The sequence below is a fragment of the Novosphingobium sp. ST904 genome (assembly GCF_001298105.1).
Lineage (GTDB): Bacteria > Pseudomonadota > Alphaproteobacteria > Sphingomonadales > Sphingomonadaceae > Novosphingobium.
On the sequence record NZ_LGJH01000122.1, the window covers coordinates 1 to 47,792 of the forward strand.

General features: G+C 65.3%; 33 protein-coding genes, 4 pseudogenes and 1 riboswitch. Of the genes and pseudogenes, 15 read left to right on the forward strand and 22 right to left on the reverse strand.

Translation table 11 applies throughout. The features are described from left to right. The first annotated feature begins 306 nt into the window (after window positions 1-306). The gene (locus ADT71_RS06230) at window positions 307-1,047 is read left to right on the forward strand and encodes a response regulator transcription factor (protein ID WP_054435814.1); all 741 of its coding nucleotides are present in this window, start codon (window positions 307-309) and stop codon (window positions 1,045-1,047) included. Between the two features lie 57 nt (window positions 1,048-1,104). Here the strand turns inward: ADT71_RS06230 and ADT71_RS06235 are convergent, their stop codons facing one another. Further along, window positions 1,105-2,031 (reverse strand): formylglycine-generating enzyme family protein, encoded by a 927-nt coding sequence (locus tag ADT71_RS06235; RefSeq protein WP_054435837.1) that lies wholly within the window; start codon window positions 2,029-2,031, stop codon window positions 1,105-1,107. Between the two features lie 154 nt (window positions 2,032-2,185). Beyond that, window positions 2,186-3,460 carry a 23S rRNA (adenine(2503)-C(2))-methyltransferase RlmN gene (gene rlmN / locus ADT71_RS06240; RefSeq protein WP_054435838.1) on the reverse strand — a complete coding sequence of 425 codons (1,275 nt, stop codon included), beginning with the start codon at window positions 3,458-3,460 and terminating at the stop codon, window positions 2,186-2,188. Between the two features lie 330 nt (window positions 3,461-3,790). Here rlmN and ADT71_RS06245 point away from each other — a divergent pair, with 330 nt between their 5' ends. Beyond that, on the forward strand, window positions 3,791-4,471 hold the full coding sequence (locus ADT71_RS06245) for an outer membrane protein (RefSeq protein ID WP_054435839.1): 681 nt from the start codon (window positions 3,791-3,793) through the stop codon (window positions 4,469-4,471). A 71-nt stretch (window positions 4,472-4,542) separates the two neighbouring features. Here the strand turns inward: ADT71_RS06245 and ADT71_RS35495 are convergent, their stop codons facing one another. The 3 genes and pseudogenes from ADT71_RS35495 to greB form a co-directional block, all read right to left on the reverse strand. Further along, a complete protein-coding gene (locus tag ADT71_RS35495) occupies window positions 4,543-4,842 on the reverse strand; it encodes a hypothetical protein (protein WP_369818187.1) in 300 nt (99 codons plus the stop codon). A gap of 253 nt (window positions 4,843-5,095) precedes the next feature. Then, window positions 5,096-5,626, reverse strand: a complete 531-nt coding sequence (locus ADT71_RS06255) for a YgcG family protein (RefSeq protein ID WP_054435815.1) — start codon at window positions 5,624-5,626, stop codon at window positions 5,096-5,098. Between the two features lie 48 nt (window positions 5,627-5,674). Beyond that, window positions 5,675-6,158: pseudogene (gene greB / locus ADT71_RS06260) on the reverse strand (transcription elongation factor GreB). A 124-nt stretch (window positions 6,159-6,282) separates the two neighbouring features. Between greB and ADT71_RS06265 the strand changes: the two are divergent. Beyond that, window positions 6,283-7,656 (forward strand): glycoside hydrolase family 27 protein, encoded by a 1,374-nt coding sequence (locus ADT71_RS06265; RefSeq protein ID WP_054435816.1) that lies wholly within the window; start codon window positions 6,283-6,285, stop codon window positions 7,654-7,656. Window positions 7,657-7,859: 203 nt separating this feature from the next. On the opposite strand, the gene ADT71_RS06270 is transcribed toward ADT71_RS06265, so the two are convergent. Beyond that, on the reverse strand, window positions 7,860-9,785 hold the full coding sequence (locus ADT71_RS06270; protein WP_231635650.1) for a lytic transglycosylase domain-containing protein: 1,926 nt from the start codon (window positions 9,783-9,785) through the stop codon (window positions 7,860-7,862). 129 nt (window positions 9,786-9,914) lie between these two features. Here ADT71_RS06270 and dapA point away from each other — a divergent pair, with 129 nt between their 5' ends. Continuing rightward, on the forward strand, window positions 9,915-10,796 hold the full coding sequence (dapA, locus tag ADT71_RS06275) for a 4-hydroxy-tetrahydrodipicolinate synthase (RefSeq protein WP_054435818.1): 882 nt from the start codon (window positions 9,915-9,917) through the stop codon (window positions 10,794-10,796). 56 nt (window positions 10,797-10,852) lie between these two features. On the opposite strand, the gene ADT71_RS06280 is transcribed toward dapA, so the two are convergent. Both ADT71_RS06280 and ADT71_RS33065 read right to left on the reverse strand, forming a co-directional pair. Next, on the reverse strand, window positions 10,853-12,250 hold the full coding sequence (locus tag ADT71_RS06280; protein WP_231635651.1) for a S9 family peptidase: 1,398 nt from the start codon (window positions 12,248-12,250) through the stop codon (window positions 10,853-10,855). Window positions 12,251-12,327: 77 nt separating this feature from the next. Then, entirely contained in the window at window positions 12,328-12,792 is a 465-nt protein-coding gene (locus ADT71_RS33065) for a hypothetical protein (protein ID WP_231635652.1), read from the reverse strand. Between the two features lie 243 nt (window positions 12,793-13,035). Here ADT71_RS33065 and smpB point away from each other — a divergent pair, with 243 nt between their 5' ends. The 4 genes and pseudogenes from smpB to recA all read left to right on the forward strand — a co-directional run bounded on the left by smpB (window position 13,036) and on the right by recA (window position 17,747). Next, entirely contained in the window at window positions 13,036-13,518 is a 483-nt protein-coding gene (gene smpB, locus ADT71_RS06285) for an SsrA-binding protein SmpB (protein WP_054435819.1), read from the forward strand. Further along, entirely contained in the window at window positions 13,515-14,132 is a 618-nt protein-coding gene (locus tag ADT71_RS06290; RefSeq protein ID WP_054435820.1) for a DUF2062 domain-containing protein, read from the forward strand. The genes smpB and ADT71_RS06290 overlap by 4 nt, the downstream gene beginning before the upstream one ends. Further along, a pseudogene (locus ADT71_RS06295) lies at window positions 14,129-16,621 on the forward strand (ATP-binding protein). The gene ADT71_RS06290 and the pseudogene ADT71_RS06295 overlap by 4 nt, the downstream one beginning before the upstream one ends. A gap of 52 nt (window positions 16,622-16,673) precedes the next feature. Then, window positions 16,674-17,747, forward strand: coding sequence for a recombinase RecA (recA, locus tag ADT71_RS06300; RefSeq protein WP_054435821.1), 1,074 nt, complete (start codon window positions 16,674-16,676; stop codon window positions 17,745-17,747). Between the two features lie 97 nt (window positions 17,748-17,844). Here recA and ADT71_RS06305 read toward each other — a convergent pair whose 3' ends face one another. Continuing rightward, the gene (locus ADT71_RS06305; protein WP_054435822.1) at window positions 17,845-19,662 is read right to left on the reverse strand and encodes a DUF885 family protein; all 1,818 of its coding nucleotides are present in this window, start codon (window positions 19,660-19,662) and stop codon (window positions 17,845-17,847) included. 221 nt (window positions 19,663-19,883) lie between these two features. On the opposite strand from ADT71_RS06305, the pseudogene alaS reads away from it, so the two are divergent. Together alaS and ADT71_RS06315 are read left to right on the forward strand one after the other, a co-directional pair. Continuing rightward, a pseudogene (gene alaS / locus ADT71_RS06310) lies at window positions 19,884-22,543 on the forward strand (alanine--tRNA ligase). A gap of 143 nt (window positions 22,544-22,686) precedes the next feature. Next, window positions 22,687-23,652 carry a glutaminase gene (locus ADT71_RS06315; protein ID WP_054435823.1) on the forward strand — a complete coding sequence of 322 codons (966 nt, stop codon included), beginning with the start codon at window positions 22,687-22,689 and terminating at the stop codon, window positions 23,650-23,652. Between the two features lie 10 nt (window positions 23,653-23,662). Here ADT71_RS06315 and ADT71_RS06320 read toward each other — a convergent pair whose 3' ends face one another. Continuing rightward, a complete protein-coding gene (locus ADT71_RS06320; protein ID WP_054435824.1) occupies window positions 23,663-25,444 on the reverse strand; it encodes a cation:proton antiporter in 1,782 nt (593 codons plus the stop codon). Window positions 25,445-25,590: 146 nt separating this feature from the next. Between ADT71_RS06320 and ADT71_RS06325 the strand changes: the two genes are divergently transcribed. From ADT71_RS06325 to ADT71_RS06335, 3 genes are all read left to right on the forward strand, one after another. After that, window positions 25,591-26,388 carry an outer membrane protein assembly factor BamD gene (locus tag ADT71_RS06325; protein WP_054435825.1) on the forward strand — a complete coding sequence of 266 codons (798 nt, stop codon included), beginning with the start codon at window positions 25,591-25,593 and terminating at the stop codon, window positions 26,386-26,388. An 83-nt stretch (window positions 26,389-26,471) separates the two neighbouring features. Beyond that, window positions 26,472-28,133, forward strand: coding sequence for a DNA repair protein RecN (gene recN, locus ADT71_RS06330; protein WP_054435826.1), 1,662 nt, complete (start codon window positions 26,472-26,474; stop codon window positions 28,131-28,133). 161 nt (window positions 28,134-28,294) lie between these two features. Beyond that, entirely contained in the window at window positions 28,295-29,947 is a 1,653-nt protein-coding gene (locus ADT71_RS06335; protein WP_054435827.1) for a DNA mismatch repair protein MutT, read from the forward strand. A 10-nt stretch (window positions 29,948-29,957) separates the two neighbouring features. Here the strand turns inward: ADT71_RS06335 and ADT71_RS06340 are convergent, their stop codons facing one another. From ADT71_RS06340 to ADT71_RS06395, 12 genes and pseudogenes are all read right to left on the reverse strand, one after another. After that, complete coding sequence (locus tag ADT71_RS06340) at window positions 29,958-30,899, reverse strand: zinc-binding alcohol dehydrogenase family protein (protein ID WP_082370186.1); 942 nt, start codon at window positions 30,897-30,899, stop codon at window positions 29,958-29,960. Between the two features lie 135 nt (window positions 30,900-31,034). Further along, on the reverse strand, window positions 31,035-32,543 hold the full coding sequence (locus tag ADT71_RS06345) for a DUF4403 family protein (RefSeq protein ID WP_231635653.1): 1,509 nt from the start codon (window positions 32,541-32,543) through the stop codon (window positions 31,035-31,037). 66 nt (window positions 32,544-32,609) lie between these two features. Continuing rightward, window positions 32,610-33,356, reverse strand: coding sequence for a TorF family putative porin (locus tag ADT71_RS06350; RefSeq protein ID WP_082370187.1), 747 nt, complete (start codon window positions 33,354-33,356; stop codon window positions 32,610-32,612). A gap of 27 nt (window positions 33,357-33,383) precedes the next feature. Next, the gene (locus ADT71_RS06355; RefSeq protein WP_054435830.1) at window positions 33,384-33,830 is read right to left on the reverse strand and encodes a hypothetical protein; all 447 of its coding nucleotides are present in this window, start codon (window positions 33,828-33,830) and stop codon (window positions 33,384-33,386) included. Window positions 33,831-33,975: 145 nt separating this feature from the next. Further along, window positions 33,976-34,401 carry a VOC family protein gene (locus tag ADT71_RS06360; protein ID WP_054435831.1) on the reverse strand — a complete coding sequence of 142 codons (426 nt, stop codon included), beginning with the start codon at window positions 34,399-34,401 and terminating at the stop codon, window positions 33,976-33,978. 99 nt (window positions 34,402-34,500) lie between these two features. Continuing rightward, window positions 34,501-35,898: a dihydrolipoyl dehydrogenase gene (gene lpdA / locus ADT71_RS06365; RefSeq protein WP_054435832.1), complete on the reverse strand. Its 1,398-nt coding sequence runs from the start codon at window positions 35,896-35,898 to the stop codon at window positions 34,501-34,503. A gap of 119 nt (window positions 35,899-36,017) precedes the next feature. After that, window positions 36,018-37,253, reverse strand: a complete 1,236-nt coding sequence (gene odhB / locus ADT71_RS06370) for a 2-oxoglutarate dehydrogenase complex dihydrolipoyllysine-residue succinyltransferase (protein WP_054435833.1) — start codon at window positions 37,251-37,253, stop codon at window positions 36,018-36,020. Window positions 37,254-37,261: 8 nt separating this feature from the next. Then, window positions 37,262-40,111 (reverse strand): 2-oxoglutarate dehydrogenase E1 component, encoded by a 2,850-nt coding sequence (locus tag ADT71_RS06375; protein ID WP_054435834.1) that lies wholly within the window; start codon window positions 40,109-40,111, stop codon window positions 37,262-37,264. Window positions 40,112-40,294: 183 nt separating this feature from the next. Then, window positions 40,295-41,184 (reverse strand): annotated as a pseudogene (gene sucD, locus ADT71_RS06380) (succinate--CoA ligase subunit alpha). Between the two features lie 165 nt (window positions 41,185-41,349). After that, on the reverse strand, window positions 41,350-42,312 hold the full coding sequence (gene mdh / locus ADT71_RS06385) for a malate dehydrogenase (RefSeq protein WP_054435835.1): 963 nt from the start codon (window positions 42,310-42,312) through the stop codon (window positions 41,350-41,352). Between the two features lie 375 nt (window positions 42,313-42,687). Continuing rightward, window positions 42,688-43,062, reverse strand: a complete 375-nt coding sequence (locus tag ADT71_RS06390; protein WP_054435836.1) for a hypothetical protein — start codon at window positions 43,060-43,062, stop codon at window positions 42,688-42,690. 122 nt (window positions 43,063-43,184) lie between these two features. Continuing rightward, the gene (locus tag ADT71_RS06395; protein WP_082370188.1) at window positions 43,185-44,330 is read right to left on the reverse strand and encodes a cell wall hydrolase; all 1,146 of its coding nucleotides are present in this window, start codon (window positions 44,328-44,330) and stop codon (window positions 43,185-43,187) included. 232 nt (window positions 44,331-44,562) lie between these two features. Next, window positions 44,563-44,748, forward strand: a riboswitch (cobalamin riboswitch). A gap of 101 nt (window positions 44,749-44,849) precedes the next feature. Between ADT71_RS06395 and ADT71_RS06400 the strand changes: the two genes are divergently transcribed. Together ADT71_RS06400 and ADT71_RS06405 are read left to right on the forward strand one after the other, a co-directional pair. Continuing rightward, on the forward strand, window positions 44,850-46,685 hold the full coding sequence (locus tag ADT71_RS06400) for a TonB-dependent receptor domain-containing protein (protein ID WP_054435842.1): 1,836 nt from the start codon (window positions 44,850-44,852) through the stop codon (window positions 46,683-46,685). Further along, a complete protein-coding gene (locus ADT71_RS06405) occupies window positions 46,682-47,632 on the forward strand; it encodes an ABC transporter substrate-binding protein (RefSeq protein ID WP_231635654.1) in 951 nt (316 codons plus the stop codon). Before ADT71_RS06400 ends, ADT71_RS06405 begins: the two co-directional genes overlap by 4 nt. Window positions 47,633-47,792: the final 160 nt, after the last annotated feature.

The following is a 47,792-nucleotide window of genomic DNA, read 5'->3' on the forward strand; positions in this document are numbered from 1 at the left end:
CGCTACACGATATGACCGCTGCCCCACCGTCTTCTTTTCCGCACTCGCCTTGGCTGCAACTGTCCTCTTCTGGCTCTGATCAGTGAGTCCTGAGCCTAATGGTGTGGGGCTAAAAGGGGGACACGCAAGGGGGCTGACCATTCGGTCTGTTCATCCGGTGATTGTCACGTAAAGGTTCATTTCAGGATTTCGAGGTATCGAGATCTTGATGTTCCCTCCTGCATCCGGGTTACGTCAGGGTAATTCAAAAAAATCAATAAGACGTTTTGGGTCGTCCGTATTTCCGCATTCAAGGAGAGAAAGACGATGGCGAATTTCGAAGAAGTCTGCGTGACGATTGTCGGCTTCAATTCCCTTGTCAGAGAGGGAATCTGCAAGATCCTGAATACCTGCGAGTTCAGGTGTTCACGGTTCTTCAAGGACTGCGATGACGTTCTCGCCGGAGAGATCGGCCTTCCGATAGGCCTTACCATTTTCGACATGGGGACCTGTGGGGACCTGCTGGCAAGCCTGCCGGCGCTGAAGGATCGGCATCCCTACATGCGCGCTGTGCTGCTGGCCGACGAATTCGAATTCGGCCAGATGGTGGAAGCGTTCCAGCTTGGCGCTCATGCCTATCTGCTCAAGGAGATCGGTTCCGAGCCGCTCATCGAATCCCTTCGCTTGGTTAACCAGGGTGAAAAGGTACTGCCCAGCGCCCTGCTTCAGCACCTGCCGCAAAAGCAGGTCATGTCGGAAGGCCAGGCCGAAGTGCAGGTTCAGCTCAGCGAACTGCTTTCCGAACGGGAAATCGATACGCTGCGCTGCCTTGTGATGGGCTATCCCAACAAGGTGATCGCCTATCGGCTGGACATCAGCGAAGCCACCGTGAAGGTCCACGTGAAGGCGATCCTGCGCAAGCTCATGGTCCAGAACCGGACCCAGGCGGCAATCTGGGCGGTAAACCAGGGTGTCATCACGCAAGTCGGCGAATTCCGCGAAACGGCGGATTACGTGCCTGTCGAAGAAGTCAGCCGCGCTCCGGTGTCACTGGCGCTGGCACGCTGACATCGAGCATGGCCGGGGGTAACGCCCCGGCCTGCTGCCTCCGCGAAACCGGAGGCTTCAGCTTTCCCGAACCACGCAGCGAAAACCGATATGCGTCGTGGCCGTGTCGATCATCTCGGGATGGCGCGCGGCGGGGCGATAGCGCTGGCAGTAGTTCGCCGCGCAGAGGTGGGATCCTCCCTTGATGACCTTGCGCCCGATCCGCACCATCGGCTGGGCGGGGTCGAAGCTGTCCTTGAGCTTGCCGCCGCGCGGATTGCTCAAGGCGCAGCAGGAACCGCCGGATTTCTTCGGCGCTTCCGGGCGCTCGGCCCACCAGTCGCGCGTCCATTCCCAGGTGTTGCCGATCATGTCGTGAAGGCCGTAGCCGTTCGCGGGGAAGGACCGGACCGGCGAAGTGCGTTCCCAGCCGTCGAGGCACTGGTTGGCAAACGGGAACAGGCCCTGCCAGTAATTGGCCATCATCCTGCCGTCGGGCGCGAGTTCGTCGCCCCAGGCATAGTCGGCGTTTTCGAGACCGCCCCTGGCGGCGAATTCGAACTCGGCCTCCGTCGGCAGGTCCTTGTCCGCCCACTGCGCATAAGCTTCGGCATCGGCGTAGGCGACATGGACGACCGGATGATCCCAAAGACCAAGCGCATCGACATCGCTGCCCGGTCCGAGCGGATAGCGCCATGAGGCGCCGAATTCGAAGCTCCACCAGTTTGCGGGATTGGCCGTATCCACCGGCGTCGCGGTCTTGCGGAAAACCAACGATCCGGCTTGCGCCATTTCCGGCGACATGCCGGGATAGTCCCTGGGATCAGGGGCGATCTCCGCCACGGTCACATGGCCGGTCGCCTCGACGAAGCGGGCGAACTCGCGATTGGTGACGGGCACTTCGTCGATCCAGAAAGGATCGACAGTGACTCGCCGCAGGGGTGCTTCCTCGGGGTAGAACCTTTCCGAGCCCATCGTGAAGGTGCCGCCGGACACGCGGATCATGCCGTGCAGGCGCTCGCCGACTTCGGCCGAAGTCGGGGGCAGGGTCTGGGTCATTCAGGAGCCTCTCTGTCGATCTCTGTCCTCTCTAGGTTCTTGCCACCGCCAAATGCGTATTGTCAAAGCGAGCCGGGAGACGGTGCGGATCGACGCCGGCTCAGCCGAGTTCCTTTTCCTTCTCGGCGTAGAGCCGTTCCAGTTCGGCGCGGCTCTTCTTTTCGGCGGCGGTCTTGAGCTGGCCGCAGGCCGCGTCGATATCGCGTCCGCGCGGGGTGCGGACCGGTGCGGAGATGCCGCCCTTGAACACGATGTCCGAGAACGTCCTGATCCGGTCCGGCGTCGAGCACTCGTACTGCGCGCCGGGCCAGGGGTTGAACGGGATCAGGTTGACCTTGGCCGGAAGGTTGTACTTCTTCAGCAGGCGGACCAGTTCGTGCGCGTCGGCGTCGCTGTCGTTCTTGTCCTTGAGCATCACGTATTCGAACGTGATGCGGCGCGCGTTAGAGGCACCGGGATAGTCGGCGCAGGCCTGGAGCAGGTCCTCGATGCCGTACTTCTTGTTGACCGGCACGATCTCGTCGCGGACTTCCTTGGTCACCGCATGGAGCGAGACGGCCAGGTTCACGCCGATTTCCTCGCCGCAGCGGGCCATCTGCGGGATCACGCCCGAGGTGGAGAGAGTGATGCGGCGCTTCGAAAGCGCGAGCCCGTCACCGTCCATGACCAGCTTGAGCGCGTCGCGCACGTTGTCGAAATTGTAGAGCGGCTCGCCCATGCCCATCATCACGATGTTGGTGAGCAGGCGGCCGTCCGAAGTGTAGCTGCCTTCCTCTTCGTCGTCAGCCGCATCCGCGCCGTCGATCCCGTCGCCGAAGCTGAAGTCCATGCGGCCCTTGGGCCATTCGCCCAGCGCATCGCGGGCCAGCATGACCTGGCCGACGATCTCGCCCACCGTCAGGTTGCGCACGAGGCGCATGGTGCCGGTGTGGCAGAAGCGGCAGTTGAGCGTGCAGCCGACCTGCGAGGACACGCAGAGCGTGCCGCGATCGGCATCGGGGATGAACACCATTTCGAAATCATGGGCGTCCGCCGTGCGCAGCAGCCACTTGCGGGTGCCGTCGCTGGAGTGCTGGGCTTCGACGATTTCCGGGCGGCCGATCACGAAGCGTTCTGCCAACCAGGGGCGCATGGTCTTGGCGATGTCGGTCATCGCCTCGAACTCGGTGACGCCGCGGTGGTAAAGCCAGTGGTAGACCTGCTTGGCGCGCAGCTTTGCGGCCTTCGCGTCAAGCCCGGCGCTTTCGAACAGTTCCGCGATCCGCTTCTTCGGCAGGCCGATCAGGTCCAGCCGGCCGTCCTCGCGCGGCGTGACCCCTTCGACGAGGTTGGGGCGGGGTACCGGCACGGGGTCGATATGGCCCGGGATCGGCATGGGGGCGCCGGAATGGGAAACTGGGCCGGTGGCGCCGGAAAGGGTGTGGGTCGCGTCTGCCATGATTGGGCGGGCATATAGTGCATCCGGGATAAAAACGGAAGATGCGCGCGCATGGGGGCTCGCGCGAACTGCCGCAAAGCTTGCCGGGTTCCCGCCGCCGGGCGCTTGCCGGGGGCGCTCCGTCGATCAAGTGTGACCGAAAAACATCAGTGTTTTCGTTGTGTTAGGTTCAGGAAACCGAGCCCCCATGACGATCATTTGACCAGTCCGGACGGGCCGGTCGCCATCAACGGATGCCCGCCCGAGAAAACAAGAATGGAGCATCCCATGAAGAAGATTCTCGTCTGCCTCGCCCTTGGAACCGCTGCCGGTACCGCCATCGCATCGGCTCCCGCCATGGCGCAGGATACCGGCCCGGCCCAGCCTTTCTCCGGCTTCCACGTCGAGGCGCTCGCCGGTTACGATGTGACCAAGGCCGGCAGCAGCGTCGATGACGACGTCAATGTCGACAATGACCAGTCGATCGACGGCTTCGCCTATGGCGTCGGCGCCGGCTATGACTTCCGCTCGGGCAACCTCGTCTTCGGTCCGGAAGCCGAAGTGACCTGGTCGACCGCCAAGACGAAGTTCAACGACGGCGATTTCGAAGGCTTCGGCATCGGCAACGTCAAGGCCAACCGCGACCTCTACGTCGGCGCCCGCGTCGGCTACGTCGTCACCCCCAGCACCATGATCTACGCGAAGGGCGGCTACACCAATGCCAAGTTCGACGTGCGCAACGCGGTCGGCACGGTCGAGACGAACCGCGATATCGATGCCGACGGCTGGCGGATCGGCGCGGGTGTCGAGCAGGCGATCACGAACAACGCCTTCGTAAAGCTCGAATATCGCTATTCGAACTACGAGAAGGGTGAGCTCGACTACACCGGCGACATTCCGGACGGCAACCGCTTCAACCTCGACACTGACCGTCATCAGGTCATGGCCGGCGTCGGCGTTCGCTTCTGAGCCGCATCTAGATGCAGGAGAGAGGGCGGGGGCGAAAGCTCCCGCCTTTTTCGTTGCGGTGGCGGAGCGGCCTATGGCAGTTTGGCGCAGCCGATCAGGGCGGCGTCCATCGCCGAGGCCGCACCCGAAAGAGGCCAGGCATTGACGAAGCGTTTGCCCTGCCGGTCGCGCGCGGTGACGGTCATGCGCGGGGCGGAGCGCATGGCCGCGACGATGGCGGCATTGTCCTGCTCGTCGCGTCCCCAGGCATCGCCTTCACCCGAAGCGAGGATGAAGCGCTGTCCGCCCAGCGAAAGGGTGACTTGCGTGCCTTGCGCGATCCGCGCGACAGCCGGAAATGCACTTGCCCGCGCGCGCCGCGCCGGGGCCATGTGCCGATCGCCGCGAAAGGCTGGTATTCCCGCGCCGCCGTGCTGGGTTCGGCCATGGCGATGGCATAGCAACGCGGGATCACCGGGTCGCGAAATGCCCCCCAACTGGCGTAGATTCCCAGACTTTCGCGTGCGAGCGCCGGAACACCGGGCAGGGCCAGAGCGAGGCAGGCAGCGGCGGCGGCCAGGTGGCGGAAGCGGATGACAGGCATTGAGGGCGGCTCATGGCACGAAAGCGGCACGCCCGAAAGCCTCAGTGAAGACGGGCGATCAGCGCCGAAACGCCAGCCTCCAGGCCGCCGTCATAGTCGCCTCTGCGAAAATGCGGCACCATCTCCTGCTCCATGATTTCACTGCAAACCGTATCGGGAAGTTGCTCGGTCATGCCTTTGCCGATCTCGATCCTTGCGCCGCGTTCCCGAGGCGCGACCAGCACGATGATTCCATCGTTCACGCCCTTCCGGCCGATACCCCAGCGGTTGCCGAGTTCCCGGGTGTAATCGGAGATCGTCTTTTCACCTAGCGACGGTGTGGTCACGACCACGAGTTGATGACCGGTGGTGCGTTCGAGAGCTTCGGACAGGCGGGTCAGGCGTTCCTCGGCATCGGATGTCAATGCTCCGGCGGCATCGTTCACTCGCCCTTGCAGGGTCAGCGGCGCACCGGAGGGTTGCTCGGTCGATGCGGCAAAGGGCGCGCCCGTCGCATCGGCATCGCCTTTGCAGCCGAGGGTCATGAGCAGGGACGCACCCAGGAGGAGGCCAGCGAAGCCGCGAAATTTCATGAAGAAATTCTGATCGGGCCAGAGGCAGCCGTCAAGCTGCCGGCACGATCAGGCTTGCGGGTATTCGATTTCCATGACTTCCCATTCCTTCTCGCCGGAAGGCAGGCGCACCATCTTCAGGTCGCCCACGGCGGCGCGCGCAGGGCGCGGGCGTCGGCGCGCTCCAGCCGATCCGGCCCTTGGCAGCGTCCTGCTCGTCGTCGCCGACGATGGTGAGGGTCTTGTGGTTGTCGTCCTCGTCGGCGATGGTAACCGTGGCGCCGAAGAACACTTTGCCGCGCTCGGTCTGGTCCGCCGGGTTCACCACCCGCAGCGCCTTCATGCGGCGGGCGAGGTAGCCCAGTTCTCGGTCGATCTCGCGCATGCGCTTGCGGCCGTAGAGATAGTCACCGTTTTCCGAGCGATCTCCATTGCCCGCCGCCCAGGACACGATCTCGACGATCTCCGGGCGTTCCTTGCCGAGCAGGTGGTCGTAGCGGGCACGCAGCGCGGCCATGCCTGAAGGCGAGATAGGAGGACCGGCAGGTTTCATGACGAGATCCTTATAAAGCATTGCCGGTCCGGCCAAGTTCCTGATCCGCTTCGTCACCGGCTTGCGCGAAGTCTATTAGTCCGACAAAAGAGCGGCGAAGACGTACCGGGAATTGAGGATCAAGATGGATATTTCACGCCGCACTGCCTTGCTCGCCGCCGCTTCCGCGCCGCTGGCCGGGCTCGCCGCGAAGGCCGGCGCCCAGAACGGCGCACCGCAGGCGATCCTCGAACCGGCGCCCGGCGCCGCGCTCGCCCCGCGCCCACCGATGGGCTGGAACAGCTGGAACAGCTTCGCCGGGACCATTACCGAGGCGCAGGCGCTCGAAACCGCAGCGATCATGCGCACCAAGTTGCTGCCCTTCGGTTACGACGTCTTCACCGTCGACATCCAGTGGTACGAGCCGGAGGCCAGGAGCTACACCTACAACGCCAACCCGGTCCCGGCGCTTGACGCTCACGGCCGGATGATCCCCGCACCGAACCGCTTCCCGTCGTCAAAAGGCGGCAAGGGCTTTGCGCCGCTGGCGGCCAAGGTCCACGCCATGGGCATGAAGTTTGGCATCCACGTCATGCGCGGCATTCCGCGCCACGCCGTGAAACTCAACCTTCCGGTGCTCGGCACCAAGCTGCGCGCGCAGGATATCGCCGACACCTCCAGCGTGTGCTCGTGGAACCCCGACATGTACGGCGTCGACATGAGCAAGCCCGGCGCCCAGGAATACTACGACAGCATCTTCAAACTCTATGCCTCCTGGGGCGTCGATTTCGTCAAGATGGACGACATGAGCCGACCATACGATGCCCACGCGCCCGAGATCGAGGCCGCTGCCAAGGCCATCGCCCGCTGCGGCCGACCCATCGTGCTCAGCCTCTCCCCCGGCGAGACCCCGGTCCTGCGCGGTGCCCACGTTCGCCAGCACGCACAGATGTGGCGCATTTCCGACGATTTCTGGGACGAATGGGCACAGCTCCACGCCCAGTTCACCCGCCTCGAAAACTGGACGCCGTTCCGTGGTCCCGGCTCCTGGCCCGATGCCGACATGCTCCCCCTCGGCCGCCTCGCGCTGGGAGACCGCGACACCCGCTTCACCCCCGACGAACAGCGCACGCTGATGACGCTCTGGTCGATTGCCCGCTCGCCGCTCATCATGGGGGGTGACCTGCGCCACCTCGACGTGCCGACACTGGCGCTGCTGACCAACCGCGAGGTGCTGGCGGTGAACCAGTCAAGCACCGACAACGCGCCGCTGTTCCTCGACGACGGCACCAAGGTCTGGACCGCGCGCGCGGAGGGCGGGGCGGATCGCTACGTGGCGCTGTTCAACGTAGCGGACCAGCCGCGCGAGGTGGGCGTGGCGCTTTCGCTGCTTGGTCTCGGTCGGAGAGCTTCGGTGCGGGATTTGTGGGAGGGCAAGGACCTTGGCCAGGTCGAAGGGCGCTTTTCGGCGCGGCTTGCTTCGCATGGGGCGGGGCTGTTCAGGGTGAAGGGCATTTAAACAGAGGAAGTCCTGGGGGATGATCCCCCAGACCCTCAAAATGTCAGAGTCGCGCGCGGCTTGACGTTTTGCGCTCCCTGCGGCGCAGCCAATAAGTCTCCCGACGCGACCATGGGCGCGCAGCGGATAGGTTGGGTATGACCGAGACGGTATTGGGGGTGCAGGGGGGCTATGCTCCCCTGCTTCTTGAAGCTTTTAAAACTTCACCCCGGCGACCGCTTCCCGATGAGCTGCGTAAGCGGCGTATTCCCGCGATAGCCCGACTGGCTCGGATACATCGATTCGTAGACCACGGCGTTCTCCAGCACGCGCTGGATGTAGTTCTTGGTCTCGTAGATGGGGATCTGCTCCAGCCAGTCGATCCAGTCGACCGCGCCGGTGCGCGGGTCGCCGTTGGCCGCGAGCCACTTGTTCACATTGCCCGCGCCGGCGTTGTAGGCGCCGACTGCCAGCGGCAGCGAGCCGCCGAAGTAGTTGCGCATGCGGGTGAAGTAAGCATCGCCGAGGCGGATGTTGTAGCTGGCGTCGCTGACCAGCTGGTTTTGGTCGTAGGCCATGCCGAGCTTGCCCGCCTGTTCGCGCGCGGTGGCGGGCATCAGCTGCATCAGGCCGCGCGCGCCGGCGTGGCTGAGCGCGTTCTGGGCGAACTGGCTTTCCTGCCGGGTGAGGGCGTGGACCATGGCGAAATCCGCGCCCGGCGGTACCGGGATCAGCGGATAGGCGATCTGTCCGAAGTCCTGGTATCCGTCGGAATGGGCGCTCTGGCCGAGGATGACGGCGAGATCGCGGCGGCCGATCTGCTGCGCCAGTTCGGCTACGAGGACGTGGTCGGCCTGGCTTTGCGCCTGATCCGAAATCTCTCGGAAGAACTGGACGGTGGTGCGCCAGTCGCCGTCGCGGGCAACATCGCGCACCGCATTGGTCAGCGGCTTGGCGAAGAAGGCGGAGCGTTCGGCCGGAGTAGGTACGGCGCGGGGGCGGGTGTCGAGATTGGGCAGGGGACGGCTCAGGCGTTCCAGCGCGAGCTGGCCGTAGAAATAGTGCGGGTAGGCGGCCGCCATCTCGAAGTAGCGATTGGCGCCTGCCGTGTCCCCGGCGCGGGCCAGCGCGCGGCCGGCCCAGTAGAAGCCCTTGGAGCGGGTGCCGGGCGTCTGCGCGGCGGCGCCATAGCGATAGAACAGCGGCGCGGCGCGGCGGGCATCGCCCAATTGCCACAGCGCCTTGGTGCCGCCCAGCCAGACAAGCGTCGTGTAATCGTCGCGCAGGCGATAGGAGAGCTGGCTGATATCGGTGCCGGGCGGAAAGGCATCGTCGATCCCGCTGGCGATGCGCACGGCGGCATCGGCGCCAGCGCCCTTCGCGGCGGTCAACAGTTCGCGCACCCACTTTTCCGGTTCGGGAACGGGGGATGTCAGCGTTGGACGAGTGGACAGGAGCGAGATTTCGGCAGGTAGATTGCCGGTTTTCCGCGCCTGAACCGCACGGGCATAGATATATCCGGCGTCGGCATTCATCTGCGGCGTCAGCGCGAGGCCGAGCGATCCCGCCGGCGAGCCCTGAAGCATCGCCAGCCGTTCCATGAACAGGGCGCGGCGTTCGGCCGAGACGAAGGAGACCTGCCGTTCGGCCTGGGAGGTTTCGCTCTGCCAGAGCAGGCGGTCCATCCGCGCGTCGTGATCGGCGGCGGTCAGGGTTCCGCGATATGTGGCGAGAATCAGCGCTTCATCATTGGGCGACAACGTGCCGCCCCGCCACGCCGCGATAGCACGCGCCTGCGCATCCGGGCGGCGCAGCGTGGTCAGTGCCGCGGCATAGCGACCGGCTGCCTGATTGGAGAGTGGGGGATAGCGGCTGAAGAACGAGACGACCGAATTGGCGTCGGGTGACTGGTTTATCAGTGCGCGCTCTGCCGAAGCGCGAATCTTGTCGGCTTGCGGATAGCCGGGATAGGTCATCAGGAAGCTGGCATAGCTGCCGAAATCGAACTGATCGGACGCTACAAGCTGGCGCCAGCGGTCGATCGACTGGTGCACCACCATGTCGTGCGACTGCATCGCACGGGCCTTGGCGAGATCCCATTCACGACCGTCCTGCGCGGCTGCGGGGCTCCCGAAAACGATGCCAGACAAGGCGGTCGAAGCAAGCAGGAGAGGGGGGCGGCACGCTGCATGCTGGACATTTTGGGAAAAGGCTCCTTATCAGGCGCTGAACATCGGGTCCGTTGGCCCGATCATTGAACATCAGGTGAGGTAAAGTCCATGTTCTCGGGTTCCATTCCTGCGCTTGTTACACCGTTTCGCGACGGAGCGTTCGATGAGCAGGCTTTTCGGCGACTCGTGGACTGGCAGATCGAGTCGGGGTCTTCCGCGCTCGTTCCCTGCGGGACCACCGGCGAAAATTCGACGCTCTCGAACGCCGAGCATCACCGCGTCATTGAAGTCTGCATCGAACAGGCCGCGGGCCGGGTGCCGGTGATCGCGGGTTGCGGCAGCAACGACACGATGAATGCGCTGCTGCACATGAATTTTTCGAAGAAGTGCGGTGCATCGGCCGCGTTGCTGGTGGCGCCCTACTACAACCGCCCGAGCCAGGACGGTCTGCTGGCCCACTTCAGCTACCTTGCCGAACACAGCGATCTGCCGATCGTGCTTTACAACGTTCCCGGCCGCACGGTCACTGACCTGCTTCCCGAAACGGTCTGCGAACTCGCGCGGCGCTATCCCGACCGGTTCATCGCCATCAAGGATGCCAGCGGCGACCTGTCGCGCGTGACCGATCACCGCATGGGGATCGGCAAGGGCTTCGTGCAGCTTTGCGGCGACGATGAACTGGCCCTGCCGTTCAACGCGGCCGGCGGCGTGGGCTGCATCTCGGTGACGGCGAACGTCGCGCCGAAGCTCTGCGCGGAATTCCAGGCGGCCTGCGCGGCCAACGACCTCGAAGAGGCGCGCCGCCTTAACGACCTGCTCTATCCGCTGCACTATGCGATGTTCGAGGACAGCTCGCCCGGCCCCTGCAAGTATGCCCTGGCGCAGGTTCATGACTGGATCGAGAACGAACTGCGCCTGCCGCTGGTCCCTTGCAGCGAAAAGGCACGCACGGCGGTGGACGAAGCGCTGGTCCACGCCGGTCTGCTCTGAACGAAGGCATGATATCCCAGGGCCCCCGGATCGTTTCCGGGGGGGGTCTGGACGGCTCAGTCCGCCGGGTTATATTTCTGCACGAAGCGCATGGTTTCCAGCAGCATGCGTTTGCGCGTTTCCTCACGGGACAGCCAGTGGTCCTCACCCGGAAGCGTTACCAGTTCATAAGGCTTACCCGCGTCCTTGAGCGCTTCCGCCATGGCCTGGCTCTGGCGATAGGCGACCACGGTATCGTCCTTGCCGTGGATCAGCAGGACCGGCGCATCGGCCTTCGCGGCGAACCGGCGCGGTGAAACCTCGCCATAGCGCTTCGGATCGCCGAGCTGTTCGCGCAGCGCCTTGCCGAGCATCTTGGAATCGCCGCTCTCCCGCACATCGGTGCTGTACATCATCGGAAGGTCGGCGACGCCTGCAACGGCCACGGAACAGCGATAGAGCCCGTTCTGGAGCGTGACCCCCGCCAACGCCGCATAGCCGCCATAGCTTGCGCCGACGATGCAGGCGCGCCTCGGATCGACCAGCCCGCGCTTTGCCAGTTCCGCGACGCCGTCCGAAATGTCGGTCTGCATCTTCCGGCTCCATTCGCCGTCGCCAGCATGGCGGAACGCGTCCGATCGCCCTGTCGAGCCCCGGAAATTGGGTTGGAATACCGCATATCCGCGTGAAGCGAATGCCTGAGCCCACCAATCGAATTCGGGCTTGTCGTGTGCGGCCGGGCCGCCATGGGGCAGCACGATCAACGGGAGGTTCCTGGCTTCGCGGCCGGGAGGCAGGGTCAGGACCCCGTCCATTTCCAGCCCGTCCTGCGCGGCATAATTGACCAGCGAGATCGGGCCGACCTGTTCGGGCGCGATCTTGGGGTGCTCATCGCCGATGGGGTCCGCGCGCCGATTGGGTACGTCGACGAGGAACCAGGTGCCGCTGTCCTTGTTGCCGGTGGTCCTTACGACCACCTTAGAAAAGTCCGGCGTCCAGTCTACCAAATGGGCTTCGCGGCCGGAGAACGCGCGGAATATCCGGGTCAGCGCACTCTGGTGGGCGGGATCGTCCATTACGGTCTTCCGGCTTTCCCCCGACATCCGGTAGCCGATCATGTTGCCGGTGCTGCGATCGACGAACAGCCGTTCTATGGCGATATCGTTCAGGATTTCCCTGGACTCGCCGCCGTCCAGCGGGACTTCGAACCAGCGGTCGTTACCGTCCTCGTCCTCGACCTGGTAGATCACGGTCGAGCCGCCCTTGCCGAAGGAGACGAGGCTGACGTCGCCGGTCGGGTCCACGCCGCGCGCCAGTTCCTGTCCCTTGGCCGGGGTGATTTTCCAGACGCCGGTGGTTTCCGAGATGTCCAGGGTCACGGCAACGTTGCCGGCCGCATCGACCAGCCAGTCCCGATAGTGATTTTCGGCCGGTGCCGCGGCGGCAATCCGCGCTCGATTGGTCTGTATGTCCACCGCGTAGAGTGTGGCGCGGCCATGGCGGAAGCGGGTTTCCCCGCCATCGACGTCGAGCGCGAGGCCGCCGAAATAGCCTACGGTGCGGCGGCGATGTTGCGGATGCCGTAGCGGCCTCGCGTGGTCTTCGCGATGGCCTGGTTCTTTGCGAAGACAAGGCCGGATTCGTTGCCCGGCTTCATGGGCAATATGATCGTGCCGCTGAGTTCGTATTTTGCGGCAGCGAAGCCGAAGAGCGAAACCGTGCTGCTGTTGGTCAGCAACACGGTATCACTGTCCGCCCATTCGATGGCGCGCACCTTGGTCTTGCCGGACGAACCGTTCAGCAGGGGCTTGCCGTCCTTCATGACAATGACGCGGCGATCGCCTTCGTCCTGCGCGACGGTGGCGATGGACTGGCCGTCAGGTGAAATGGCAACGTCTTCGATTCGAGGTAGTTCTCCATAGGCATCGAGCGGCGGTGCTTCCGGCGCAGCCATGGCATGTGCTGGATCAAGAACAAGCAAGGCGGACGGCAGAACCGACCGGAGCAGCATTTTCACGTATATATCCCCCATTTGTTCTTGGTTTTTCCGAGGGAAATTCCCCTTTGCAAGGGTGATTTACTGGTCACTAGGCGTTAAATTGCATTCATCTAAGGCCAAATACTTAGGTTCGTTCAACCGGGCGGGCCGGGGAGCCGAACGCCTGACCGGGCGGCGGATCGGATGTGGCACACATCATGACGAAAGAGCGCAAACGGGGCGTTTCCTTTTTGCGCGCGAATCCCTACATGCCGGGACATCATGGCACGTCCGCAACACAAGACATTCGACAAGCACAAGAGCGTCGCGGAAAACCGCAGGGCCCGCTTCGAGTACTACATCGAGGAAACCTTCGAGGCCGGCATCGCGCTGACCGGCACCGAGGTCAAATCGCTGCGGTTCGGCGAGGGTTCGATCGCGGAGTCCTACGCCGAGATCAAGAATGGCGAATGCTGGCTGGTGAACTCCAACGTTCCCGAATTCAGCCACGGAAACCGTTACAATCACGTGCCGAAGCGCCCCCGCAAGCTCTTGCTGCACGAGCGGGAAATCTCGCGTCTGCAAGGCTCGGTGGAGCGCAAGGGCATGACGCTCGTGCCGCTCTCGATCTATTTCAACGGACGGGGGCGCGCGAAAGTCGAACTGGCGCTCGCCAAGGGCAAGAACGCGGCCGACAAGCGCGACACGATCAAGGAACGCGACTGGAAGCGGGAGCAGGGCCGCCTCCTGCGCGAACACAAGTGAGCACGCTGCTGCACCGCCTGGGTGCCTGGCTGCATGGCCAGATGCCCACGCATGCGCAGCTTGAGGCGAATCGCTTCACGGCGCCCTTCACGCGCCGCCCCGAACTGTTCCGCTTTACCCGCCGGTCCGTGCCGCGCGGCGTGGCGGTGGGCATGTTCATCGGCATCTTCGCACTGATTCCGGGAGTCCAGATCGTGGGCGCAGCGCTGATGTGCGTGCCGTTCCGCGGGAATATTCCGCTGGCTGCCGCCGTCACCTTCATCAGCAATCCGGTGACGACCCTGCTTATCATTCTCCCCGTGGCGGTCGCGATCGGCAACAGCTTCGGGTACCACGCCGATATCGCGACGGTAGAGGCGATGGTGCGTGAAGGCGCGGGTCTGGCCGAGTGGCGCAACTGGCTTGTCTCCGACACCGCCCCGGCGGTGGTGATCGGCCTGTTCATCCAGTCGGTGGTGGCCGCGTTCGTCAGCTACTTTCTCACGATGTGGTTCTGGCGCTACTGGATCGGGCGCAAGCATCGGGCGCGCCGCCACCGCTCGTTGTTCCGCCATGGCGAGGGTTCGGCGCCCGAAAAGGCCGGCGACACGGAAGGTACGGAAGGAATCGCATGAACGCAGGCCGGCAGCGCATCGGCGGACTTTCCGACACGGCGGTCGTCGGGATCGCTCTGGTGGCGAGCGCGGCGCTGGTCTGGCTGGTGAGCGGAGACGGGTTGCTCGTCTCCGTCCTTGTAGCCGTGCTGATCGCCTTCTCCGCCCTCGCATGGCTGGTGGCCAACCGCCGCCCGCAAGCGGCAGAGACCGAATTCGCGCAGCCCGACTGGTCGGTTACGGTGGCAGCGATAGACCGTTCCGACACTGCGATCGTGGTCACGGACCGGGCCGGGCGGCTCGCCTGCGCCAATGGCAGCTTCGAGCTGTGGTTCGGTACCGCTAATCCCCCGCCCAGGCTGCCGGTGGACGATGCCGGCCTGGAGCGTCTCACCGATGCCGTGCGCGCGGCTTGGCGGGACGGGCACGCCCGCGCCGACGTACGTTCGGAAGGCGATCACGCGGCCGACTGGCGTGTGGAAATCCAGCGCTCTGGCCGGGCCGACGACTTTCTGGTGTGGCGTATCCAGCCGGTCAGCTCGGTTGACCTCGTGGGGGAACTGGTCCGGCAGATAGACGGAAAGCTCGGCAAAGGGCTGGCCCGCGCCGGGATTTCGGCGGCGCTCGTCGATCCTGACGGCATGATCCGCGCAGCGAGCGCGGGCTTTGCCCAGCGCGCGACCGGAGACGTGCTGGCCGACATGACCGGCCTGGATTTCGTTTCGCTCATCAGCCAGGACGAGGGCGAACGGATCGGCTGGGCGCGCGATACGGGGCGCGGCGGGCCGCTGGTACTCTATCACGTTCCCGTGGCCGATCCGGATTCGCCCGTCGAACCCGATCCCAACACCACCCCTTCGCTGATGCTGGTGATGGAGGCGGGACAGGGTATTGGCGCTGGCGGCGGCGGTGGAACTGCTGCGCCGCATCTCGAAGCCCTGCTCAGCCAGTTGCCGCTGGGTCTTGCCATGGCCGACCGGGACGGCCGGCTGCTTTTCGCAAACCCCGCCTTCATGCGCGCGGCCGGGCAGGAGGGGCAATCGCCCCCGACTTATCCTACCGACCTGGTCGTGCGGGATGACAAGCGGGCGCTGTCCGAGGCGATACGGCGCTTTGCGCAAGGACCGGCCGCGGCGGCGATATCGCAGTGCGGCTTTCCAGTCAGCCTGACGATCCGGTATCGCTCAGCCTGGCCGGCGTGCGCGGCCTCGGTGAGGCGGCCGTACTGCTAGGCCTTACGGATACTTCGGAGGAAACGCGGCTCAAGCGGCAGGTCGCTCAGGCCACCAAGATGCAGGCCGTTGGCCAGCTCGCAGGCGGCGTTGCGCACGATTTCAACAACGTGCTGACGGCGATCCTGGGCACCTGCGACCTCATGCTGATGCGCCATACGCCCGGCGATTCCGACTATGACGATATCCAGCAGATTCGCGCGAATTCCAATCGCGCGGCGTCGCTGACGCGGCAATTGCTCGCGTTCTCCCGCCAGCAGACGCTGCGGCCCGAAGTGCTCCAGCTTCCCGACGTGGTGGCGGACGTTTCCCAGATGCTGCGCCGCCTGATAGGCGAGAAAATCCAGCTGGTCGTCAGTCACGACCGCGACCTTGGCCCCGTGCGGCGACCCGACGCAGCTTGAGCAGGTGATCGTCAACCTTGCCGTCAACGCGCGCGATGCGATGCAGATGCGCAAGGGCAGCGATGGCTCGGGCACGCTGACGCTCGCCACGCGGCGCATCACCAATACCGACGTGCGCGCGATGCGCAGCGAGATCATCCCGGCGGGCGACTACACCGCGCTCATCGTCGAGGATACCGGCGGGGGTATCCCGCCCGAGCATCTCGGCAAGATCTTCGAGCCTTTCTTCACCACCAAGGAGCAGGGAAAGGGCACCGGCCTCGGGCTTTCGACGGTCTATGGCATCGTCAAGCAGTCAGGCGGCTTCATCTTCGCGGAGAGCGAAGTGGGCAGGGGGACGCGCTTCGTCGTCTATCTGCCGGTCCACCATGTTGCGCCGGGGGCGGCGGCTGCGCCCGCACCGGTAGAGGAGGTGGAGGCCGAGCCCAGCCAGTGGGCTGGCGGCGGCACGATCCTGCTGGTGGAGGACGAGGATCCCGTGCGCATCGTTGCGGAGCGGGCGCTCACCCGGCAGGGCTACGAGGTGACGTGCGCGCGCGATGGCGAGGAAGGTCTTGAACTGGTGCAGGAAGGCGGCCGGTTCGACCTGGTGGTTTCCGATGTGGTGATGCCCTCGCTCGATGGTCCGGCCATGGCGCGGGAGATCCGCCGCATTGCGCCGGACCTGCCGGTGCTGTTCATGTCGGGCTATGCGGAGGAGCAGCTGCGCAAGGAAATCGGCATCGCCAATGCGTGGTTCATGCCGAAACCCTTCTCGGTTCAGCAGCTCTCCGAAAAAGTCGGGGATGTTCTCGCACGCACGGCAGGCGGCGTTAAAAATAGGAAACAAGCCGGTGTTCGCCTCTTGTTCCGTGAGAACAAAGGCGATACATAGCTTCCCGCGACGTTGACCTTTCCGGTCAGGCCGGTAGCAAAGGGGAAGTGACATGGCTGCTCAGCTCAAGCTGATCCAGGAAGGCAAGGAAAAGGACAACATGGACCGTCAGAAGGCGCTCGAAGCCGCGCTTGCGCAGATCGACAAGGCGTTCGGCAAGGGCTCCGCGATGAAGCTGGGTTCCAAGGAGGCGATGCAGGTCGAGGCGATCTCCACCGGCTCGCTGGGGCTCGACATCGCGCTGGGGGTCGGTGGTCTTCCGCGCGGCCGTGTGATCGAAGTCTACGGGCCGGAAAGCTCGGGCAAGACCACGCTCGCGCTCCATGTCATCGCCGAAGCGCAAAAGTCCGGCGGCACTGCCGCATTCATCGACGCTGAGCACGCGCTTGACCCGGTCTACGCCAAGAAGCTGGGCGTCAACATCGATGAACTGATCGTCTCGCAGCCCGATACCGGCGAACAGGCGCTCGAAATCACCGATACGCTGGTGCGCTCGAACGCGATCGACGTTCTGGTGGTCGACTCGGTTGCCGCGCTTGTTCCCCGCGCGGAAATCGAAGGCGAGATGGGCGACAGCCACGTCGGTCTTCAGGCCCGCCTGATGAGCCAGTCGCTCCGCAAGCTGACCGGTTCGATCAGCCGCTCGCGCTGCATGGTGATCTTCATCAACCAGCTGCGCATGAAAATCGGCGTCATGTACGGCAACCCCGAGACGACCACGGGCGGCAACGCGCTCAAGTTCTACGCCTCGGTCCGCCTCGACATTCGCCGCACCGGCCAGATCAAGGACCGCGACGATATCGTCGGCAATGCCACCCGCGTGAAGGTCGTGAAGAACAAGGTCGCGCCGCCGTTCAAGCAGGTCGAATTCGACATCATGTACGGCGAGGGTATCTCGAAGATCGGCGAGATCCTCGATCTGGGCGTCAAGGCCGGCATCGTCGAGAAGTCCGGCGCATGGTTCAGCTACGATTCGATCCGCATCGGCCAGGGGCGTGAAAACGCCAAGACCTATCTCAAGGAAAACGTGGAGATCTGCGACCGTCTCGAAAAGGCGATCCGTGCCCGCACGGCCGGCCTTGCTGAAGAGATGATGGTCGGTCCCTCGGCGGAAGATGCCGAATAAGGCATCGAATTATTGGAAATAAGAAAAACCCCGGTCCAAGCGACCGGGGTTTTCTTTTTGCCCTGCTTTGCCTTGCTTTGCCTTGTGCCGGTCAGCGTCAGGCGTAACGGGCCTTGACCAGCTGTTCGAGCACGGCGAGCGGCAGTGCACCCTTGAGCAGCACCGAATGGAAGGCGCGAGGGTCCCACTTCGCACCGGCCTTCGCGCGGGCCTCGTCACGCAGCTTCACCCACATCGTGTGTCCGATCTTGTAGCTGCAGGCCTGCCCTGGCCAGACAGTGTAGCGATCGATCTCGCCCTGGCTGCGCCCGCGGGCGATGCCGGTGGTCGCGATCAGATAGTCGGTCGCCTTCTCGCGGCTCCAGCGCTTGGCGTGCATTCCGGAGTCCACGACGAGACGGGTGGCACGGAAAAGCAGTGACTGGAGGTAGCCGACCTGGCCAAGCGGATCGCCTTCATACATCCCCATTTCGTCCGCCAGTTGCTCGGAATAGAGCGCCCAGCCTTCGCTGTAGCCGCTGAAGCCACCACGCCGACGGATCATCGGAATATCCTGCGATTCGAGTGCGAGCATGACCTGCAGGTGATGGCCGGGGACCGCCTCATGATGCGTAAGCGTGGCGAGGCCGAACTTCGGCCGGTCAAAAGTATCGCGCAGGTTTATGTAGTAGATCGCAGGGCGTGAGCCATCGAGCGAGGCGTTCTGATAGTAACCGCCCGGCGCGCCGGCCTGGATGGCAGGCGGCACGCGGCGGACTTCGACGGGCGCCTTGGGGAGCGTCGCGAATTGTTCCGAAAGCCGGGCCTGCATCTTGACGATCTGTGCGTTGAGTTCGCCGAGCAGCGAAGCACGGCCCTCGTCGGTGTTGGGATAGAGCTGGTCCGGCCGCTGGTTGAGCGCAACGAGGCGCTCCCCCACGGTGCCTTGGCTCATTCCCTGCTTTTTGAGGATCGCATCGATCCGGCCGCCGATCTCGGCCACCTGATCCAGGCCGAGGCGATGAATTTCCTCGCCGCTCATGCGAACGGTGGTCGCGGCCTCGGCCGCGGCGGTATAATAGGCCTCTCCATCGGGCAGCCGCCAGCAACCGGCATCATGAACGGCTTTTGCGCGCAGTTCGTTCACCAATGCGCGCTGCCGGTCGAGCGCCGGGAACACTTTATCCTCGACGATCCGGGTGGCTTGCACCGCACGTTCCGGCGGCAGGTTCGCCTTGGCGAGCTTGGCCGCGAACCCCGTCACGAGCCCGGTCTCTCCGGCAGACTTGTCCCGAAGGGCGGCGAACTGCCTGAGCGTGGTGTCGAGAATATAGTCCGGGGCATACACGCCCCGCGCAGCATCCTCGCGCTGTCTCTCGCTTTCCTGATCCAGAACGGTTGCGAATGCGCCGAGCCGTGCCAGATAGGCATCGGCGTCTTCGGCGCTGTTCACACGGTGCTGGGTGTCGAGAAAGTCAGGCACATCCTGATAGGCGCCGGTGAGCTGACTGATCAGATAAGGTGTGAAGCGGCCGCCGCTGGAACCGTAAGTGAAGCTTTGCTGCCCGGCGATGCTCCGTTCGAGCTGATAGGTGACGACATCGTAATCGAGCTTGGCATCAGCGCCGAGCCCGCTGCTGCCGATCGCCTTCACCGCTCCGAGTTCGGCGCGGGACCGGGCAAGTTCGCGTGCACTGTCTGCCGTCGAACGGCCCGAAAGCTGCGACTTGAGGGCGGCATTCGCGCCGCTGTCGAGCCCGAGCCGCGTGGCGCCTTCCGGGTTTTCTGCCAGGCGGTCTGTGAAAATCCGGTCCAGCAGGGCTCTGAGAGCAGCGTCGCCATTGCGCGATCCGTTGCTGGCGGCGGCCAGCCCGGCCGGCATGCCTGCGACCAGCGCTGCAACGCTGGCCTGGCCCAGAAACGAGCGACGATCCATGAAATTCCCCTTTGAAATCTGTTTTGAGAGCCGGATCGCGCGAACCTAAGCGGGGCAGCGAGGGCAATGCAATGGCATGGGCGCTCGCTGGATGAACTATGCCCCAAGGTCGTTTCCTGTGGCCGTCAGCGCACACCGCTGCCGATTATCGCAAATCTCGACCAGTCTGACCGCAGCAACCGGCTTGCCGCCGCCGCGTCGCTGGATTATCGGCGCGGGTTATGCACACGACCAACGAAATCCGCCGGTCCTTCCTCGACTATTTCGCCAGCAATGGTCACGAGGCCGTCCAGTCCGCGCCGCTCGTTCCTTATAACGACCCGACGCTGATGTTCGTGAATGCCGGCATGGTGCCGTTCAAGAACGTGTTCACGGGCCTTGAAACCCGCGCCACGCCGCGCGCCACGTCGTCGCAGAAGTGCGTACGCGCCGGCGGCAAGCACAACGATCTCGACAACGTCGGCTACACGGCGCGCCACCACACTTTCTTCGAGATGCTGGGCAACTTCTCGTTCGGCGACTACTTCAAGGAACAGGCGATCACGCATGCCTGGACCCTGCTGACCAAGGAGTGGGGCCTCCCGGTCGAGAAGCTGCTGGTCACCGTCTATCACACCGACGATGAAGCCTTCGATCTGTGGAAGAAGGTCGCCGGCCTGCCCGAATCGAAGATCATCCGCATCCCCACGAAGGACAACTTCTGGGCGATGGGCGACGAAGGCCCGTGCGGCCCGTGCTCGGAAATCTTCTTCGACCACGGCGATCACATCTGGGGTGGCCCTCCGGGTAGCCCGGAAGAAGATGGCGACCGCTTCATCGAGATCTGGAACCTCGTGTTCATGCAGTTCGAACAGGCTGCGGGCGAGATCGTCGGCAATCTGCCCAAGCCCTCGATCGATACGGGCATGGGCCTCGAACGCATCTCGGCGGTCATGCAGGGCGTGCATGACAACTACGATATCGACACGTTCAAGGCGCTGATTGCCGCCTCGGAAAGCCTCACCGGCGTTGCCGCCGAGGGCGAGCAGCGCGCCAGCCACCGCGTGATCGCGGACCATCTGCGTTCCACCAGCTTCCTGCTGGCCGACGGCGTGCTACCGTCCAACGAAGGCCGCGGCTATGTCCTGCGTCGCATCATGCGCCGCGCCATGCGCCATGCTCATCTGCTCGGCGCGCGTGACCCGCTGATGCATCGCCTTGTCCCCGCGCTGGTCGCCGAGATGGGCCAGGCCTATCCGGAGCTCGGCCGCGCCCAGCCGCTGATCGAGGAAACGCTGGAGCGCGAGGAAGTGCAGTTCCGTCGCACGCTCGCCAACGGCCTCAAGCTGCTGGACGAAGCGACCGGCGACATGGGCGAGGGCGGCGAGCTCCCCGGCGAGACCGCGTTCAAGCTCTATGATACTTTCGGCTTCCCTTACGACCTGACCGAAGACGCCCTGCGTTCGCGCGGCATCGCGGTGGACCGCGCCGGTTTCGATGCTGCCATGGCCCAGCAGAAGGCTGCCGCCCGCGCCGCGTGGAAGGGTTCGGGGCAGGCCGCCGACAGCGAAGTGTGGTTCGACATCGCCGAGCGCGAAGGCGCGACCGAGTTCACCGGCTACGCCTCCACGACCGGCGAAGGCCAGGTCGTGGCGCTGGTGAAGGACGGCAAGGAGGTCGTTTCGGCCACTGCCGGCGATCAGGTTGTCGTGGTTACCAACCAGACCCCGTTCTACGGCGAATCGGGCGGACAGGAAGGCGATCGCGGTGCGATCGCAGGCGCGAATGGCCTGAAGATCGACGTTGCCGACACCGCGAAGCCGCTCGGCCGCCTTCACGCGATGAGCGGTACGGTCGAGGCAGGCACGATCAAGGTCGGCGATGCCGTGAACCTCACGGTCGATGTCGAGCGCCGTGACGCGGTTCGCGCCAATCACTCCGCCACGCACCTCCTTCATGCCGCGCTGCGCAAGCGTCTGGGCGATCATGTTACCCAGAAGGGATCGCTGGTCGCCGCCGAACGCCTGCGCTTCGACTTCTCGCACCCGACTGCCCTCACCGCCGAGGATATCGCTGCGATCGAAGCCGAGGTGAACGCGGAAATCCGTGCGAACGACCCGGTTCTCACTCGCCTCATGACGCCTGACGATGCCATTGGCGCCGGCGCCATGGCACTGTTCGGCGAGAAGTACGGCGATGAAGTGCGCGTTCTTTCCATGGGCCGCACGGCAAAGACCGAAGGCGGCGAGCGCACTTATTCGGTCGAGCTTTGCGGCGGCACGCATGTGCGCGCCACGGGCGATATCGGTGTGTTCCGTATCGTTTCGGAAAGCGCCGTTTCCTCGGGCGTGCGCCGTATCGAGGCTCTGACCGGCGAGGGCGCGCGCCAGTGGCTGGTCGCCCGTGAGGACGCGCTGAAGGGCGCCGCCGGGCTGCTGCGCACCACTCCCGAAGATGTCGAAACCCGCGTCGCCGCATTGCTGGACGAGCGTCGCAAGCTCGAACGCGAACTGGCCGAAGCGAAGAAGGCGCTGGCGCTCGGCGGCGGCGGTGCCAAGGCTGAAGCTGCCGACGAAGAAGTGAACGGCGTGAAGTTCTCGGGGCAAGTGCTCGAGGGGCTCGATCCCAAGGAACTGCGCGGCTGCTCGATCAGGCGAAGCAGCGCATGGGCTCGGGCGTCGCCGCGATCGTCGCGGTGAACGAGGGCAAGGCGAGCATCGCCGCTGCCGTCACCGAAGACCTCACCGGCACGATCAGCGCCGTCGATCTGGTCCGCAAGGGTGTGGAAACGCTGGGCGGCAAGGGCGGCGGCGGCCGCGCCGACATGGCGCAGGGCGGCGGTCCCGACGGCGACAAGGCGGCGGACGCCATTGCTGCGGTGAAGGCCGTTCTGGCAGGATAGTTTTCACCTTGGGGGGCGGATGGGCATGAAAAAGGATAAGCTTGGCTATATTCTTGGCGCTGCGGGAATCTTCCTGCAGCCAGTCCTATTCGCGGAAGGGTGCCTGTTTACGATGGAGTGCACTATCGCGGGGTGCCGGTAGTTTGGAAGCTTCATTAAACAGGGGAACTTCGGGCGCTGACGCACCCGGCGCGGTTATCGCCGAAATCGCGGAGGAACTGCGCTTCGCCGACTATCGCGGGAAGGTGGCGGACTATATCCCACCGCTGGCTGCCGTGCCGGACACCAAGTTCGGGATCGCGGTGGTCATGGCGGACGGCGCGGTGCACACGGCGGGCGATGCCGAAGAGGCGTTTTCGATACAGTCGATTTCCAAGGTCTTTGCGCTGACGCTGGCACTGGGCGCGGTGGGAGATCAGTTGTGGAGCCGGGTGGGCCGTGAACCGTCCGGCAGTGCGTTCAATTCGATCGTCCAGCTTGAAACCGAGCATGGCATCCCGCGCAATCCTTTCATCAACGCCGGGGCCATCGTCGTCACCGACGTGCTGCTCGGGCGCCTGGAGCCGCGCGAGGCGATCGGCCAGATGCTGCGCTTCGTGCGCGAACTCGCGGGTGACGACGGCATCGTCATCGACGAGGTCGTGGCTGCCGCCGAGAGCGAGACGGGTTTTCGCAACCGCGCGCTGGCCAATTACATGCGGGCCTTCGGCAATATCCACGGCGATGTCGAGCGGGTGCTGGGGACGTATTTCCACTTCTGCGCGCTCGCCATGAGTTGCCGCCAACTTGCGCTGGCCGGGCGCTATCTGATGAACGGCGGAATCTCGCACGGGCACCGCGTCATCAATGAGCGGCGTGCGCGGCGCATCAATGCGTTGATGATGTCCTGCGGCCACTACGATAACTCGGGCGATTTCGCCTATCGCATCGGGTTGCCCGGAAAGTCGGGCGTTGGCGGCGGCATTCTTGCCGTGGCGCCGGGCACCGCGAGTATCGCGGTATGGTCTCCCGGGCTCAACCAGAGCGGCAATTCGCACCTCGGGCAACTGGCGCTGGAGCGGCTCGTCCAGCGGACCGGCTGGTCCGTGTTCGAGCCGCGATCGTTGTAGCCCTCTCCGTCTAGGCCCGCTCGGGCTGCTTCAACTGGCCTGACTTGAGCGCAGGCTTCTGCGCCAGTCCGCCCTGTTCCTTGATCTGTTCGCGGAATTCGTCGCGCTTTTCGTGGATCGAGGCGATTACCGGCCCCATGGCGACGCCGATCTCGGTGAGTGCGGCTTCCGAGAGTTGCAACGAGCTTTCGAGCGTTTCGGGCACCGCGTGCGTAGCGCCGGCGCGATAGAGCAAGGCCGCGTGCTCGGCGTCGCGGGCGCGGGCGATGATCGGCAGGTCGGGAAAATCGGCGCGCAGCTTGCGGACGATGCGCTGGGCGGTGACGGGTTCGTCCATCGTCAGGATCACCGCCGCCGCACCGGCTGCGCCGAAACGCAGCATGGCATCGCCGCGACCGGCATCCCCGAAGGCCACCGTGTAGCCATGGCGGCGCCCGTCCGTGACGAGGTCGGTATTGCTGTCCACCGCGAGGTAGGGGCGGCCGTGACGGGCCAGCATGTCGGCCACCAGCCGTCCGACGCGGCCGAAGCCGATGATGAGGGTCTGCGGCTTGTCGGTCGCCTCGGCGGGCTGGTGCGGCGTTTCCACGCTGTCCACCTGTTTGGCGAGCAGCTTGCCGATCATCGACAGCAGTGGGGTGACGGTAAGACCCAGCGCGGTGACGATCTGCCAGAACATCGCCGTGCCTGGCTGGATGAGCTGTGCCGCGCCCGCCGCGCTCAGCACGATCAGCGTGGTTTCCGAAGGGCTCGACATCAGGATGCCGGTTTCGGTCGCGGTGCCGCGCCGGGCGCCCATCATGCGCAGCAGCAGGCCCGTTACCGTGGACTTGAGCAGGATCACGCCGACCGCGGCGATCAGGATCGAGGTGAGGTTCTCCCAAACGATTCGAAGGTCGATGCTCATGCCGATGGTGATGAGGAACACGCCGAGTGCGAGGCCCTTGAACGGCTCGATGATCTGTTCGACCTCGGTATGGTATTCGGTCTCGGCGATCAGCAGGCCGGCGACGAGCGCGCCGACTATGGGGGAAAGACCGGTCGCCCCCGTCGCCAGCGAGGCCAGGATCACCACCAGCAGGCTGGCCGCCAGGAACAGTTCGGGGCTTTTGGTCCGTGCAGCCTGCGCGAAGAGCGGCGGGAGCAGGTAGCGGCCCAGCACCAGCAGCGCGGTGACGACCAGCGTGCCCCAGACCAGCGTGTGGATCAGGCCGTCCATTCCTGCGCCCTTGGCGTGAGGGGCCAGAGCGCCCAGCAGGAAGATGATCGGCACCAGCGCGATATCCTCGAACAGCAGCATGGCGAGCGCCGCGCGGCCGACCGGGGTGGTGGTGTCGGTCATCTTGAGGACGAGCGCCGTGGAGGATAGCGCCAGTGCGAGGCCGAGCGCCATCGCGCCGGAGAATCCCTGCCCGATTGCGGCGAAGAAGAATGTGAGGGCGCTGCCGGTCAGGATCAGTTCCAGCGAGCCGAGCCCGAACACGAAGCGCCGCATCGCCCACAAGCGGCCGAACGACAGTTCCAGGCCGATCGAGAACAGCAGCAGGATGATGCCGAATTCGGCGAATATCTCCAGCCCGTCGGGGTCGGTTATCGTCACCCAGGACAGCCACGGCGTATCGAACACCAGCCGGCCGAGACCGAAGGGGCCGACCAGCAGCCCTACGAGGATGAACCCGATCACCGGGGTAATGCGGAAACGGTTGAAAACGGGAATCACGATGCCCGCTGCACCCAGGATAACCAGTGCATCGGACAAGACGGGAGAGGAAAGAGCGTTGCTGCCGGCCATATCGGTCCGACTATGGCAGGCACGCCGCGCCAGACAATGCCGAACTTCGCCGATTCAGCGTCTAAGCCGGGGAAGAAATGCCTTCCTGTCGCCTTGCGGTGCAACTTCACTTGGCGTTCAGCAAAGCGCTGGTTATAGACCCGGCCATGTTCGAACGCTCGCGCTTCAAGATCGCCCTTCTCGCTGCCGCCACCGGCGCGATCGTCCTCACCGCAGGATGCGCAGGCGGGAGGGGCGGAAACAAGGACACCGCCTACGTCGCGCGCGACGTCGATACGCTTTACGCGGCCGCGCAGCAGCGCCTGAATCAGGGCCGCACCAAGCAGGCCGCCGCCCTGTTCGACGAAGTGGAGCGCCAGCACCCCTATTCGCCCTGGGCCCGCCGCGCGCAGCTCATGAGCGCGTTCAGCTACTATGCCGCGCGTGACTATACGAAGTCGATCCAGTCGGCGCAGCGCTTCCTCTCGATCCACCCGGGCAACAAGGACGCGCCTTACGCCTATTACCTGATCGCGATCTGCTATTACGAACAGATCAGCGACGTTACGCGCGACCAGAAGACCACCGAGCAGGCCAAGCAGGCGCTGACCGACGTGATGCGCCGCTATCCCGGCACGCCTTACGCCGCGGACGCGAAGCTCAAGATCGACCTTGTGAACGATCACCTTGCCGGCAAGGAAATGACCATCGGCCGCGGCTACGAGGCCAGCGGCAAGTGGCTCGCGGCAACCCTGCGCTTCCGCAACGTCGTCGACAATTTCCAGACCACCAGCCATGCACCGGAAGCCCTCTTCCGTCTGGTCGAGGGATATCTCTCGCTCGGCGTGCCCGAGGAAGCGCAGAAGGCGGCGGCCGTGCTGGAAAACAACTATCCGAACAGCAAGTGGTACGCACGCGCCTACAAGCTAATGGAAAAGTACGCTCCGAAGAACGTCGCCGCCTGAGGCGCCTGCGGTGCGGCTGCCTGAGCGGTGGGCGCAAAGATGCGTGACGGGCGAATAAGTTTTCGCTAGAACGGATCGCGAACATGCTGAACCGCCTCTCCATCCGCAACATCGTGCTGATCGAAGCGCTCGACCTCGATTTCGCAAGGGGGCTGGGCGTTCTCACGGGTGAAACCGGCGCGGGCAAGTCGATCCTGCTCGATGCACTGGGCCTCGTGATCGGGAACCGTGCCGACAGCGGGCTGGTGCGGGCCGGCGAAAGCCGGGCGATCGTCACGGCCAGCTTCGAATTCGCAGAGCTTCCCGGCGTCGTTCGCAAGGTACTGGAAGAGGCCGATCTCGAAATCGAGCCGGGCGAGCCGCTGATCCTCAAGCGTCAGCTCAAGGCCGATGGCGGCAGCCGGGCCTTCCTCAACGACCAGCCGGTGGGCGTTGCGCTGCTGCGCGAAATTGCGCCTGCGCTCGTTGAGATCCATGGCCAGCACGACGATCGCGGCCTCGTGAACGCGAAGGGGCACCGCGCCCTGCTCGATCGTTTCGCGGGCGGGGACGTTGCCGGGGTGGAGGCTGCTTGGAAGAGCTGGCGCACCGCCCAGAGCGCCCTTGACGGCGCGCGCGCGCAAGTCGCCAAGGCGGCCGAAGATCAGGACCTGTTGTTGGCGCACCTTGCCGAGCTGGATGCGCTGGGTCCGCAGGAAGGCGAGGAGGAAGAACTCGCCCATGCCCGCGCCGAAATGCAGAAGGGCGAAAAGCTTTCCGACGATCTCGTTGCGCTCCAGCATCTGTGGACCGGGTCCGATTCGGCGCTGGCTTCGCTGCGCGGCGCGTCTCGCCGGCTTGATCGTATCGCCGGCGAGCATCACCTGCTTGCCGAAGCGCTCGAAGCGCTGGACCGGGCGGTGATCGAGGCGAGCGAGGCGGAAGACAAGCTGGACCGCGCCGCCGAGGCCCTGGCTTTCGACCCCGACGAGCTCGACCGAATCGAGACGCGGTTGTTCGATCTGCGCGCCGCGGCCCGCAAGCAGGGCTGCCAGGTCGACGAGCTGCCGGAAAAGATGCGGGAGATGCGCAGTGCGCTGGACGCCATCGAAGGCGGAGAGGAGCATGTCGCCGGGCTTGAACGCACCGCGCAGAAGGCGGCGCTGGCCTATCGCGAACAGGCCGAGGCGCTGCACGACCTGCGCCGGGCCGCCGCCAAGCGGCTCGACAAGGCGGTGGCGGCCGAACTCGCGCCGCTGAAGCTCGATGCCGCCCGCTTCCAGACCTCGGTGATCCGCGTGCCGGAAGACCGCTGGGGTTCGCATGGCATGGATGCCGTCGAATTCCTCATCAGCACGAATCCCGGCGCCGATTTCGCTCCGCTTGCCAAGATCGCTTCGGGCGGCGAACTCTCGCGCTTCATCCTCGCGCTCAAGGTGGCGCTGGCCGAAGAAGGCGGCGCGGCGACGGTGATCTTCGACGAGATCGACCGGGGTGTCGGCGGCGCGGTCGCCAGCGCGATCGGCGAGCGTCTGGCGCGGCTTGCCTCGGAAGGGCAGTTGCTGGCGGTTACGCACAGCCCGCAGGTCGCGGCGCGCGGGCGGCGGCACTACATGATCGCCAAGTCCAGCGAAGGCACCGTCACGCGCACCTCGGTGGCGCTGCTCGACGAGGGCGAGCGCAAGGAAGAGATCGCGCGGATGCTCTCCGGGGCCGAGGTGACGGCGGAGGCTCGGGCGCAGGCCGATCGGTTGCTCGAAGTTTAAAAGGCAACCCCCGGGGGATGATTCCCCGGACCCTCGGAACTTCAACCTCGCCCGTTGTCTGTCCGTAGTACCCTCCGCTGCTTTTCCTTTTCTTCCCTTTGCACTGCAAGGCAGGAAGCCTAGTGTCCGCCCCGACAATTCCCCCAGACGGACCACATCCCATGCCCAAGTTCCTCCTCGCCTCCGCGCTGCTCGCCGCGACCAGCCTCGTTTCCGCTCCGGCCCTTGCGGCGGAACCGGCCTACGATCTCGCCGTGCAGAAGGCGAAGCTGGCGACGATCCCGATGGAGGTGGACACGAAGTTCCTCTCGGCCGAGGAGCGGGACGTGGTGAACCTCCTCATCAAGGCTTCCGACCTGATGAGCGAGGTCTACTTGCGGCAGCGCTACGCGGAGAACCCGCAAGTGCGCCGCGCGGTCTCGATGAACCGCCGCGCCGACCGCGACCTGTTGGTCGAGATGTTCGACCGTAATTTCGGGCCCTGGGACGAACTGGCCGACCTGCACCCGTTCTGGGGCACCACGCCGATGCCGGAAGGTGCGGGCTTCTATCCCGAAGATCTTACGCGCGCCGATTTCGAGGCTTACCTTGCCGCGCACCCGGACCAGAAGGCGGCGCTGAGCAGCCCTTACACGGTCGTCCGCAGGGACGGCGCGAAGCTGGTCGCGGTGCCTTATTCGGTCGCCTACAAGGCGTGGCTGGAACCGGCGGCCGGCCTGCTCGATCAGGCGGCGGCGCGGACGAGCAACGCCAGCCTGAAGAAATTCCTCTCGCTGCGGGCCAAGGCCTTCCGCACGGACGACTACTACGAGAGCGAACTGGCATGGATGGACCTGAAGGACACGCCCATCGAAGTCGCCATCGGGCCCTATGAGGTCTACACCGATCGTCTGATGGGCGCGAAAACGTCGTTCGAGAGCTTCGTGACGCTCAAGGACCCGGTGGAATCCGCTGCGCTTGCCAAGTACAAGAACTACTTGCGCGACATGGAAGCGAACCTTCCGATCGAGGATGCCTACAAGAACTTCCAGCGCGGGTTCGAAAGTCCGATTGCCGTGGCCGAACAGATTCGCGGCGGCGGCGACAATGTGCCGGGGCCGCAGACGGTCGCTTTCAACCTTCCCAATGACGAGCGCGTGCGCGAGGCCAAGGGCGCCAAGAAGGTGATCCTGTCGAACGTGCTGGGCGCAAAGTTTGAGCGTATCCTGAAGCCCATGGGTGCACTGGTGCTGGTGCCGTCGCAGGCGGGTCTGGTCGATCGCAAGTACATGCAGCTCGAAACGCTGTTCCATGAACTCTCGCACAGCCTCGGGCCGGGCACGATCGTCGTGAACGGTCAGACCACCACCGTGGACAAGGCGCTGAAGGAGCAGAACTCGGCAATCGAGGAAGCCAAGGCCGATGTCGCCGGGGTCTGGGATATCCTGTTGATGATGAAAAAGGGCGAGATTCCGGCATCCGAGCGCCCCCAGCTTTTCGCCACTTATGTCGCGGGCATCTTCCGCGCGGTGCGCTTCGGCGCGGTGGAGGCGCATGGCAAGGGCGCCGCGCTCCAGTATGGGTACCTGCGCGACAAGGGCGCCTTCACTTACGACGCAGCGGCGCGGCGCTATGCTTTCGACGATGCGAAGATGGAGGCAGGGCTGCGCGACCTGCTGCACGACATGCTGATGCTTCAGGCCAAGGGCGACTATGAAGGCACGAAGGTCTTCATGGCGCGCTGGGCGAAGCTGGATCCCGAGGCGGAAGCCGTGATCGCGAGCATGGCGAGCCTGCCGGTCGATATCCGGCCGGTCTATCCCGAAGGCATCTGACCGCTGCCGGTCAGGGCCGCATAACCACATGGCCGAAGGGCTGGCCGCTGAGGATGAATTCGTAGGCTTCGGCGGCCTCGCACAAGGCGAACTCGTGCTCGATGGGAAGCTGGATGCCGCCCTGGCTTACGCGGGCCAGCAGGCGCGTGACTTCGTCGTGGATATCGGGCTCGCCCAGCGGGCCGGCGGGCGCGATGGCGAAGCGCCTGATCGTGGGGCCGCCTGCGCCTTCCTTGCCATATCCGATCGAGGCCAGACCGTTTCCGGCGGCTGAGATCGCGGCGTAGCGTCCGCCCGGTGCAACGAGACGGGCAAGTTGCGTGGACCTTTCACCGGCGCTGACGTCGAACACGAAATCGACGCCCTTGCCACCGGTCAGTTCCAGACATGCGGCCATCACGTCGTCCTGTTCGGGGTAGAGGGCGTGATGGAGGCCGAGTTCCCTCAGCCTGGCGCCGCGCGCCGGATCTCGGGATATTCCGATGACGGTGGCGCCCGTTTCGGCGGCGAGTTGCAGCGCGACGATACCGAGGCTGCTGGTGATGTGATTGATGAGCAGGACTTCGCCGGGTTGCAGTTGGCCCCGTGCGAAAAGCGTCCCCTGCGCGGCGGCCAGCGTGAAGGGCGCGGCCGTCCCGAAGCCCGGATCGATGCCCTGGGGCAGGGGCCAGGTGGAAGCTTCCGGCGCGGCGAACAGTTCGGCATGGCTGCCCCAGCCGTGGCAGGCCACAACCCGGTCGCCGATGCGGAACCGGGTCACTTTCGCGCCGGTGGCGATGACGATGCCACAGGCCTGGCTACCGGCGATGCCCGAAGGGGGGATCTCCGCAAGGCCGCTTTGATAGAGCGCCAGCTTCACCAGATCGATGGCTTCGATGGAAGCCAGCTCGACACGGATAAGCACCATGTCTGCCGCTACATCCGGTTCAGGTGCATCGCCAAAAGTCAGCATGGGACGTGCTCGGGGCCCGAGTGAAAAACAGCCTTCAAACGATCCCCGCGTCTCTGGATTGAATTCGATCTTGTTGGACAACACTGTATAAAATCGATTGCACGTCAAGGCATTCCTGCGGGTAAACTGCTGCCATTATGGCTTATCTCTCAGTGTGATCGACGTTTTTCCACCGGCGCGAACCGGCAGGTAGAGCCCGCGTCCGCTGGCCTTGATGGTCCCTGTATGCGTTTCGGTGACTTCGGCCCGGATCACGAATTCGCCTTCCCGCTTGTCGTCGATGGCGCGCGCGATCTTGCCGAGGAGGTCCCGGTAGTCGTTCTCGAAATTCTGCCCGAGCGCCGCGGAGAGCGTGCTGGACACGCCGGGCGTATTGGCAAGGGCCAGCAGGATATCGCCGCCCACCGCGTCCGTCGTGCCGCCGACATGGAAATCGGCGAAGTCCACCTTGCGCGAATTAGCGGCATTTACCGGGGTTGCGGTGATCCAGACCGTTCCATGTGCCGCCTTCAACCGTTCGGCTACGCCGCGGGCCGTGAAGTTTATACCTACCGCGATTCTGCCGCCGGTGGTTCCGTAGATGGTCGCCTTGTGGAAGGTGGCCATTACCGGGCCGATGTGCGGAACCGCGAACGGCCGCTGCGACCGCTTGACGAGCGCGCGCATCAGGACCGGCTCAAGCTCGCGATAATCGGCGATCACCGGGATGAAGAAGGCCAGCCGGCCGGCTTCCGCTGTCATCGGGCGCAGCGGGGGCAGGGGCGCGGCGGGCGGATCGGGCGGGCGGTGGCCAACGAAGGTTTCGGTGAGCGCCTTGAGGCCCAGCCGCAGGACCAGCCGATGTCCATCCAGTTCATACCCGCCGTACTGCAATTCCTGCGGCGTGATCCGCATCCAGACCGGCGGGTTCCTCTCATTGAGGGCGAGCGAGGTGAAGGCGGAGGCCCAGGCCCTTTCGATCTGCGGTCTCAGTTCCAGGCGGGCAAGCTGCCCGGGGAGAGTTGTTTCAAGCCGGGCGATCACCGGGGCGAGCTTGCGGTCCGCCGGCTCGGTGAGGTCTATGCGCTGGCCGAGGAAATCGAGATGGGGATGCTCGGTCCAGCTATAGCGGATGTCCACCGTGCCGCGCGGGGTCCAGTCCTGCGCAAGCGTGAGGCGGATCGTGGCGCGGGCCGTGGCATCTGCCGTTGCGGTTTCCCGCTTGAGGACGCCGGCGATATCCTCGGCGCGGACGACGGCGTGCAGCGGCATGGTCAGCACGATGTCGCGGCCCTTGCCGGTGAAGCTTACCGGACCGCGCGTGACTTCGCCGATGATGCGGCACTTGATGTCCGGGGTCTTGAGCTTGACGAAAGCCACCTTGACCTTCCTTGACGGCACGCAAGTGCTGTCCGGCCTGTCTATCGACCAGAGCCGGCGGGGAATCTCCCGCTCCAGGGCCCGGGCGAGTTCGCTTACGTCGGCATGGATGGGGACGGTGACGAGCGATGCCTGCGGTTCCATGCGAATGGCGTCGGTGGCGCGGGGCGGCGGCCCTTCATCGGCTCGGCGCTTACACCCCGCGAGCGCGAGCGCGAGGCAAAGCGCGAGCGTCGTCGCTCCCATGGCGCAGTGGCCCGCCGCACGGACCTTTCCTGTCCTCATTGCGCGAATGTCCCGGAAATTGTCCCCTCCGCACAGGACAATACGCGAGAATTGCGGCAGTTCCAATCACGGCGTGAAACGCAGGTAAGCCGCAATCCTGGAGCCTGTGTGGCGGTCGCGATAGCGGCCGGGGGCCAGGTCGTCCCCGATCGATGTCCCGGTATATCGCAGGCCCAGCGCGAGCCGGTCCATCTGCTGTTCGACGCCGAGATAATGGTCCCAGTAACTGCCGTCCGGGCGCAGGCGCTGGACACGCATTGCGGCAAGAGCGGAATTCCGGGTGGAGCCGGTGCTGTAGCCGCCCCCACCATACACGGTGAGCGCGGTGCCGGGAATGCCGACGGCAGCATTGGCTTCAAGGTAGAGATCGCTGCCGCCGATCGCCTTCTGCGAAGGCGCGAAGCTGGCGCCGAGGTCGAGACGGGCGGGGCCGATCGTGCGGGAGAGGCGCGTGCCGAGTTCGCCGTAGCTCAGGCCCGAGGCGCCGACGAAGACATGGCCGGTGGCTGCCGCGGAAAGCGTCCATCCGCCGCCGGAGTAGAGCGTCAATTCCGGAGACAGGGTGAGGCCTATGTCGGCGTCGCCGTGTCTTGCGCTGTCCCGCAGGCTGGCGGCGCCGAGATCGATCGAGACATCGGAGGACAAGGGCAGGCTGGCATCCACCGCCATGGCCGCGCGGCCGCCGCTCCAGCTCAGCCCGCGTGCGCGCAAGTCGCTGGTGGCCTCCAGCGAGACGCTGGCGGCGGCGGACTGGGCCTGGCTGTGGGCGGGAAAGACGATTGCGCGGCCACGAGGGCCGCCGGGAAAGCGTATCTGGTCATCCCGACGCTCTAGCGCGGTTCATTTCGCGGCGAAATCGCGTGCGGCGTCGATTGCGGCCAATGTATCGTGGTGGTCGGCGGATGCCAGTTCGCGGACGTGATCCGAAATCGCATCGGCCTTGCCCGCCACGAATTCGCCCCTCTGCCGGTCGTCGCGGCGGCAGTCTCCGGGTTGGCTCTGCGTGAAGGTCCTCGTGCCGGGAAGCACGGTGGCGATGGCCCTGGCGCCGCCCGCAGGCTGAATGCGCCGCTCGACCGAGACTTGCGCGGTAAGGATGCAGCGCCGGCTGCTGGTGCGGGCCGGGGGGGAGATGCCGATGGCCTTGGCGCGGGTCTCGACCCGGGTGACGTAATCGACTGTGTAGGCCGCGCCGCGATGCTGGACCTCGAGCGAATGGGCCGGAGCCGCGTGGGGAACTGCGGAGGCGGAGATGGCTGCGGTTGCGGCGAGAACCAGGAAGCTCAAGTGATCACCCTCTCATCTTTGCCTAAATAATAGGCATTAAATGCTTATTGTTTGGGCATCCTCGATAGCAGCGGCTATTGTCCCGTTCGTTTCCCGATCTTGAATTTCATTGTCTTTCCGGGCGGCCGAATCCGCGACACGCGGTTCAGTTTCGGGCGAAGAGCTGGCCAAGATCGGCGAAAGCCTTCATCTCGATGGCATTGCCGGAAGGATCGCGGAAGAACATCGTGGCCTGTTCTCCCGGCTGTCCGGCAAAGCGGATATAGGGTTCGATGCCGAACGCCATCCCGGCGTCGCGCAGACGCGCGGCGAGAGCCTGCCAGTCCTCCATCGCCAGCACGATCCCGAAATGCGGCACCGGCACGCCGTGTCCATCGACCGGATTGGATCCGGCATCGCCGCGCGCCATGTCCGGCACGTGATGGGCGACGATCTGGTGGCCATGGAAGTCGAAGTCGATCCACGATGCACTGCTGCGTCCTTCCCGGCATCCCATGACCCCGCCCCAGAATGCCCGGGCGGCGTCGAGATCGTGGACGGGAAAGGCGAGGTGGAAGGGGCGAAGGTTCATGGGGCGAGAGGTAGCGGGAATGCGCGCGCGCCCCAAATGGAAAAGCCGGCGATGCTTTCGCACCGCCGGCTTTCGCCTGGCCTTCGAAGAAGGAGCCGATCAGATGTGGATCGGCTTGCCCAGCACGGCCATGGCCGCTTCCTTGATCGCTTCCGAATGGGTCGGGTGCGCGTGGCAGGTGTAGGCGATGTCTTCCGAGGTCGCGCCGAATTCCATGGCCTGCGCGGCCTGGCCGATCATCGTGCCTGCCACCGAGGCGATGCACCACACGCCGAGCACGCGGTCGGTCTCGGCATCGGCGATCACCTTCACGAAGCCGTCCGGCTCGTGGTTGGTCTTGGCGCGCGAGTTGGCGAGCATCGGGAACTTGCCGACCTTGATCGCGCCGCGTTCCTTGGCGGCTTCCTCGGTGAGGCCGACGCCCGCGAATTCCGGCTGGGTGTAGACCACGCCCGGGATCACGTCATGGTTCACGATGCCGGTCAGGCCCGCGATGTTCTCGGCCACGGCAATGCCTTCGTCCTCGGCCTTGTGCGCGAGCATCGGGCCGGGGATCACGTCGCCGATGGCCCAGACGCCGTCCACCTTGGTGGCGAAGTCGTGGTCGGTCTCGATCTGCGCGCGTGCGTTCAGTTCGATGCCGATCTTGTCGAGGCCAAGGCCTTCAGTGTTGGGACGGCGACCGATCGAAACCAGCACGACGTCGGCCTCGATCACTTCCGCGTCACCGCCCTTGGCGGGTTCGACGGTGACCTTGGCGGTCTTGCCTTCCACGGTCACGCCGGTGACCTTGGTGCCGAGCTTCAGGACCATGCCCTGCTTCTTGAAGATCTTGCCGGCTTCACGGCGCACTTCGCCGTCCATGCCGGGCAGGAGCTGGTCGAGGTATTCGACGACGGTGACTTCCGCGCCGAGACGGCGCCAGACCGAACCGAGTTCGAGACCGATCACGCCGCCGCCGATGACGACCATCTTCTTGGGAACGGAGGCCAGCTCCAGCGCGCCGGTGGAATCAACCACGACGCCGCCGGCATTGTCGATCTCGACGCCGGGAAGCGGGGTGACCGAGGAACCGGTGGCGATCACGATGTTCTTGGCGGTCACGGTCTTGCCCGCGACTTCGACGCTGTGCGCGTCCTTGAACTGGGCGTAGCCCTTCAGCCAGTCGATCTTGTTCTTCTTGAACAGGAATTCGATGCCGCCGGTCAGGCCCTTCACGGCGTCCTTGCGCTGGTCCTGCATGGTGTCGAGGTCGAGCTCAGGGGTCACCTTGATGCCCATCGCCGCCATCGCGCCGCCCTTGGCCGCCTCGAAGTATTCCGATGCGTGGAGCAGGGCCTTGGAGGGGATGCAGCCGACGTTGAGGCAGGTACCGCCCAGCGTCTCGCGACCTTCGGCGCAGGCGGTCTTCAGACCGAGCTGTGCGGCGCGGATCGCAGCGACATAGCCGCCAGGGCCGGCACCGATGACAAGGACGTCGTAATCGTAATCAGCCATTGTTCAGGCCTCCGTACGCTCGTGCTTCGCACTTTGGGCACGAGCGGAAAATAGTCATTTCAACTCAAGAGAAAACCCCGCCCGGCCAGATGTTTTTCAGGACGGGCGGGGTCTGCAACTCAGAGGTCGATGAGGAGACGGGTGGGATCCTCGATCGCTTCCTTGATCGTCTTGAGCGCGGTGACCGCTTCACGGCCGTCGATCAGGCGGTGATCGTAGGACAGCGCGATGTACATCATCGGGCGGATCACGATCTCGCCGTTACGGACGACCGGGCGATCCTCGATGCGGTGCAGGCCGAGCACGGCCGACTGCGGAGGGTTGATGATCGGGGTCGACATCAGGCCGCCGAACACGCCGCCGTTGGAGATCGTGAAGGTGCCGCCGGCCATGTCGGCCATGGTCAGCGTGCCTTCCTTGGCCTTCTTGCCGAAGTTCGCGATCGCCTTCTCGATGCCGGCGAAGCCGAGCTTGTCGCAGTCCTTCACGACCGGAACGACGAGGCCGTTCGGGGCCGAGACGGCGATCGAGATGTCGACGTAGTCGTGATAGACGATCTGGTCGCCGTCGATCTGGGCGTTGACCGCCGGGATGTCCTTCAGCGCCAGGACCGAAGCCTTGGCGAAGAACGACATGAAGCCGAGCTTGATGCCGTGCTTCTTCTGGAACACGTCCTTGTACTTCTCGCGCGCCTCGATGACGGCCGACATGTCGACGTCGTTGAAGGTGGTGAGAAGCGCGGCGTTGTCCTGCGCGGACTTCAGGCGCTTGGCGATGGTCTGGCGCAGGCGCGTCATCTTGACGCGTTCTTCGTTGCGCACAGCCGGAGTGGCGGCGGCCGAAGCGGCGACAGGCGCCGAGGCGGGCTTGTTCTTGGCGGCTTCAAGGACGTCGTCCTTGGTGATGCGGCCGTCCTTGCCGGTGCCCTTGATGGTGGCCGGGTCGATGCCGTGTTCCAGGATCGCGCGGCGCACGGCCGGCGACAGGACCGAGGAACCGGCCGAACCTTCGTCGGCGGCAGCAGCCGCGGCCGGGGCGACGGCGGCAGCCGCGGGGGCCGGAGCCGGAGCGGCGGCGGCCGGTGCTGCGGCAGCCTTGGGAGCGGCGGCGGCGCCGGTGCCTTCCTCGATCGTGGCGATCAGCGCGCCGACGACGACGGTGTCGCCTTCCTTGGCGATCTGCTGGCCCATGACGCCCGCGTGGGGCGCCATGACGTCGATCGCGACCTTGTCGGTCTCGAGGCTGGCAATGGGCTCGTCAGCGGCAACGGCTTCGCCGGGCTGCTTCAGCCACTGGCCGATGGTGGCTTCGGCGACGGATTCCCCGAGGACGGGGACCTTGACTTCGGTGGTCATGATTTATCTCAAGCCTTCTGCTTGCGACGGAGTTCGGAACGAACGGAAAGATGCAGCGCATCGGCGACCAGCGCAGCCTGTTCGGCAACGTGGCGCTTGGCGAGACCGGTGGCAGGCGAAGCCGAGGCATTGCGACCGGCATAGCGCGGACGCGGCTGGGCGACGCCGGCTTCCTTGGCGGCAGCCTCGATCTGCGATTCGACGAAGAACCAGGAACCGTTGTTCTGCGGTTCTTCCTGGCACCAGACGACCTCTTCGAGGTTCGGCATGCGCGCCAGGCGCTTTGCCAGCGGCTCGCCCGGGAAGGGATAGAGCTGCTCGATGCGGATGATCTGGGTGTCGTCGATCTCGGCGGCATCGCGGGCTTCGAGCAGGTCGTAGAAGACCTTGCCCGAGCACAGGATGACCTTCTTGGTGGCCGCATCTTCCGAAGCCCTGGGGTCGGAGAGGATGCGCGAGAAGGTGCCGGTAGTGAACTCCGAGGCCTGCGACTTTGCCAGCGGGTGGCGAAGCAGCGACTTCGGGGCCATGATGATCAGCGGCTTGCGGAACGGACGGTGCATCTGACGGCGCAGAACGTGGAAGTAGTTCGCGGGCGTCGTGATGTTGCAGACCTGGATGTTGTCCTGTGCGCAGAGCTGCAGGTAACGTTCCAGACGGGCCGACGAGTGCTCCGGACCCTGGCCTTCGTAGCCGTGGGGCAGCAGCATGACGAGGCCGTTGGCGCGCAGCCACTTGGACTCCGCCGAGGCGACATACTGGTCGATGATGATCTGCGCACCGTTGGCGAAGTCACCGAACTGGGCTTCCCAGAGCACCAGCGTCTTCGGGTCGGCGCTGGCGAAGCCGTACTCGAAGCCGAGCACGCCATATTCCGAAAGCGTCGAGTTCAGGACCTCGAAGCGGCCGTGGGGCAGGGTGGTGAGCGGCGTGTACTTGTTCTCGTCCTTCTGGTCGACCCAGACGGAGTGACGCTGCGAGAACGTGCCGCGTTCGCAGTCCTGGCCGGACAGGCGCACGTTGTAGCCTTCGGTGACCAGGCTGCCGAAAGCGAGCGCTTCCGCCGTGGCCCAGTCGAAGCCGTCGCCCGACTTGAACATCTCTTCCTTGGCCGCCAGCACGCGGGCCAGCGTCTTGTGGACGGTCAGGCCTTCGGGAACGGTGGTCAGGGTACGGCCGAGGCTGTCGAACAGCTTGGTCTCGATCGTGGTGTCGACGTTGCGGCGCGCGGTTTCGGGATCGGCAGGCTTGTGGAAGCCGCTCCACTGGCCGGAGAACCAGTCGGCCTGGTTGGCCTTGTAGGTCTTGGCCGCCTCGAACTGCTCTTCGAGATGCGCGGTGAAGTCCGCTTCGGTCTTTGCCAGGAAGGTGTCGTCGATGACGCCTTCCTGCTTCAGGCGATCGCCATAGATCTTGCTGACCGGCGGGTGCTGGCGGATCTTCTGGTACATCAGCGGCTGCGTGAAGCCGGGCTCGTCGCCTTCGTTGTGGCCGAAGCGGCGATAGCACCACATGTCGATCACGATGTCGCGGCCGAAGGTCTGGCGGTAGTCGATCGCCAGCTTGCACGCGAACGTCACCGCAGCCGGATCGTCGCCGTTGACGTGTAGGATCGGGGCCTGAACGCCCTTCGCCACGTCGGACGGGTACGGCGAGTTGCGCGCGAACTGCGGGCTCGTCGTGAAGCCGATCTGGTTGTTGATGATGAAGTGGATGCAACCGCCGGTGTTGTAGCCCTTCACGCCCGAGAGGCCGAAGCACTCCCAGATGATGCCCTGGCCGGCGAAGGCCGCGTCACCGTGGATGAGGACCGGCAGCACCTGCTTGTGCTTGGAACCGGGGCCGATATCGTCGCCGATGTCGTCCGCGATCGTCTGGTAGGCGCGGACCTTGCCGAGCACGACCGGATCGACGGTTTCGAGGTGCGACGGGTTGGGCATCAGGCTCATGTGGACCTTGATGCCGTCGAACTCGCGGTCGGCCGAAGTGCCGAGGTGGTACTTCACGTCGCCCGAGCCGCCCACGTCTTCCGGATTGGCAGTGCCGCCCGAGAATTCGTGGAAGATGACCTTGTAGGGCTTGGCAAGGACGTTCGCCAGGACGTTCAGGCGGCCGCGGTGGGCCATGCCGTAAACGATTTCCTTCACGCCCAGCGTGCCGCCGTACTTGATCACGGCTTCGAGCGCCGGGATCATGGCTTCGCCGCCGTCCAGGCCGAAGCGCTTGGTGCCGACGTACTTCTTGCCGAGGAACTTCTCGTACTGCTCACCGCGCACGACGGCCTGAAGGATCGCCTTCTTGCCTTCGGGGGTGAACTCGATTTCCTTGTTCGCCCCTTCCATGCGCTCCTGGAGGAAACGGCGTTCCTCGACATCGGCGATGTGCATGTATTCGAGGCCGACCTTGCCGCAATAGTTCGCGCGCAGGATCTGCACGATCTCGCGAACGGTCGTCCACTCCAGGCCGAGCGCGCCGCCGACATAGACCGAACGGTCCTGCGCGGCGCCTACGAAGCCGTGGTATTCGGGGGTCAGGTCAGCGGGAAGCTGGCGCTGGTTGAGGCCGAGCGGGTCGAGATCGGCTGCCAGGTGACCGCGCACGCGATATGTGCGGATCAGCATCATGGCGCGGATTGCGTCGGCCGCGGCTTCGTCTATGCGGGACTGGTCGACCTTCTGGCCGCCCTTTGCGGCTGCCTTCTCGATCTGGACCTTGAGAGCGCTGGGGTCGAGGCCCTGGGTCAGGTCGTCCTCGAATTCCGCTCCTACGAGCGGCCAGTTCTTGCGCTGCCAGCTCGGACCGGCCTGCGGGCCGTCGAGGGCATCATCGGGGGTGAAGTCGAAACTTTCGTCGCCCATCGGGTGTCACCTTTTGTCGCGCCGGAAAACGGCCGGCGCTACCAAGCTAGATCTGGAACGATGGTCCCGATGGAGGGGGGCCGTTTCGTTCGCATGGCGTCCGGCATCTCGAACGTGCCGGATCGCTTGTGGGTCCCGTGGCGGCGGAAATCCGAAGATTCGCGCCGCCATGGGGGATTGGGGTCAGGCGTATTCCTTGAGGACTTCCACAAGGGTTTCACCCAGAAGCGACGGCGAGGCTGAGACGCGGATGCCCGCTTCTTCCATCGCCGCGATCTTGTCCTCGGCGCGCCCTGGCCGCCCGACACGATCGCGCCGGCGTGGCCCATGCGGCGGCCCGGAGGCGCCGTGCGTCCGGCGATGAAGCCCGCCATGGGCTTCTTGCGGCCGCGCTTGGCTTCGTCCTTGAGGAACTGGGCCGCTTCTTCTTCGGCGCTGCCGCCGATTTCGCCGATCATGATGATCGACTTGGTCTCGTCGTCGGCCAGGAACAGTTCCAGGACGTCGATGAAGTTGGTGCCGTTGACCGGGTCGCCGCCGATGCCGACTGCGGTGGTCTGGCCGAGGCCGGCATTGGTGGTCTGGAACACCGCTTCATAGGTGAGCGTGCCCGAGCGCGAGACGACGCCCACCGAACCCTTGGAGAAGATGCTGCCGGGCATGATGCCGATCTTGCATTCGCCGGGGGTCAGGACGCCGGGGCAGTTCGGACCGATCAGGCGCGACTTCGAGCCCGAGAGGGCGCGCTTCACGCGGACCATGTCGAGAACCGGGATACCCTCGGTGATCGCGACGATCAGTTCCATCTCGGCGTCGATCGCTTCCAGGATCGAGTCGGCCGCGAACGGCGGCGGAACGTAGATGCAGGTGGCGGTCGCACCGGTTGCGGCCTTGGCTTCGGCGACGGTGTTGTAGTTCGGCAGACCGATGTGGGTCGTGCCGCCCTTGCCCGGAGTCACGCCGGCAACCATCTGGGTGCCATAGGCGAGCGCCTGCTCGGTGTGGAAGGTGCCGGTGGCACCGGTCATACCCTGGGTAATGACCTTGGTGTTCTTGTTGACGAGAATGGACATAGGGGAATCCTAATTCCTGTTCCTGGTGTAGGCCGATTCCGGCTTGGGAAGCGCCATGGCGCAATTCCGCGAAGTGCAACCGTCCAAGTCGTAAAATCAACGGGCCAGTAAGCCGAGCCCGCCCGCTCCGGCACTTTGCCGGGCGGGCCGGGCCGGTCAAACGGATCAGGCCAGCGAGCCGTCGATAGCCTTGCAGGCGACCAGCAGTTCCTTGACCGCGTCGATCGAGACCTGGAGACCGGCTTTCGCCTTCTCGTTCAGTTCGATCTCGATGACCTGCTCGACGCCATCGGCGCCGATCACGACGGGCACGCCGACATAGAGGCCGTCGACGCCGTACTGGCCTTCGAGGTGCGCGGCGCAGGGCAGGACGCGCTTCTGGTCGCCCAGGTACGATTCAGCCATGGCGATCGCCGAAGCGGCGGGAGCGTAGAAGGCCGAGCCGGTCTTCAGCAGGGCCACCACTTCGCCGCCGCCGTTGGCGGTGCGCTTGACGATGGCGTCGATGCGATCCTGGGTGGTCTTGCCCATCTTGATGAGGTCGGGAACCGGGATGCCCTTGACGGTCGAGTATTCGACCACCGGCACCATGGTGTCGCCGTGGCCGCCGAGCACGAACGAGGTCACGTCGCGGACCGAAACGCCGAATTCCCAGGCCAGGAAGGTCGAGAAGCGGGCCGAGTCCAGCACGCCGGCCATGCCGACGACCTTGTTGTGGGGCAGGCCCGAGAATTCGCGCAGCGCCCAGACCATCGCGTCGAGCGGGTTGGTGATGCAGATCACGAAAGCGTCGGGTGCGTTGGCGGCGATGCCTTCGCCGACTGCCTTCATCACCTTGAGGTTGATGCCCAGCAGGTCGTCGCGGCTCATGCCCGGCTTGCGGGCGACACCGGCGGTGACGATGATGACGTCGGCGCCGGCAATGTCGGCATAGTCGTTGGTGCCGGTGATCTTGGCGTCGAAGCCCTCCACGGGACCGCACTGCGACAGGTCGAGCGCCTTGCCCTGCGGCAGGCCTTCTGCGACGTCGAAGAGGACGATGTCGCCCAGTTCCTTCTGCGCGGCGAGGTGCGCGAGGGTGCCGCCGATGTTGCCGGCGCCGATGAGGGCAATCTTCTTACGAGCCATGATGCTTGCTTGTCCTTCCCAGAGGCGGGATCGACGGACGAAAAGGCGGCCTGCTGTGTCCCGCTAAAGGCAGGTGCCGGTGTTCAACGAGGGGCGACCTACGCCCCTCAAACCGACATTGCAACCGTGAAAAGCCCGCGCAAAGGGCTGGTGGGGCAGTTTTTACTGATAATAGTTCGCAATTGCAATAGTGGGCGGGAATGCGCGGAAAACTGGCCCGGGAAGCGGGGTTCGGAGCCTGTTTTGCGCAACCCGGCGGGCGCAGATTGCATCCAAGTGTCTCGCACGGCGGTATGACAGGCAAGCGTCGGGGAGGGCGAGTCGCCTTGGAGGAAGGGCAGGCGGTCGCGAGTCACGGCGGCGGCGGCGAGACTGTCAGGCGTTCGTGGTGAGCCGTCTGGCGAAGGCTTCGGCCATGCGGTGATCGAGCTGCCGGCAGATGGCGATCCACCAGTCGCAGGCCGCGATGTCCCCCGCGAGGCGCGCGGCGGCGGCATTGGCGCGGGCATGGGAGGCGGCGGACAGGCCGTGGCGGGCGAAATGGCGCAAGGCTTCGGCGAAGATGCGCTCGTTCGCGGCCAGGGTGGCCGCATCCTGCTGCTGCGCGGTGGCGTGCCCCTCCGTCCGCTGCCGGCGCGTTCGGCGACGAGTGCCGTTGTCGTTGACCGCGCCGAGCGGCACGGATGGACACAGCGCTCGCACGATCACAGGACACGTCCCGCCTTTGGCGGCGGAGAAGCGGATTGCCATGGTATCGGGCCTCTTGTCTTCGGCGTTAGGGGGTGGTGCCGCGACCCCGTTATAGGATTGCAGGCGCTAAGCCTTAATGAGGGCGTATGGTTGCCGAAACCTTGAGAGGGGAATCGGGAGGTTTACTGAACCGGTTGCCCGATCCAGCGCCCGGAATTGGCATAGTCGGGCCTGATCCCATGGGCCTCGGGCAGGTTCCTCGCCCGGTATAGCGCTTCGCCGCCCCGTTCGCGCACGTCGCTGGCATAGGCAGGGACGGCGGCCTGCACGAGGGTGGCCGGAGCGGAGGCGGGCTGGATGGCGGTGTCCGGCCGGATCGGGGTTGCCGCCTCGAAGGCGCGCTGCACCGCGAGCGGGTCCAGCGCGGCGTTGGCGACCGCTCTGGCGGCGGAATCGTCATGGCGATGCGGCGCGGCGAGCGGCTCCCCGCCGAAATAGGCGAAGCGGAAGGCCGAAGGGCTCCCCGCCGGTCCGCTCAGGGCATAGAAACGGTGCGCGCCGATCGTCGAGAGATAATGGAGGCTCGGCGCCCAGTAGGGATTGACCTGGACGGTGTGGTAATGCGTGGCCAGGCCGACCGGCGCGTAGACGTAGCCGGAAAGCGCCGCGCGGGCGACTTCCTGCGCACGCTGCCAGAAGAAGCGCTGCGGCGCGCGTGCCAGCGACCCGTCGCAGGTGAAGGAGAACTGGCAGCCGGTCGAGCGCTCGGAGCCCTGGTAGACCACGCCGCAGACGGTCTTGGGATAGGCGGGATGGGCCAGCCGGTTGAGTACGACCTGCGCCACCGCGCGCTGGCCGGCATCCGGCTCGCTGGCGGCCTCATAGTAGATCGCGGCGGTCAGGCACTGGAGCGCGCGGCTGCGGTCCACCCCGGAATTGTCGATGCGCAGCGCGCGGGCGACCGGGCCGGGGCCGGTCACGCCGTCATCGGCATCGGAATGAATGCCTTCGCCGATCCTGAGCACAGGCTCTTCGGCATCGAGATAGTAGAAGGCCGAACCGGGGAAGCTGGCTCCGGCCTGCTCGAAGGGCATCGGCAGGACCGTCTGTTCGGGCGACCGCGCATCGGCGATGGAGAATTGCTGCCAGGAGCCCGGCGAGGCGAAGGCGGGCAGTGCCACGGCGGCCAGTGCGGCGAAACCCAGCGACCAGCGCCGGCGCGCGCGGCGTGCGACATGTCGCCGGCCGCCGCGCGCGAAGTGCCCGCGGAAATCGCGCGGACGCGCTTCCCAGGGTTCGAGGCAGGCAGGAAGGGCGGCAGCGGTCACGAATTGTCCTCTTGGCGCGTCCTTTCGGGGGACGGGCGCATCTTGCGCCTAACCCGCTTTGCGGCGCGCGGCATCCCTGCAGATCGGCACGTCCCGAAGCGGTACAGGCCCTGCCGATAGCCTTAATGGCTTAAGAGAATCTTCCGGTTTTCCCGGCGGCGATACCTGGCGCGGCCTTTACCGGCCCTGCTTGCCAATCCTCGCGCCGGACAGTATCGGCGCAAGCGACGTCATGGGTGGCCCGGAGCCGGGCCCAGGATTGGAACCTGGTGGGAATTTCGGCGAAAGCCCGAAGCTGCCCCCGCAACTGTGACCGGGGAGCGCCCCCTCCACGCGATGCCACTGGGTCAAACCGGGAAGGCGGAGGCGGCGCGGCGATCCGGAAGCCAGGAGACCTGCCCTTGACGGTCGTTCCGCAGCCGGGCGGGGTGTCCCGGCATGCAGCGAGCACGCGCGCATGAGGAAAGGCGCGCGTCTCCGCCATGGACGGCAATGTCGTTCAAGGTTGGAGGAATTACCGTGAAGTATCTGTTTCTGCTGGGGACGGCCCTGTCCGTCGCCACTCCCGCGCTGGCGGACGAAGCCGCAAACGATAGCATCGCAGCGGACGGCATCGTCGTCACCGCGACCCGCACCGAGACGCCGGTGAGCGAGATCGGCCAGTCGGTCTCGGTCGTCACCCGCGAGGATATCGAGCGTACCCAGGCAGTCACCGCCACCGATGTGCTGGCCCGCCTGCCGGGCGTGACCTTCACCCAGTCCGGCGGCTTCGGCCAGCCCGCCAGCGTGTTCATCCGGGGCGCCGAGAATGCGCAGAGCCTCGTGCTGATCGATGGCGTGCGCATCAACGATCCGGGCGATGTCGGCGGCGGCTTCGACTTCGGCAGCCTGACGGTCGGCCAGTTCGACCGTATCGAAGTGGTGCGCGGCTCTTCCGGAGTTCTCTGGGGCAGCCGCGCCATCGGCGGCGTCGTCAACCTCATCACCGCACGCCCGACCGAGCAGTGGACCGCGCGCGGCCAGGCCGAATATGGCTGGCGCGACCAGAAGCAGCTCGGCGCCTCGGCGGCGGGCAAGGTGGGCCCGGTCGGCCTGACGCTGGGCGGCAACTGGCTCAAGGGCGACGGCTATTCCGCCTTCGACGAGCGCCTCGGCGGTAAGGAAAAGGACGGCTTCGAAAGCAAGAGTGCCAATGCCCGCGCCGAAGTGGAACTGCTGGGCGGCCTGTCCGCCGACGCCGGGACCTACTGGACCAAGGCCAACTACGATTACGACAACACCGGCGCCGATGCCCTGAACGTGGGCATGAAGCGCGACACGGTGGGCTATGCGAACCTTCGCTACAAGGGGCTCGACGGCCGCCTGACCGCGCGCGTGGGCTACGGCCTCACCGACACCCGCCGCATCTCGGACGACGCGGTCTTCGGTCCCTACACCACCAACGGCCGCGCGGACCGCTTCGAGGGGCAGGTTTCCTACACGCCCGTCGACATGGCGAGCATTCTCGTCGGCGCCGAGACCGAGAAGCAGAAGTTTTCGGACAACTACGGATCGAAGGACTCGACCTCGATCGACAGCTACTTTGGCATGCTGACGCTGCGTCCGGTCACCGGACTGACCCTGAACGGCGGGCTGCGCTACGACGACAATTCGGACTTCGGCCACAAGACCACGTTCTCGGCCAATGGCGCCTGGGTGATCGGCGGCGGCGAGAGCGCGCCGATCCTGCGCGCCAGCTATGGCGAGGGCTTCAAGGCGCCGTCGCTTTACCAACTCTATACCAATGGCGGTTTCCGCGCGCTCGATCCCGAGACCTCGAAGTCGTGGGACGTGGGCGTCGAGCAGCCCTTCGCGGAAGGGCACGGGACGTTCTCGGTCACCTATTTCGACCGCAAGACCAAAAATCTGATCGACTACGATCTGGCCGAATGGAACTACTACAATGTCGGCCGGGCCCGCGCGAAGGGCGTGGAACTGGGCATGCAGGTGAGCGACTGGAACGGCTTCGACATGAGCCTTTCCGCCACGTACCTCGACGCCACCAACGAGGACACCGGCAAGCAGCTGGCCCGCCGTCCCAAGACCAACCTCTACGCCAGCCTCGACAAGCACTGGTCGGACGGCTTCCGCCTCGGCGCGGACCTGCGCGTGGGTGGGGGGCGCTATGACGACGTGGCGAACACCTATTATCTTGGCGGCAATGTCCTGGTGGGCCTGCGCACGGCTTATGACGTGACGCGGAACATCCAGCTCTATGGCCGGGTCGAGAACCTGTTTGACGAGCACTACGAAGTGGTGCGGACATACGGCACGCCGGGCCGCGCGGCTTATGCCGGGGTTCGGGTGAAGATGTGATCCGAGCGCTTTCCCTGACACGGTCGGGACGGGGAAGGCGCAAGGCCCGCCTGCTCGCCGCCGCGCTGGCTCTTGCCGGCCCGGTGGCGGTGCTAGCGGGATGCGGGGGCGGCGATGCGGCCGACGCGCCCGGTTCCGCGAAGGCCGGTGGTCATCCCACGATCGTCTCGCTCAACCCCTGCACGGACGCGATCCTTGCCGAAGTGACAGGGCCGGGCCAGTTGCTGGCGATCTCGAACTACAGCCACGATCCCGAGAGCAGTTCGATGCCGATGGAAGCGGCGCGTCGTTTCAGGGCGGTTTCGGGATCGGTGGAGGAAGTGGCGAGGATCGGCCCGCGTGTCGTCGTCGCCAGCGCCTTCCTCGATCCCGCAAGCGAGGCGGCGTTCCGGCGGCTGGGGTTCGAGCTGGTCAAGGTTCCGATAGCCTCCGACCTTCGGGCCGCGCGCGAGCAGGTGCGCCAGCTTGCACGGCTGGCCGGGCATCCCGAACGGGGCGAGCGGCTGGTCCAGCGGATCGATGCGGCCGTGGCCCGAAACGCGCCGCCCGCCGGAATGCGGCAAATTCCTGCACTGGTGTGGGAATCCGGTGGACTGGTGGCCGGAGACCGGACCCTGATCGTTGACATGATGGAGCACACCGGCTTTACGAATATTGCCGGCGCGCGCGGCCTCTCCCAGGCCGATTATCTGCCCTTGGAGCATGTGCTGGCGGACCCGCCGCGCGTGGTCTTCGCGGTAGGCGATCCGCTCGCCGAGGAGGACCGAATGCTGCATCACCCGGCGCTTTCCGCGCTGACCAGTACCCGGCGTTTCTTGCTGAGCCGCTCCATCCTGTGGTGCGGGGGCCCAACCATTCCGCGTGCGCTCGACGAACTGGCGGCGGCGCGCAGGGCGCTGGCCTCGCCGGAGCCATTGGGCGATTGGACTGTTTCCCTCAGACCATGAACCTGCGTTTTGTCCTGCTGCTGGCTCTCGCGCTTTGTGTCGCGGTGCCTTTGTCGCTGCTGGCGGGCCGCGTTTGGATCAACCCTTTTTCCCCGGAACTTCAGAACGCATCGATCATCCTCGTGCAGCTGAGACTGCCAGCACACAGGGGATTGACGGG

Coding starts and splice junctions, on each gene's coding strand:
- ADT71_RS06230 (WP_054435814.1), top strand. CDS start 307: ATGGCGAATTTCGAAGAAGTCTGCGTGACGATTGTCGGCTTCAATTCC.
- ADT71_RS06235 (WP_054435837.1), bottom strand. CDS start 2,031: ATGATCCGCGTGTCCGGCGGCACCTTCACGATGGGCTCGGAAAGGTTC.
- rlmN (WP_054435838.1), bottom strand. CDS start 3,460: ATGCCGATCCCGGGCCATATCGACCCCGTGCCGGTACCCCGCCCCAAC.
- ADT71_RS06245 (WP_054435839.1), top strand. CDS start 3,791: ATGAAGAAGATTCTCGTCTGCCTCGCCCTTGGAACCGCTGCCGGTACC.
- ADT71_RS35495 (WP_369818187.1), bottom strand. CDS start 4,842: ATGGCCCCGGCGCGGCGCGCGCGGGCAAGTGCATTTCCGGCTGTCGCG.
- ADT71_RS06255 (WP_054435815.1), bottom strand. CDS start 5,626: ATGAAATTTCGCGGCTTCGCTGGCCTCCTCCTGGGTGCGTCCCTGCTC.
- ADT71_RS06265 (WP_054435816.1), top strand. CDS start 6,283: ATGGATATTTCACGCCGCACTGCCTTGCTCGCCGCCGCTTCCGCGCCG.
- dapA (WP_054435818.1), top strand. CDS start 9,915: ATGTTCTCGGGTTCCATTCCTGCGCTTGTTACACCGTTTCGCGACGGA.
- smpB (WP_054435819.1), top strand. CDS start 13,036: ATGGCACGTCCGCAACACAAGACATTCGACAAGCACAAGAGCGTCGCG.
- recA (WP_054435821.1), top strand. CDS start 16,674: ATGGCTGCTCAGCTCAAGCTGATCCAGGAAGGCAAGGAAAAGGACAAC.
- ADT71_RS06305 (WP_054435822.1), bottom strand. CDS start 19,662: ATGGATCGTCGCTCGTTTCTGGGCCAGGCCAGCGTTGCAGCGCTGGTC.
- ADT71_RS06320 (WP_054435824.1), bottom strand. CDS start 25,444: ATGGCCGGCAGCAACGCTCTTTCCTCTCCCGTCTTGTCCGATGCACTG.
- ADT71_RS06325 (WP_054435825.1), top strand. CDS start 25,591: ATGTTCGAACGCTCGCGCTTCAAGATCGCCCTTCTCGCTGCCGCCACC.
- recN (WP_054435826.1), top strand. CDS start 26,472: ATGCTGAACCGCCTCTCCATCCGCAACATCGTGCTGATCGAAGCGCTC.
- ADT71_RS06335 (WP_054435827.1), top strand. CDS start 28,295: ATGCCCAAGTTCCTCCTCGCCTCCGCGCTGCTCGCCGCGACCAGCCTC.
- ADT71_RS06340 (WP_082370186.1), bottom strand. CDS start 30,899: ATGCTGACTTTTGGCGATGCACCTGAACCGGATGTAGCGGCAGACATG.
- ADT71_RS06345 (WP_231635653.1), bottom strand. CDS start 32,543: ATGAGGACAGGAAAGGTCCGTGCGGCGGGCCACTGCGCCATGGGAGCG.
- ADT71_RS06360 (WP_054435831.1), bottom strand. CDS start 34,401: ATGAACCTTCGCCCCTTCCACCTCGCCTTTCCCGTCCACGATCTCGAC.
- lpdA (WP_054435832.1), bottom strand. CDS start 35,898: ATGGCTGATTACGATTACGACGTCCTTGTCATCGGTGCCGGCCCTGGC.
- odhB (WP_054435833.1), bottom strand. CDS start 37,253: ATGACCACCGAAGTCAAGGTCCCCGTCCTCGGGGAATCCGTCGCCGAA.
- ADT71_RS06375 (WP_054435834.1), bottom strand. CDS start 40,111: ATGGGCGACGAAAGTTTCGACTTCACCCCCGATGATGCCCTCGACGGC.
- mdh (WP_054435835.1), bottom strand. CDS start 42,312: ATGGCTCGTAAGAAGATTGCCCTCATCGGCGCCGGCAACATCGGCGGC.
- ADT71_RS06390 (WP_054435836.1), bottom strand. CDS start 43,062: ATGGCAATCCGCTTCTCCGCCGCCAAAGGCGGGACGTGTCCTGTGATC.